Here is a 57,671-nt window from a genome sequence, read left to right on the forward strand (position 1 = left end):
GAAAACATCGGTTCTTCTAACACTAAGACCCAACGTTCCATCAAAACGATCCAACCTTGGATCGAAAGCATGCAGTCATCTAACACCAGGATCGAACGTTGCATCGAAAAGATCGGACGTTCCATCGAACAGATCCAACGCCGCATCGAAAAGATCCAACGCCGCATCGAACAGATCCAGCGTTCCATCAAAACGATCCATCGCTGCATCAAAAACATCCAATGCGGGCCTGATGCCCCCGGCGATTCGTCCACCCAGGCGCTGCAGCGCAGGGCATCGGGCATTTCACTTCACACGTGGGGCCACGATGGCCGCACACCCTGCATGCCGGAGCGGGACACCGTCCGCCCAGGCCCGCCTCAGGCGCCCGACACCCGCGCCTTGTTCCGCAGCGACAGGCAGTACGCCGCCGTCACCCCGATGCCCAGCAACACCGCCAGCGAACCGCCGATGACCGCCACCTCCTTCGGTGCCGCGATCCAGAACCCCGCATAGACCAACCCGCTGAGCGCCATCGACCAGCCCGCCACCCGCTGCGCCTGCCGCGCCCGCGCACTCGGCACGAACCGCTTCGGCATCTGGTTGCCGAACCACGCCACCATCAACCCGATCGCCCCCATCACGATGCGGTCGACCATCTCGCTGTCGATATAGCCCCGCGAGCGCGCGAACGTGGCACACAGCGCCAGCCCCACGATGCCGAGGCCCCACGCCAGACTGGTCATCATTTCTCGGTTCATTTCGCAGACTCCTTCTTGGTTTTCGGCGCGGCCGTGCCCGCACCGAACGAATGCACGAAGCCGAGCAGCGCGTCTTCCAGCACCGACAGCTTCAGGTGGTAGATCACCGACTTGCCGACCTTTTCCGCATGCACCAGGTCGGCCTCCTTCAACACCGCGAAATGCGCCGACATCGTCGGTTTCGACACATCGAACTGCTCGCTCAGCTCGCCCGCGCTGAGCGGGCCCTTGCGCAGCAACTGCAGCACCTGGCGGCGGGTGGGATCGGAAAGGGCGCGGAAGACCTGGCTCATGATGTGATAGTTAGCTAAACATCGAAATGTGTCAACCGGCAACGCTCGGGACGGCGCGCGGCACCGCAGGAGTGACTAACGGCCCTCGTGAACGGCAGGGGAGGTCTCACAATCCTGCAGACCTGGACATGGAACGACCACGATGAAGTTCTCCTTGCTTGCCCCTGCCCTGATCGGCCTGCTGGCCGCCACCGCCTGGGGTGCCGCGAACGCCACCACGCCCGGCGACGGGGACGAAGGCCGCCTGATTACCCGCAACGCCGACGGTGCCTGGTTCCTGCAGCAGCCCGAGGGCCAGCCCGGGCGCGGCTGCGCCGCCCGCTTCATCTCGGGCAAGAAGGGCAACGCCCGGATGGCCCTGGTCGGCCCCACGGCCAAGTCCGCCACCGCCGCCATCCTGCTGCAGGGGCCGCGCATCGGCAGGCCCGCGTCCGCGCAGGAGGTCAGCATCGAACTGCGCCAGGAGGCGCTGCCCCCGGCCACCATGCGCGGTGCGCTGATGCCGGGCGCCGGCGGGGACGAGGGCTTCCTGATGATCCCGGTGGGCGACCTGCCGCAGACCATGGGCTCGATGCGTACCAGGGAGCGCGACCTGCGTGTGCGCGTCGGCGGCGTCGATGTGTTCGACCTGTCCTACGACGGCCTGGACCAGGCCCGGGGCGCGATGCTCGATTGCCTGGCCGGCCGCCGCTTCACCGGCGGCAAGGGCCTGGCCGAGGCGACCTCGGACATCCGCCTGATGGGCACCTCCAGCATCGCGGGCACCGCCTTCTTCAAGGCCGCGGTGCTGGCCAGGAAGCAGTACCCGCCGAAGGGCAGCCAGCGGGTGGGCCTGATCCACATGAGCGAGGAGTTCAAGCAGTGGTTCGAGATGGTCAGGCAGAGCGAGAAGAGGCCGGACCAGATTCCCGATCGCATCGCCAAGCACTTCATGTTCGCCACGATCCTGGACGACCAGGGCGGTTTCCGCTTCACCAAGCTGCCTGCCGGCGAGTACCTGCTGATCGCCGACTTCTCCTTCAAGGAGACCGTGACCCGCAGCGAGGTGGTGGGCCGCACGGACGTGTACGTCGGCAACCGGCACATCGGCTCCAACGATCAGGTCGCCTACTGGTTCGAGGACGTGAAGCGGCAGACCACCTTCTCCAGGACCGTGCACCTCAAGGAGGGTGAGGCGATGCAGGTGACCCTGGACAAGTCGATGCTGGGCTGCTTCTTCATCTGCCGCTGACGGCGCGGATCCGTACGCCGGGCCTTGGCCCGCCCTTCCATGCGCGATGCGTGCGCGACGGGGCGCGGGTTCGGGGCTGTCGCGCCCGCTTTGCACTGCCCTTCGCCGGCACCGCTGCCCCGGTGGCGCTGGCCCGGTACAACGCAACGCCGCACATCGGCTTGGCCGCTCACGCATCGACCACCGCCCGGTAGAACCACGGGTGCCGGGCGGGGGCGCCGGTCGGGATTTTCCTATAGGCCTTCAGTGGCTTGGCCGATGGTCGGGGGAGCGGCTGCCTGCGATGTTGCCCGCGTTGTTCGCAGGGAATGCGGGAGCCATGGACGATCAGCCGAAGGATGGGGCGGTATCCGACGGGCAGGCGGGGGGCGGGCGTAGCGGCCTGATCGAGGACGTCGTCCGCAGATTGCGGGTCGGTCACTACAGCCTGCGCACCGAACGTGCGTACGTGGGGTGGATCAGGCGGTTCATCCTTGCCAATGGAAAGCGCCATCCACGCGAGTTGGGAGTGACGCACGTGGAGGCGTTCCTGACCGGATTGGCGGTCGATGGACGGGTTGCGGCCAGTACGCAGAACCAGGCGCTGTCGGCGCTGCTGTTCCTCTATCGCGAGGTCCTGGGCCAGAAGCTGGCGTGGATGGACGAGGTGGTGCGCGCCAAGCGGCCACAGCGGTTGCCCACGGTGTTGTCGCAGCAGGAAGTGCGCGCGCTGCTGGCCCAGATGGACGGCCGCATGGCCTTGCTGGCGCGCCTGTTGTACGGGACCGGCATGCGCTTGATGGAAGGCGTGCGCCTGCGGGTCAAGGACCTGGACTTCGCACGCAACGAGATCACCGTGCGCGAGGGCAAGGGCGGCAAGGATCGGCGGACGGTGCTGCCCGCCTCCCTGGTCCCGGCCCTGCACGCCGAGGTGGATCGCGTGCACGTACTGCACCGGCAGGATCTTGCGAACGGCGCCGGTGAGGTGTGGCTGCCGCATGCGCTGTCGCGGAAGTATCCGAAGGCCGCGCGGGAGGCGGGGTGGCAGTACGTGTTCCCGGCGCGCGCCATCAGTCTGGATCCCCGCGATGGACGATGGCGGCGCCATCACCTGGACGAGGCGATGCTGTCGCGGGCCCTCAAGCGGGCGCAGGTATCGGCGGCGATTGCCAAGCCGGTGACCGCGCATACGCTGCGGCATTCGTTCGCCACCCATCTGATCGAGGGCGGGTACGACATCCGCACGGTGCAGGAGCTGCTCGGGCACAAGGATGTCGCGACCACGCAGATCTACACGCACGTCCTCAATCGCGGGGCGGGCGCTGTGCTCAGCCCGCTGGACCGCTGAGATGGAGGCGGCGGAATCGGAGGCGCCTGCAGCCTTCGGGCTGGCAGCCGGGGTGGCGCTGCTGCTCGGGATGGTCGGCATGCTGTGGCAGCCCGTATTGCCCACGACCATGGTGCTGTGGGCCATGCTGGGCGCGGGCGTGTTCGTCTGGTGGGCAGGCCTGCGCTGGCGCGTCGTCGGGGCGCTGCTCGCCGGCGCGGCGTGGGCGGGTGTGCATGCCGCGTGGAGCATCGGCGCGCAGTTGCCCGTGGACTGGGAAGGGCGCGAGGTGACGGTGGCCGGTCGGGTCGTCGAATTGCCCGAGCCGCAGGCGCGGCGAACGCGATTCCTGTTGCGCGTCGATGACACGTCGCGGCAGCCGGCACCGCTGCGGGGGCGGCTGCTGCGGCTGGCGTGGTACGACGATTTCGGTGCAGCGGTGCCCGGCCCCAGGACGCGGCTGGGGGCCGGCGAACGATGGGAATTCCTGGTCCGTGTGCGGGCGCCGCGCGGGTTGTCCAATCCGGGCGGCATGGACGCGGAGCGGTACGCGGCGGCGCAGCGCATCAGCGCCACGGGTTACGTCCGCGATGCGCTGCGAGCCCGCCGACTGTCGCCGGGTCGGGGCATCGACGCGTGGCGCAGCCGACTGTCGTCCCGCATCGCCGACGCTGTGGCGGGCCGCGAGGCGCGCTTCATCCAGGCGCTGGCACTGGGCGACACCCGCGGTCTCGATGACGACGACTGGTCCGTGCTGCGTGCGACCGGGCTGACGCACCTCATCGCCATCTCCGGGTTCCATGTCGGCATGGTGGCGGGTGCCTGCGCGTGGACAGCGGCCGGGCTGTGGTGGCTGATCCCGGCGCTGGCCCGCAGGATTCCGCGCCCGCAGGCGGCAGGCGCCGCCGCATTGTCGGGCGCACTGGCGTATGCGGCCGTGGCCGGCTTCGCGCTGCCGACCGTGCGCACGGTGTTGATGATCGCGGTGGTGGTGCTGGCGCATCTGGCGCGTCGCCATGTCCGGATCGTCGACACGCTGGTGCTCGCCATGGTCGCCGTACTCCTCTTCGACCCGTTGTCGCTGCTCGCCGCCGGCTTCTGGCTGAGCTTCGGTGGCGTGGCCTGGCTGGCATGGTGCCTGCCGGCGTCCTTGCACTGGGCCAAGGCCTTCCTGCCTGCGCAGGCGGTTGCGACGGTGGGGCTGTTGCCGGTGACGGCGGTGCTGTTCGGGCAGGCCTCGCTGGCCGGTCCGGTGGCGAATCTCGCGGCGATTCCCTGGTGGAGCCTGGTGGTCGTGCCGCTGTCGCTGCTCGGCACCGCCCTCGACGTGGTGCATGCGGGTGCCGGCGCGTGGGCGTGGCGGATGGCGGCAGCGTGCTTTGCGCCGAGTTGGCAGGTATTCGAGCGCCTGGCGGATTTCCGATACGCGTTGTGGTGGTTGCCGGAAAGCCCCGGGTGGGCGCTGTGGTTGGCGTTGGCCGGCGGGTTCTGGCTGCTGTTGCCCCGCGGCGTGCCGGGCAAGTCGCTGGCGCTGCTGTTGTGGCTTCCATTGCTGTGGCCGGACCGCGACCTGCCGCGTGGAGGCGAAGTGGAACTGGTGGTCATCGACGTGGGGCAAGGGTTGTCGGCGCTCGTGCGTACGGCCAACCACGCGCTGCTGTTCGATGCCGGGCCTGCGGTCGAGGATGGATTCGATGCCGGCGAGCGTGCCGTCGTGCCGGCGCTGCGGGCGCTCGGGGTGCCGCGCCTGCACGCGCTCGTGGTCAGCCACGGTGACAACGATCATGCCGGCGGCGTCGATGCGGTGCGCGACAGCGTGCCCGTGCGCGCGGTGCTGGCGCCGCCGGGCAGTCCGGTGGATGCGCAGGCGGCGTGTGTCGCCGGCGCTTCATGGACATGGGATGGCGTGCGCTTCCGCGTCCTGCATCCGGGCCTGCATTTCCCCTATCTGGGCAACGAGGCGAGCTGCGTGCTGAAGGTGGAAACGGCACATGGCAATCTGCTGTTGCCAGGCGATATCGGCGCCATCGTCGAGCGTGGGCTTGTCCACCGCGATGCGGATGCGCTGCGGGCCGACGTGGTCGTACTCCCGCACCACGGCAGTGCGGGGTCATCCGATCCGGCCTTCGTCGCGGCCACATCGCCGAGACTGGTGCTGAATGCCAGTGGCGCGGGCAATCGCTTCGGCCATCCGCGGGAGGAGGTCGTCGCGCGCTGGCGCAGGCAGGGTGCCGAGGTGCTGGATACGCAGACAGGTGGTGCGCTGCGCGTATGGCTGGGCGCGGATGGCCTGCAGGTGCGTGAACGGCGTCACGACCGGGCGCGCTGGTGGGACGCCGTGCAGCGCCGGCAGGCCGGTGGGCTATCCTATCGGCTGGAAGAAGGACGGCCGGATGCGCCGGAGGACTGAACGTGCTGGAACTGGTGAAGGCCGGCGGTTGGCCGATGATCCCGCTGCTGCTGCTTGGCGTGCTGGCGTTGGCGATCGTGGTGGAACGTTTCTGGTCGCTGCGTCGCAAGGAGATCCTGCCGCCCGGACTGGGCGAAGAAGTCCGTGCCTGGGCCGGCCGTGGCCAACTGGAACCGGCCCACATCGAATCCCTGCGCCGCAATTCACCGCTGGGTGAACTGCTGGCGGCGGCGCTGGATGTCCGCAACAAGCCGCGCGACCAGATCCGCGAGCGCATCGAAGACACCGGCCGCCATGTGGTCCATCGCATGGAGAAATTCCTCAACGCGCTGGGCAGCATTGCGTCGGCCGGCCCGCTGCTGGGCCTGCTGGGGACCGTGGTCGGCATGATCCAGATGTTCCTCGGCATCCAGGACAGTGGCGTCGGCGACGTCAACGCGCTGGCGGGCGGTATCGGCAAGGCGCTGGTCTGCGCGGCGGCCGGCATGATCGTGGCCATCCCGGCGCTGCTGTTCCACCGGTATTTCCGCGGCAAGGTCACCGGCTACGTGATGGAGATGGAGAAGGAGGCCACCGCGCTGGTCGATGCGCTGGAAGCCCGCCATCCGCGTACCGCCGTCCGTCCGGCCGGCGCGGTCGCGCCGGCCGCGGCACCGACCAGCGCCTGAGGCCGGCGCATGCGCATCCGCGACGACCGTTCGCAGGAAGAGCCCGAGATCAACCTGGTGCCGTTGATCGACGTGATCCTGGTGCTGATCATCTTCTTCGTCATCACCACCACCTTCGATGCGCGCTCGATGCTGCAGCTGCAGCTGCCGAGCGCGACCGGCGAGCCGGTGGCGGCGCAGGTGAAGGCGCTGAGCGTGCTGGTCAATGCCGACGGGCGCTACTTCGTCGATGAACACGAAGTGCTCCGTCCCGACATCGATGCCTTGAAGCAGACCCTGCAACAGGTCGCCGGCACCGACCGCAGCCGGCCGGTGCTGTTGCGCGCCGATGCCCGCACGCCGCACCAGGCGGTGGTGACCGCGCTGGATGCACTGGGCCAGCTGGGCTTCCGCAAGATCAACATCGCCACCGCGCCGGAGGCGCAGAAGTGAGTCCGGCGGATTCGCCGTGGCAGGTCTACAAGCGGCTGATGGGCTTCGCGCGGCCCTATCGGGCACTGCTGGCGCTGGCCGCCATCGGCATGCTGATCGAAGCCGCCGCCGGGGGTGCCTTCAGCAAATTGATGGAGCCGGTGGTCAACGAGACCTTCATCGACCGCGACAAGGCCAAGAGCCTGCTGTTGCCGCTGGCGATCGTCGGGTTGTTCGTGATCCGCGGCATTGCCGGCTATATCACCGACATGGGCATGGGCAAGGCGGCGCGCAGCATCGCCCGCGACGTCCGCGTCAACGTGCTGGGCAAGTACCTGCGACTGCCGGGCCTGCGTTTCGATACCGAACCGGTGCCGGCGATGCTGGTGCGGCTGGGCTCGGATGCGGACCAGATGTCGCAGGCCGCCGTCGACGCGATGAAGGTGATGCTGCAGCAGATACTGCAGATCATCGCGGCGCTGGTGGTGATGTTCTGGACCAGTTGGCAGGTCACGCTGGCGATCCTGGTCATGGCGCCGCCGCTGGCGTGGATCATGGACAAGGTGGCCAAGCGCTACCGGCGTATCAGCCACCGCATCCAGGAAAGTGGCGCCGAGATGATGCAGGCCGCGGACCAGACCCTGTCCAACCAGCAGGAAGTGAAGATCTACGGGGCGCAGGGCAGCGAGCTGACACGCTACGCCGGTTTGGCCAACGCCAATCTCAAGCTGGCCATGAAGGTGGAGGCCACCCGCAGCGTGTCCTCGGCGATGGTGCAGCTGATGGGCGCCATCGGGCTCGCCCTGCTGTTGTTCTTCGCCGGTCGCGAGGCGATGGCAGGGCGGTTGACGGCCGGCGGCTTCGTCACGCTGATGATCTCGATGATGGCGATCATCCCCGCGCTCAAGCAGCTGACCAATGTGCAGAACATGCTGCAACGGGGTGTCGCGTCGGCGCAGCGGTTGTTCTCGGTGCTGGATGCGGAGGACGAACGGGATGCCGGCACGCGTGAGCTCGGCCGCGCAGACGGGGTGCTCGAGTTCCGCGACATCACCGCGCGTTATCCCGGCCAGAGCAAACCCGCACTGGACGGCATCAGCTTCACGGCGCGCCCCGGTACCGTCACCGCCATTGTCGGGCGGTCCGGCAGTGGCAAGTCGACACTGATCAAGCTGATCCCGCGCTTCTACGAGGCCGAATCCGGCAGCATCCTGCTCGACGGCCAGCCGTTGCAGGAGTACCGGTTGGCCGACCTGCGTCGGCAGATCGCGCTGGTAGGCCAGCAGGTGATGCTGTTCGACGGCACCGTCGCCGCCAACGTGGCTTACGGCGAGTTGCAGGGCGCCGACGCGATGGCGATGGAAGACGCCGTCCAGGGTGCCAATGCGATGGAGTTCGTGCGCGAGTTGCCGGAGGGCCTGCAGGCGCCGATCGGCAACAAGGGGGGCCGCCTGTCCGGCGGTCAGCGCCAGCGCCTGGCGATTGCACGCGCGATGCTGAAGGACGCGCCGATCCTGATCCTCGACGAGGCGACGGCGGCACTCGACAACGAATCCGAACGCCTGGTGCAGAACGCGCTGCAGAAGCTCATGCCGGACCGCACCACGCTGGTCATCGCGCACCGGCTGTCGACCATCGAACACGCCGACCAGGTGCTGGTGCTGGACCAGGGCCGGCTGGTGGAGCAGGGCAGGCACACCGAGCTGCTCGCGCGCGGTGGGCTGTATGCCCATCTGTACCAGATGCAGTTCCACGAGGGCGAGGCGGGGTGAGCAAGCGCGCGATGCCGCAGCCTCCCGGATACTGGTTCGGCGGAGGTGCCGTGCCGGTGTGGGCGCGCGCGCTGTCCGGCATCTATGGCGCTGCGGTCGCGCTGCGGCGGCGGTTGTATCGCGCCGGCCTGCTGCGTCGGCATCGCATCGGTGTACCGGTCATCGTGGTGGGCAACCTCATCGCTGGCGGCACCGGCAAGACTCCGTTGACCATCGCGCTGGTGGAGCGGCTGCGCGCAGCAGGCTTCAAGCCGGGCGTGGCCAGCCGCGGTTACGGTCGCAGTGGCGAAGGACAGGCGCGGTGGGTGGATGCGGCGACGCCGCCCGCGGAGGGGGGCGACGAGCCGGTCCTCATCGCACGCCAGACCGGCACCCGCGTACGCGTGGATCGCGACCGGGTGGCCGCAGCGAAGGCGCTGGTGGCGGCCGGATGCGATGTCGTCGTCTGCGACGACGGCCTGCAGCACTATCGCCTGCAGCGTGACGTGGAGATCGAGGTGATCGATGGCGTACGCCGCTACGGCAACGGTCGCCTGATGCCGGCGGGACCGCTGCGCGAGCCGGCCGCGCGCGCGGACGAATGCGATTTCCGCGTGGTCAACCTGCCGGATGCCGATGGCGCTGCCGCGTTCGGTGAGTGGCCGATGCACCTGCAGGCCGATGATGCGTTGCCGGTGCGCGGCGGTCGCCCGAAGCCGCTCTCGGCGTTCGTCGGGCAGCGCGTGCATGCGGTGGCCGGCATCGGCAATCCGGATCGCTTCTTTGCCATGCTGCGCAGTCGCGGATTGGGCGTGGTGCCGCACGCGTTCCCGGACCACCATGCCTACCGCGCCGAGGATTTCGCCTTCGGCAGCGAACTGCCGGTGCTGATGACCGAAAAGGACGCGGTGAAGTGCGCCGCGTTCGCCAATGCCTGGTTCTACAGCGTGCCGGTGGCGGCGAAGTTGCCCGAGGCGTTCTGGATCGCGCTGCTGGAGCGGCTGGGTCCTGTGCCATCGGCGAGCGCCGGTCGCTGATGGTGTTCCTTTTCCGTCGAGTTGGATTCCGATGACCGATTTCATCGTCGCCATTCCCGCCCGTTATGCCGCTTCCCGCCTGCCGGGCAAGCCGTTGCGGTTGCTCGGCGGTACGCCGCTGGTCGTGCACGTCGCGCGCCGTGCACTGGCAGCGGGTGCGCGCGAGGTCTGGGTGGCCACCGACGATGCCCGCATCCGCGATGCGCTGCAGGGCACCGACGTGCGGGTGGCGATGACGTCCGAGCGCCACGCGTCGGGCAGCGACCGTCTGGCCGAGTGCGCCGACATCGCTCGCTGGACCGATGAGACGCTGGTGGTGAACCTGCAGGGCGACGAACCGTTCGCCCCGCCGGCCGGCATCCGCACCGTCGCCGAGACGCTGGCCGCCAGTGGTGCGGAGATGGCCACGCTGGCGGTGCCTATCGAGGATGCGGCCACGCTGTTCGATCCCAATACGGTCAAGCTGGTGCGTGCGGCCAACGGCGATGCGCTGTATTTCAGCCGTGCCCCGGTCCCGTGGCACCGCGATGCGTTCGCGCAATCGCGCGATGTGCTTCCTCCCGGGCAATGGCTGCGGCACATCGGCATCTATGCCTACCGTGCCGGGTTCCTGCGGCGCTTCTCCGCGATACCGCCGGGCCGGCTGGAACAGGTGGAGTCGCTGGAGCAGTTGCGGGTGCTGGAAGCCGGCCATCGCATCGCCGTGGCGCTGACCCCGGAACCTTTCCCGCCGGGTGTCGACACGCCCGAGGACCTCGCGCGCGCCGAGGCGATCCTGCAGGCGCAGGCGTGAAACTGCTGGTGGTCTGCCTGGGCAACATCTGCCGCTCGCCGATGGCGGAAGGCGCGTTGCGTGCCCGGCTGGCGTCGCCGCCGCTGGCCGGCCGCGTGCAGGTCGACTCCGCGGGGACCGGCGGCTGGCATGCGGGCGAACCGCCGGATCGCCGGGCCATTGCCTGCGCGCGAGGACATGGAGTGGATATCGGTGGGCAGCGTGCGCGCCAGCTGGCGGCGGCCGATTTCGAGGCCTTCGACTGGATCCTGTGCGCCGACCGCGCCAATCTCCGCGATGTCCTTCGCCTGGCGCCGCCTGCGCGTCGCGAGCGCGTCGTCCTGCTGCTGGACTGGGCCGGCGTCGAAGCGAACGGAGAGGTGCCTGATCCGTACACCGGCGGACCGGAGGACTTCCAGCAGGTCTGGCGATTGGTCGATTCGGCGGCACGGGCGGTCGTGGACCGGCTCGCCGTCGATTGAGACTGGGGCATAATCGGGCACGATGACGGATATGACCCTGGCTCCCGAACTGCCGCGTGGCCTGCATTGGCTGAACGCGCCCGCGACCACGCTGCACGAGCAGCGGGGGCGCATCGTTGCGCTGGCCTTCGTCAACAGCGCTTCTGCCTGGTGCGCGCAACGGCTCAACGACCTTGCCGTGCTGCAGGCCCGTTACCTGGGGCGCCTGCAGGCGTTGGCCATCCACGTGCCGCGCTTCGACAGTGAACGCGACCCGCAGGCCGCACTGAAGCGCTTGCGCCGCCACGGGCTGTCGTTGCCGCTGGCGCATGACGCCGACTGGGTCGCATGGCAGCGTTTCGGCGTGGAGTCCTGGCCGACCGTGCTGCTGATCGATGGCGAGGGTAACGTGCGCCATCGTGCCATCGGTGCCGAAGGCCTGGCGGAGCTTGAGCGGCAGATCGCACGTCTTTGCGAGGGCCTGCACGAACCGCCCGACGACGACCTGCGCGCCTTCCGCGAAGCGAACCCCGAACCGCGCATGCCGCTGTGTTTCCCGTCCGGGCTGGTGGCCACGCCGGACCGCCTGTTCGTCGCCGACAGCGGGCACCATCGCGTCCTCGAGTGCAACCACCATGGCCGCGTGATCCGGCAGTTCGGCATGGGCACGCCGGATTTCGCCGACGGCGAACTGAACCATGCGGCCTTCCGTCGTCCCCAGGGCCTGGCCCTGGTGCGCGAATCGCTTTATGTCGCCGACACCGGCAACCACGCCCTGCGACGGATCAACCTGCCGACGAGCACCGTCGATACGCTGTGCGGCAATGGCCGTGCGGGCGAGCCTGCAGAAGGCGTGGTCACGGCGCCGCGCGATGTGGCGCTGAACCAGCCGCAGGCCATCGTCGTCAACAACAACCAGATATTCGTGGCGATGGCGGGCGACAACCGGGTCTGGAGTTATGACCTGGGCACACGCGAGATCCGCGCGCGCGCCGGATCGGGCCAACTCGAGATCCGCGATGGCAGCGGGCCCATGGCCGCATTCGCACAACCCGCCAGCCTCACGGCGGTGCTGCAGACCCTGTATGTCTGCGATGCGGCGGGGTCGGCCCTGCGCTCGCTGCAGTTGCGCGGCGATACGGTACAGACGCTGATCGGGCAGGGCGTCTGGAGCTTCGGCGACGAGGATGGCCCGCGCGATCGCGCCCAGCTGCAGCATCCCCAGGCAGTGGCGTTGAGCCCGGACTCACCGATCATGTGGATCGCCGATACCGGCAACGGCACCCTGCGCACGCTGCGCCTGGGCGGCGGTGAGTTGTCCACGGTGGCGCTGCCGCGCCGGCTGCACGGGCCTGCGGGTCTCTCGATCGCGGCGGGCGCGGTGTGGATTGCGGAGACCGATGCCCACGCGGTGCTGCGCTACGATATCGCCACCGGCGAATTGAGCCACGTTCCGATCGACGAATGAGCGGTAGTCCCCAGGCGGAATTCGATGGCAAGGCCTTCGCGGCCGGCCTGAGCACGGCGCCGGGCGTCTACCGCATGTACGCGGCCGACGACGCGCTGCTGTACGTCGGCAAGGCCGGTGCGCTGCGCCGGCGCGTCGCGAGCTACTTCAGCAATTCGCCGAAATCGCCGCGCACGCTGTCGATGCTCTCGCAGGTCGCGCGCATGGACGTGACGGTCACCCGCACCGAAGCCGAGGCGCTGCTGCTGGAGAACCAGCTGATCAAGTCGCTGACGCCGCGCTACAACGTGCTGCTGCGCGACGACAAGAGTTATCCCTACGTGCTGCTCACGCGTGAAGAGTGGCCGCGGATCGCGTTCCATCGCGGCGCGCGCGCGGTGCCGGGTCGTTACTTCGGCCCGTATCCCAGCGTGACGGCGGTACGCGACACGCTGAACCTGATGCAGAAGCTGTTCCGCATCCGCAACTGCGAGGACAGCGTATTCCGCAACCGGTCGCGGCCCTGCCTGCAATACCAGATCGGCCGCTGCAGCGGACCCTGCGTCGGTCTGGTGGAGGAAGCCGACTACACCGAGGCCGCGAGACGGGCGACGCTGCTGCTGGACGGACGCAGCGACGAGCTGACCCGCGAACTGGCGGGCGCGATGGAGCAGGCCAGTGCCGAACTCCAGTTCGAACAGGCCGCGCGCCTGCGAGACCTCGTGGCCTCGATCCGCACGCTGCAGGCGCGCCAGTACGTGGACGGACACGCGGCAGACCTGGACGTGCTGGCCTGCGCGATGCGCGGCAGCCAGGCCTGTGTGCTGCTGCTCGCTTTCCGCGACGGTCGCAACCTGGGCACGCGCACGTTCTACCCGAAGACCAACGGTGAGGATTCCGCCGAGGAAGTGTTGGGTGCCTTCGTGTCGCAGTACTACGCCGAGCAGCCAGCGCCGCAGGAAATCATCCTGGACCGCGAGATTCCCGAGGCGGAGCTGATCGAACACGCACTCGCTGCCGCCGCAGGACGGAAGGTCCAGCTGAAATGGAACGTCCGCAGCGAACGTGCCGGGTACCTGGATCTGGCCAGGCGCAACGCCGAGCTGGCGCTGGTCACCGAGCTGACCAGTCGCAACGCGCAGACGGCGCGCAGCGAAGCCTTGAAGGAACTGCTGGGCCTGGCCGAGGCGGCGAAGCGCATCGAGTGCTTCGATATCAGCCACACGATGGGCGAGGCGACGGTGGCGTCGTGTGTCGTGTTCGATGCCAATGGTGCCGTGCGCTCGCAGTACCGTCGCTACAACATCACCGGCATCACGCCCGGCGACGACTTCGCCGCCATGCACCAGGCCATCGAGCGCCGGTTCCGGCGTGCGGTGGAAGAGGGTGGCGTGCTGCCCGACGTACTGCTGATCGATGGCGGTGCGGGCCAGCTCGCGCAGGCGAACGCCGCGCTGGCCGATCTCGGCGTCGATGGCGTCATGCTGGTCGGCGTAGCCAAGGGTGTCGAGCGCAGGGCGGGCCATGAGACGCTGGTCATGCCGGACGGGCGCGAAGTGCGGCCGGGTGCGGCGTCGCCGGCACTGCAATTGATCCAGCAGGTACGCGATGAAGCGCACCGGTTCGCCATCACCGGTCACCGCGGCAAACGCCAGAAAGCGCGCATGACCAGCAAGCTGGAAGACATCCCTGGCATCGGTCCGCGCCGTCGCGCCAGCCTGCTCAAGCACTTCGGTGGATTGGCCGGGCTGAAGGCCGCTGGCGCCGACGAGATCGCCCGCGTCGACGGGGTGAACGCCGCACTGGCCGAACGAATCTACGCTAACCTGCACGGGCTGCCGTCCCCCGAGGCAGGAAACGAGTAAGCCTGCGATGAAGTTGACCATTCCCACCTGGCTCACGCTGCTGCGGATCGTGTTGATCCCGGTGCTGGTGCTGGTGTTCTACCTGCCGTATTCGTGGACCAATTTCGCGGCGGCGTTCATCTTCGTGCTGGCGGCGGTCACCGATTGGCTGGACGGCTGGATCGCACGCCGTTACCACCTGTATTCGGCCTTCGGCGCCTTCCTCGATCCGGTCGCCGACAAGCTGATGGTGGCGGTGTCGCTATTTTTGATCGTGCAGGACAACCCCACCATGTGGATGGCCATTTGGGCGGCGGTCATCGTGGGGCGCGAGATCGCGGTCTCCGCCTTGCGCGAGTGGATGGCGGAACTTGGCCAGCGCGCAACGGTGAAAGTGGCCGCGCTGGGCAAGATCAAGACCATCGTGCAGATGGTGGCGCTGTCCTGCCTGCTGTATGCCTCCACCCCGGGAGAGCAGGCGTTGGCCGACATCTGGATGGGGCGCTGGGTGTTCCTGCTGGGCGACTGGTTGCTGGCGATCGCGGCGTTGCTGACGCTGTGGTCCGGCATCCAGTACCTGCTCGCGGCGTGGCCGATCCTGCGTGATGGCGAGGACAAGAGTGTTGACATGCCGAAACAAGACGCTACAATTTCGACCTTCTCGACGCGGGAATAGCTCAGTTGGTAGAGCACGACCTTGCCAAGGTCGGGGTCGAGGGTTCGAGTCCCTTTTCCCGCTCCAGATTTCGTCCTGCAAAGGATGATTCACCAGAACCCCGCTCGCGGGGTTTTGTGTTGTAGGACGCCTTGAAAACGCGTCTGGATTGCGCCAGTCTGGCGCGGTGGCAGCCGGCCTGATGGTCGAGTGTCAACAACGTTCGGCCTCGTGGCAGAGTGGTTATGCACCGGATTGCAAATCCGTTTACAGCGGTTCGATTCCGCTCGAGGCCTCCAAAGTAGAACCGGCGATGCACGCGTCGCCAATGCGGGAATAGCTCAGTTGGTAGAGCACGACCTTGCCAAGGTCGGGGTCGAGGGTTCGAGTCCCTTTTCCCGCTCCATACATGCTCCTCGATGAGCGCGAACGAAGCCCCGCTTGCGGGGCTTCGTCGTTCCAGAGGGATGCGGTCGCCACCGCTTTCCAAGGCGACGGGACTGAGGCAGGCTATCCACGGGCCCGGATGGCGAAACTGGTAGACGCATCGGACTTAAAATCCGCCGGCCGCGAGGCCATGCCGGTTCGATTCCGGCTCCGGGCACCACGACGTCGCTGCCGCCTCAGCGTCGCTGTTTCTTCTCTTCCTCGCGGACCTTGCGGCGGACGAACAGCGCCACGAAGACGCCGATTCCCACCATGACGATGCTGCCGCCGATGGCCAGCCAGCCCACCGGCTCCATCAGGATTTCTTGCAGAATCGGATGCATGTCGTTTTCTCCCCGGTTGTGGTGGCGCCAACGTCGCATCGCGCGATGTGACGGGCATTGATCCGGATCAACGGTGCGACGGCGGTCCACCGGGCGTGCGGCATGCCGTCGCAGGGCATGGCATAGAATCGAGGCTGGCCCACGGGAGACTGCCGGATGCAGCGTTACCTCGCCTATGCCATCTGTATCGTGTTGGCGCTCGTTTCGCTGGTGCTCGCGCTGACGTGGTCGCCCGCGTGGTGGGGCGTCGCCATCTTCGGCATGCTGGCATTGCTGGGCACGTGGGACCTGCTGCAGTCGCGCAGCACGCTACGGCGGAACTATCCGGTACTCGCGCATTTCCGCTATGGCCTCGAGTCCGTGGGTCCCGAGATCCGCCAGTACTTCATCGAAGGCGACACGGCGGAAGTGCCGTTCTCGCGCCAGCAGCGTGCCCTGGTCTACCAGCGTGCCAAGGGCGTCAGCGACGTAGTGCCGTTCGGTAGCCAGCAGGATGTCTACGGCGTGGACTACGAGTGGATCAATCATTCGATGGCGCCCGCGAGCGTGGATTCCCATGACTTCCGCGTGGTGATCGGCGCGGAAAGCGCGCAGCCGTATTCGGCGAGCGTGTTCAACATCTCCGCGATGAGTTTCGGTTCGCTGTCGGCCAACGCGGTGCGCGCGTTGAATGAAGGGGCGCGGCGCGGCAACTTCTACCACGACACCGGCGAGGGTTCGATTTCACCCTATCACCGCGAAAAAGGCGGGGACCTGGTGTGGGAAATCGGCTCTGGCTACTTCGGGTGCCGCGACGATCAGGGGCGTTTCAGCGAGGAGCGCTTCGTCGAGAATGCGCACTCGCCGCAGGTGAAGATGATCGAGCTGAAGCTGTCGCAGGGCGCCAAGCCCGGGCACGGGGGCGTGCTGCCGGCGGCCAAGGTCAGCGCTGAAATCTCGGCCACCCGCGGCGTGCCGATGGGGTACGACTGCGTGTCGCCAGCGAAGCATTCGGCGTTCTCGACGCCGGTCGAACTGCTGCAGTTCGTCGCGCGGCTGCGGGAACTGTCGGGTGGCAAGCCGACCGGTTTCAAGCTGGCGATCGGCCATCCGTGGGAGTGGTTCGGCATCGCCAAGGCCATGCACGAAACCGGGTTGCTGCCGGACTTCATCGTGGTGGACGGCGCCGAGGGTGGCACTGGCGCGGCGCCCGCGGAGTTCATCGACCACGTTGGCGTGCCGATGCACGAGGCGCTGCTGCTGGTCCACAACACCCTGGTCGGGCTGGGCCTGCGCGACCGCATCCGGCTGGGGGCGGCGGGGAAGATCATCAGCGCGTTCGACATCGCCCGCACGATGGCGATGGGGGCTGACTGGTGCAACGCGGCGCGCGGCTTCATGTTCGCGCTGGGCTGCATCCAGTCGCAGAGCTGCCACAACGACCGTTGCCCGACCGGCGTCGCGACCCAGGATCCGAAGCGCTGGAAGCACCTGGACGTGCCCGACAAGTCGGTGCGCGTACAGCAGTTCCACGACAACACGCTCAAGGCGCTGCGCGACATGCTGTGCGCGGCCGGCCTGGAGCATCCGCAGCAACTGGGGCCGGAGCACATCCTGCGCCGGGTGTCGCCGATCGAAGTGCGTTCGCTGGCGGCGCTGTACCGGTTCCTGGAGCCTGGCGAACTGCTGGACCGGGTGCCATCGCACGCGGTATTCCGCGACTTCTGGCCGGAGGCGCGCAGCGACCGCTTTTCGCCGCCCCGGCGGGTCACTGCCCTGTGCGACACCAAGGACCGCTGACGTCCCGGCGCGTTGACCGGGCGCCCGCTCCGCGCTTATCATTCGCGCCCCGATGATTTCGGGCGGTTAGCTCAGCGGTAGAGCACTGCTTTCACACGGCAGGGGTCACAAGTTCGAAACTTGTACCGCCCACCAGTTCCAGCGAAAAGCCCGGCCTTGGCCGGGCTTTTTCGTGTCTGGAGGCTGGGTGCCCGGAGGCTGGTTGGCGGCGATGCGTGCGGTCGCCCGTCGCGGGTCCCGCGCAGTGGCATAAGTGCTTGTTTCTCGGGCTGAAACGGCCCGGTCAACGTGTCCGCTGTGGTACACTCGGCAGGCTGCAGAACCCGCCGGAATCCCCGCCAGTCGCTGCCTCGCCGGCCCACGCCGGCTAGGCCCGTTTTGGCCGCGATTCCGGCCCGAGACAACCTGAGAAACACGGAACCCGAATGGCCGATACCGCCAAGGAAATCATCCCCGTCAACCTCGAAGACGAGATGCGACGCAGCTATCTCGATTACGCGATGAGCGTGATCGTGGGGCGCGCGCTTCCGGATGTCCGCGATGGCCTGAAGCCCGTCCACCGGCGCGTCCTGTTCGCGATGAACGAACTGGGCAACCACGCCAACAAGCCGCACGTGAAGTCCGCCCGCATCGTCGGCGACGTGATCGGTAAGTACCACCCGCACGGCGACCAGTCCGTCTACGACACGCTGGTGCGCATGGCGCAGCCGTTCTCGCTGCGCTACATGCTGGTCGATGGCCAGGGCAACTTCGGTTCGGTCGACGGCGACTCCGCCGCCGCCATGCGTTACACCGAAGCCCGCATGGCCAAGCTCACCCATGAGTTGCTGGCGGACATCGACAAGGAAACCGTCGACTTCCAGCCCAACTACGACGAGAAGGAACAGGAGCCGACGGTCCTGCCGACGCGCTTCCCGAACCTGCTGGTCAATGGTTCGGCCGGCATCGCGGTGGGCATGGCCACCAACATCCCGCCGCACAACCTGTCGGAAGTGGTCAACGGCCTGATCGCGTTGATCGACAATCCGGAACTGGATGTCGACGGCCTGATGCAGTACATCCCCGGGCCGGATTTCCCCACCGGCGGCATCATCAACGGCACCGCCGGCATCATCGCCGGCTACCGCACCGGCCGCGGCCGCGTGCGCATGCGCGCCAAGGCCGACATCGAGGTCAACGACGACAACGGCCGCGAGTCAATCATCGTCACCGAGATCCCGTATCAGGTGAACAAGGCGCGGTTGATCGAGAAGATCGCCGAGCTGGTGAAGGAAAAGAAGCTCGAAGGCATCAGCGAGCTGCGCGACGAGTCCGACAAGGACGGCATGCGCATCTACATCGAGGTCAAGCGCGGCGAATCGGCCGAGGTCGTCCTCAACAACCTGTACCTGCAGACGCCGATGGAATCGGTGTTCGGCATCAACATGGTCGCGCTGGTCGACGGCCGCCCGCAGCTGCTCAACCTGAAGCAGATGCTGGAAGCCTTCGTGCGCCATCGTCGAGAAGTGGTGACCCGCCGGACCATCTTCGAACTGCGCAAGGCACGCAATCGCGCGCATATCTTGGAAGGCCTGACGGTCGCGCTCGCCAACATCGACGAGATGATCGAGCTGATCAAGACCTCGGCCAATCCGCAGGAAGCGCGCGAGCGCATGCTGGCGAAGACGTGGGAGCCAGGTCTGGTGGGCTCGCTGCTCGCCGCCGCCGGTGCGGAAGCGTCGCGCCCGGAAGACCTGCCCGCGGCAATCGGCTTCGTCGACGGCCGCTACCAGCTCAGCGAGGCGCAGGCCACGCAGATCCTGGAGATGCGCCTGCACCGCCTGACCGGCCTGGAGCAGGAAAAGCTGACCGAGGAATACCGCCAGCTGCTGGAGGTCATCGCCGGCCTCATCCGCATCCTCGAGAATCCGGACGTACTGCTGCAGGTGATCCGCGACGAGCTGCTGAACGTCAAGGCCGAGTTCGGCGACGAGCGCCGCAGCGAGATCCGCCACAGCGAGGAAGACCTCGACATCCTCGACCTGATCGCGCCGGAAGACATGGTGGTCACGCTGTCGCACGCGGGTTACGCCAAGCGCCAACCGGCCAGCGCCTATCGCGCGCAGAAGCGCGGTGGCCGTGGCCGAAGCGCCGCAGCGACGAAGGAAGAGGATTTCATCGACCAACTGTGGCTGGTCAACACGCACGATACGCTGCTCACCTTCACCAGCAGCGGCAAGGTGTTCTGGCTGCCCGTGTACCAGTTGCCGGAAGCGGGCTCCAACGCCCGCGGCCGCCCGATCATCAACTGGATCCCGCTGGAAGCCGGCGAGAAGGTCCAGGCCGTGGTGCCGGTGCGTGACTATGAGGACGGCAAGTTCGTCTTCTTCGCGACCAGGAACGGCACGGTCAAGAAGACCCCGCTCACCGAGTTCGCCTTCAAGCTGGCGCGCGGCAAGATCGCGATCAATCTGGATGAAGGCGATGCGCTGGTCGGCGTGGCGCTGACCGACGGCGAGCGCGACGTCATGCTGTTCGCCTCGAACGGTCGCGCGGTGCGCTTCTCCGAATCGCTGGTGCGCGCGATGGGCCGTACCGCGACCGGCGTGCGCGGCATGCGTCTGGTTGCAGGGGCGGATGCGGAGGCCGAGGGCGAGCAGGACGAAGGCGATGCAGGCGATGTGGATGGCGTGGCGTCGATTCCCGAGGCGGGCTCCGAGGTCGTCAGCCTGGTCGTGGTCGATGGCGAAGGCGACATCCTGACCGCCAGCGAACGCGGCTATGGCAAGCGCACCCCGGTGGTCGACTATCCGCGCAAGGGCCGCGGCACCCGCGGCGTGATCGCGCTGAAGACGACCGAACGCAATGGCCGCCTGGTCGGTGCGATCCAGCTGTCCGACCACCACGAGGTCCTGCTGATCTCCGATGGCGGCACACTGGTGCGCACCCGCGCGGCGGAAATCTCGCAGGTCGGCCGCAATACCCAGGGCGTCACCCTGATCCGCCTGTCCGATGGCGAAACCTTGCAGGCGGTGGAACGCCTGGACGCGTCGCTGGACGAGGACGAGGCGATCGAAGGCGTCGCCGGTATCGCGGCCACCGCATCCGAAGCCACCGACACGCCACCGGAAGCCTGATCGTCGATTCACATGAAAGCGTGCGGGGTTGACCCCTGCGTTCTATACTGCCGACGACACGACCACGGCAGGGAATGGCACATGGGATCGGTACAAAGGAACACGATGAACGCGCGTATCCCCCGGATGCGCGCGTTTTTTATTGTCCTGCTGGCGGCAGCGACGTTGTTGGGCGGCTGCAAGCGCAACGAGACCGGGCAACTGCCGGAGGCCAGCGGCGAACCGATCAAGGCGCAGGCCGCCAAGGTGGACGGCTTCGCCCTGGTCGGCGCCTATCCCGACCAGCATGACGGCGACCTCGCCATCGCGCTGGAATTCAGCCGGCCGCTGGTGAGCTCGCAGGACTTCGACACGCTGCTGGTGGTGAAGGACGCCAATGGCGCGTCGGTGAAGGGCAGTTGGGTGCTGGACGACAAGGGTCTGGTGCTGCGCTTCCCGTCGGTGGAGGCCGCCAAGGATTACGAGGTCACGCTGAAAGCCGGCCTGTCCGCCGCCGATGGCACGCGCCTGGGCAAGGACGACACCCGCAAGGTGCATACCGGTGAACTCGACCCGGCCGTCGGCTTCGCTTCGCAGGGCAGCGTGCTGCCGGCGCGCGAGAGTCGCGGCCTGCCGGTGGTGTCGATCAACGTGCCGGAAGTGGACGTGGAGTTCCTCCGCGTCACCGAAAAGCAGCTGCCGACGTTCTTCGCCGAGTACCAGCGCGGCGGCCGTCGCGGCAGCTGGGATCTCGACAGCGAGTACGGCGACAGCACGCCGCTGGGCAAGCTGGCCGAACCGGTCTACCTCAATCGCTTCGTGCTGGGCGGCAAGCCCAACGAGCGCATGCTGACCTACCTGCCGATCCAGGACATCCGCGAGTTGCAGGATCCCGGCCTGTACTTCGCGGTGATGAAGCGCACCGGCAAGTTCGCCGGCGAATTCGAGACCGCCTTCTTCACCGTCAGCGACATCGGCCTGCACACGCGTGCGTACAAGGACAAGCTGTTCGTCCACACCGCGTCGCTGCAGGACGGATCGGCGACGGGCAGCGTCGACCTGAAGGTGCTGGACGCGCGTGGCGAAACCATCCTGACCGGCAAGACCGACGGCAATGGCAATGCGCTGTTGAACTACACGCTGGACGCCGGCCATGTGCTGGTCGCCACGCGCGGCAAGGACGTGTCGATGCTGCCGTTCAACCAGCCGGCACTCGATCTGTCCGAGTTCGCCGTCGCCGGCCGCGAGCAGGCGTGGTTCGACGTGTTCGCCTGGTCGGGTCGCGACCTGTACCGCCCCGGCGAGACGGTGCGTATCTCCGCGCTGCTGCGCGACAACGACGGCAAGCCGGTGCCGGCACCGAAGCAGGGCGGCGGCCAGCCCGTCTTCCTGCGCCTGAAGCAGCCCGACGGCAAGGTCTTCCGCGAAACGCGTCTGCAGCCCGGCGCGCAAGGCTATTTCAGTTTCGAGCAGACGATCCCGGTGGAAGCGCCGACGGGCCGCTGGCAGGTCGAGTTCCGCACCGATCCGGCGAGCAAGGAAGCGGTGCAGGGCATGACGCTGCGCATCGAGGAGTTCCTGCCCGAGCGCATGAAGCTGGACCTGGACGCATCGCCGGTGCTGAAACCGGGCCAGCCGCTGAAGCTCAAGGCGACCGCCGCCTACCTGTACGGCGCGCCCGCCGGCGGCAACCGCTTCACCGCCAAGTTGGCGGTGGCGGTGGAACAGCATCCGCTGGAACAACTTCCCGGCTATTTCTTCGGCGATCCGACGATGGAGCTGCCGAAGGAAGCGAAGGACATCATCGATACCACGCTGGCCGACAACGGCGTGCTGGAAGAAGACATCGCGCTGCCCGCGGAAGCCAAGCCGCGCAGCCCGATCGCCGCGATCGTGTCCGGTAGCGTGTACGAGACCGGCGGCCGCACGGTGAACCGCACGCTCAAGCGCGTGGTGTGGCCGGCCGCCGCGCTGGTCGGCATCCGCCCGCTGTTCGACGACAAGGACGGCGCCGATGCCAACGCGAACGCGGGCTTCGAGGTGGTGCGCATGGACGCCGCCGGCAAGCCGCAGCCCGGCAAGGGCCTGAAGGCTACGCTGGTGCGCGAACTGCGCGACTACCACTGGAACCATTCGGACGACGGCGGCTGGGACTACGACTTCACCCGCCGCTTCGAGAACAAGGAAACGCGCACGCTGGATGTCGGCACGGGCGCGTCGAAGATCGACTTCCCGGTGGAGTGGGGCGAGTACCGGCTGGACGTGTTCGATCCCGCCACCGGCCTGACCACACGCTATCCGTTCCGGGCCGGCTGGAGCTGGGACGACCAGAACCGCGGGCTGGATGCGCGCCCCGACAAGGTCAAGCTGTCGCTCGACAGGACCGGCTACAAGGCGGGCGACACGCTGAAGGTCACCGTCACCCCGCCGCATGCCGGCAAGGGCCTGCTGATGGTCGAGAGCGACCGCATGCTGTACGTGCAGGCGATCGACGTCAAACCCGGCAGCACGTTCTCGATTCCGGTCACCAAGGACTGGGAGCGCCACGACGTCTACGTCACCGCGCTGGTATTCCGTGGTGGTTCCGCGCCCAGCAAGATCACGCCGGCGCGCGCCGTGGGCGTCGCGCACGTGCCGATGGACCGTCGCGACCGGCGCGTCGCCGTCGGCCTGTCGGTACCGAAGCAGATGCGTCCGGAGCAGAACCTGCCGGTCGTCGTCAGCGTGCCCCAGTTGGCCGGACAAGTGGCGCACGTCACCGTATCCGCCGTCGATGTTGGCATCCTCAACATCACCCGCTTCCCGGTGCCGGATGCGAATGCGCAGTTCTTCGCGCAACGCAGGCTGGGCGTCGATGCCTACGACATCTATGGCCGCGTGATCGAAAGTTTCGAAGGCGGCAGCGCGAAGATGCGTTTCGGTGGTGACATGGCCTTGGCGGCTTTGCCGCAGGCCAAGCGACCCACCTCGCGCGTGCGGACCGTGGACCTGTTCTCCGGTCCGGTCAAGCTGGACGGCAAGGGCAATGCGCGCGTCGCGCTGAAGGTGCCGGACTTCAACGGCACGCTGCGCGTGTCGGCGCTGGTCTACTCGGACACGCGCTACGGCAACCGCGATCGCGAAACCGTCGTGCGCGCGCCGATCGTGGCCGAAGCCAGCCTGCCGCGCGTGCTGGCGCCGGGCGACAGGAGCACGGTGACGCTGGATGTGCAGAACTTCACCGGCAAGGCCGGTGCGTTCAAGGTGCTGGTGAACGGCGAAGGTCCGCTCAACATCGGCGAAGGCAGCAAGACCGCCGACCTGTCGGTGGACGCCAAGCGCACGCTGACGTTCCCGATCACCGCGGGCGAGGGCTACACCACGGCGCAGGTACGCGTACGCGTCGAGGGCAACGGCTTCAAGGTCGACCGCCGGTACGACGTGCCGGTGCGCGCCGGCTGGCCGGCGGTGTTGCGCTCGCGCACGCAGGTGCTGGACAGCCTGGTGCCGGTGGAGATGGGCGCGGGCTTCGCCGACGGGTTGATGCCGGGCTCGGTGACCGCGCGCATGACGGTCAGTGCGCTGCCGCCGATCCCGTTCGCCAGTGCGTTGAAGGGCGCGCTGGAATATCCGTACGGGTGCGCCGAGCAGACCACCAGCAAGGGCTACGCCGCGCTGGAACTGGATGACGCCACGGCGAAGCTGCTCGGCATCGACGGACTGGAGGTGAAGAAGCGCCGCGAGCGCATGGAAGGCGCGTTCGGGCGGCTGGCGTCGATGCAGGTGTCGAACGGCCACTTCTCGATGTGGGGCGACGACGATTACGTCAACCCGGGCCTGACGCCGTACATCGCCGAGTTCCTGCTGGATGCGCGCGAAGGCGGCTTCGCCGTGCCGGATACGGTGCTGCAGAAGGCGCTGACCCGCCTCAACGAGGATCTGCTGGCGGGTGGCGCGCAGTTCTATGGCTACGACCGGCGCGACCACCTCAAGTTCGCCAACCAGGCCTACGCCGGTTACGTGCTGGCCCGCGTCAATCGCGCACCGCTGGGTACGCTGCGCGCGCTGTACGACAACGAACGTGGCAAGACGCTGACCGGCCTGCCGCTGGTGCACCTTGGCATCGCGCTGTCGCTGCAGGGCGACAAGACGCGCGGCGCGAAAGCGATCGCGGAAGGCTTCGCCAAGACCGGTGACCGCCCGGAATACCTTGGCGATTACGGCACGCGGTTGCGCGACGACGCGCTGATGATCGCGCTGGTGCACGAGCGCAAGCTGGCCAAGCCGGAGTACGACCGCCGTGCGATCTCGCTGGGCCGCGAACTGGATGCCCGCCGCAACAGCGGCTGGATGTGGCTCAGCACGCAGGAGCAGGTGGCGCTGGCCCGACTGGGCAAGGCGCTGATGGTCGACCAGAAGAAGCTGGTGTCCGGTCAGTGGACCGTTGGCGGTGACGCCGAGGCGATTGCACCGGTGCGGCTGTTCGGCCGCAGCGTCGACCATGCGTCGCTCGCACGTGGCCTGCGCTTCACGCCGGAGGGTTTGCCGCCGCTGTACGCGTCGCTGGACGTCGCCGGCATTCCGCGCAGCGCACCGGCTCCGGACGATCGACAGATCGGCATCGAGCGCCGCTACTACACGACCGATGGCCAGGAGTGGAAGGGCGGCACGCTGAAGGAAGGCGAGGCGCTGATCGTGCGCGTCGGCATCACCGCCAACGTCGCGATCCCGGATGCGCTGTTCACCGACCTGCTGCCGGCCGGCCTGGAGATCGAGAACTTCAATCTGGGCGATGCCAAGCAATGGGCGGACGTCGTGGTCGACGGCATATCAATCAGCGATCGCGGCGGAGCGGCGGACGTGAAGCACGAAGAGTTCCGCGACGACCGTTATGTCGCCGCGCTGAAGCTGGATCGGCGCAATACCGCCAAGCTGTTCTACCTGGTTCGTGCCGTCACGCCGGGCACGTACACCGTGCCGCCCTCGCTGGTGGAGGACATGTACCGTCCGGACATCCGCGGCGTCGGCAGGGCCTCGCCGGCGACGATCACGGTGGTGCAGCCGTGATGACGGCGCGAGTCCGAACACAGCCGGGGAACACGGTAGGATCATGAAACACCGGCGACTGCGGGCGGCCTACGTTGTGTTCGGGTTTGCCCCGGTGAGCTACCTGTTCTGCTGGCTGTGCCGAAGAGGGGTCTACGACTTGTTCGAGGCGGTCGTGATCGTGGTGGCAGCATTCTGTCTGGCAGGAATGGCGCTGGCGTGCGTCGTTCCGTTGCCTGCCAGGGGGCGAACCTACTGGCCTGTCGCCGCCCTCTTGGCATTGATCGCGGTCGGCCTGTCATCGATGGCGCTCTTGAGTTTGATTTCATTCGGTAGACGTATCGATGCGACCTTTCTCAATGCAATGCACCTGGGCTGGTCCTGCATCGCACCTGCGCTGATTGCCTTTCATTTCATCTTCCGAGCACAGGACATCAGTGCGATGGAAGACGGCCAAGCTGCTGCATGAGCGATGTCGAGCCGCGCCGGACGCAACTACTGAAGGCACTGCGTTGGACGACCGTTGTCGGGCTGCTTACCCTGCTCGCGCTGGATCTTGCCTTCCCGCCACCGCTGCCGAAGACCCGCGACACCAGCACGCTGGTGGTCGCGCGCGACGGCACGCCGCTGCGCGCCTTCGCCGACCGCGATGGCGTATGGCGCTATCCGGCTACGCCTGACACGGTGTCGCCGCTCTACCTGCAGGCGCTGCTGAACTATGAAGACCGCTGGTTCTGGAAACATCCAGGCGTCAATCCGTGGGCGTTGATGCGCGCGGCCGGCCAGTTCGTCCGCCATGGGCGCGTGGTGTCCGGCGGCTCCACGTTGACCATGCAGGTCGCGCGCATGCTGGACCGCCACTCGCGCACGCCATGGGGCAAGGCCAAGCAGATGCTGCGCGCGGTGCAGCTGGAAGCGCACCTGTCCAAGCGCGAGATCCTGACGCTCTACCTGGAGCGCGCCCCGTTCGGCGGCACGATCGAAGGCGTGGAGGCGGCCAGTTGGGCCTACCTCGGCAAGCCGGCCGCGCGGCTGTCGCACGCCGAGGCTGCGCTGCTCGCAGTGCTGCCGCAATCGCCCAGCCGGCTGCGTCCGGACCGTCATCCGGACGCCGCGCGCACCGCCCGCGACAAGGTGTTGCAACGCATGGCCGATCTCGGCGTCTGGTCGAAGGCCGACGTCGACGATGCCCGCATCGAACCCGTCGTCGCCCGCAGCCTGCAGGCGCCGCTGAGCGCCGCGCTGCTGGCCGAGCGCCTGCGTCGCCAGCAGCCGCGCGCATCGCGCATCATGTCAACAATCGATGCAGGTTTGCAGCGCACGCTGGAAGAGCGTGTGCACGGCTACTTCTCCACGCTGCCCGCGCGCACGTCCGCCGCACTGCTGGTGGTCGACAACGCCACGATGGAAGCGCGCGCCTACGTCGGCTCGGTGGCGTTCGGGGATCGCGAGCGGTTGGGCCACGTCGACATGGTGCAGGCATGGCGGTCGCCGGGCTCCACGCTGAAGCCGTTCCTGTACGGACTGGCGCTGGACGATGGACTGATCCATTCGGAGAGCCTGCTCATCGATGCACCACAGTCGTTCGGCGGCTACCGGCCAGGCAATTTCGATGCGGCCTTCAATGGCCCGGTCAGCGCGGCCGATGCGCTGCGCCTGTCGCTCAACGTGCCGGCCGTGGACCTGCTGGATCGCGTCGGCCCGGCTCGGTTCTCCGCACGATTGGCGAACAACAGCCTGGTGCTGCGCTATCCGCGCGGCGCACAGCCGAACCTGTCGCTGATCCTCGGTGGCACCGGTGCGCGGCTGGAAGACCTGGTGGGTGCGTATGCAGGCTTGAACCGCGGCGGACTGTCGGGCCGCGTGCGCTACACGGCGCAGGATCCGATATCGGACCGTCGCCTGCTGTCGCCGGGCGCCGCGTGGATCATCCGCGAGGTGCTGGAGGCGCATCCGCGCCCCGGCTATGGCAGTGGCGTGCTGGATACCGGCAACCGCCCCCGCGTGGCGTGGAAGACCGGCACCAGCTACGGCTTCCGCGATGCCTGGGCGCTCGGCAGCACGCGCCGCTACACGGTCGGCGTGTGGGTGGGTCGGCCGGATGGCACGCCGCTGCCTGGCCAATACGGCGCGGTCACCGCATTGCCGCTGATGTTCGAAGTGATCGACAGCCTGCCGCGCGCGCAGGGCGATGCCGGTCCGATACCGCCGCCGGCCGACGTGGCCGGACACACGATCTGCTGGCCGTTGGGGACGCTGGCGGAAGGCGAGTCTCCTTCGTTGTGCCAGCGCAAGCGCGATGCCTGGACGCTGGGCGGCAACGTGCCACCGACCTTCGCCGAACGCGACGCACGGCTGTGGAGTGCCGGCCGCGAGCGTTTCGAGGTGGATGCGCGCACCGGCCTGCGCCTGTCGGGCGAGTGCTCGCGCCCACACGAGGCACGCGGCACCGAGATCGCCCGTTGGCCGGCACTGGCGTCACCGTGGCTGCCGGCACGCGAACGCACGGCGTCGCGCCTGCCGCCGCTGTCGCCGGACTGCCAGCCCGACGGCCGCGATGCGGCCGAGGAATTGCGCATCGATGGGCTCAATGAGCTTGCCACGCTGGCTCGCGCGCCCGGCAGTGAACACGGCGTGCGCCTGCAACTGCGCGCACTCGGCACCGACACGCGCGTGCAGTGGCTGCTGGACGGTCGCTGGATCGCGGAGACGCGCGGCGCGCAGGCGTTCCAGCAGGACTTCGTGGAGACCGGCGACCACCAGCTCACCGCACTCGCCGACAGCGGCGCGTGGGCAAGAGTGCGGTTCAAGGTGTTGCGCTGACGATCAGCGGTAGTGGGCGAGGAATTCGCCCAGCGACGTGGCGTCGGGTACCAGCAGGCTCATCAGGGCACCGGCCAGCAGCAGGGACAGCGTCGCGGCGACGAACGGCTTGACCGTGTGCCGCAGTGTGGTCGAAAGCCAGTCGGCGTCGACGGGCGGACGTTTCAGGCGCTGGTAGAGACCGGCCGACAGGGCCGCATCCAGTGCGAGTTCCGCCAACAGCGCGGGCGCGATCCAGATCACCCAGAACACCGCGAGCAGCGCGCCTCCCAGCAGCACCATCACCAGGACGACGGGCAAGGACTCGTCGGCATCGAGGGAGTCGTCCAGCGACGGCAATTCGATCGACGGCGGCGTCGGATCGAGTGAGGCGAACGATGCGGGCGTCGCCGGGGCATCGAAGGAAGCGCTGGCGCCACCGCCGCCGGAATCACCGCCCGTTCCCTGCCAATCGCTCCTTCCGGAGGCGGGTGTCGATGACGCATCGCCGCCATCGGGCACGCCCAGATCCCATTCGCGATGGCGCCGCCAGATCCAGACCAGGCCGAGGAATGCGCCATAGGCGATCAGTACGCAGACCGGATACCGCAGCCACAGCGCCTCCATGCCGGCTGCCGACAACACCACCGAGGCGAGGAACCCGGTGGCGGCGGTCAGCAGCACGAGCAGGCTCATCTGCAGCCGCGGCACGCTGACCCGTGTCGCGGCCAGCGCCCTCAATGCGTCATGCGATCCGTCGCGACGCGGCATGCGTCAGCCGAGCTGTTCCAGCATGTGTTCCGCACCGGACACCTTGTACTCGCCCGGCGCTTCGACGAACACGTGCTTCACCACGCCGTCCTCCGCGTACAGCGCGAAACGCTTGGCGCGCACGCCCATGCCGTAGGCACTGGCGTCCATCTCCAGGCCGAGCGCCTTGGCCAGGTCGGCGTTGCCGTCGGCCAGCATCTGCAGGCCGTCCGGCACCTGCTGGGTCTGGCCCCAGGCCTGCATGACGAAGGGATCGTTGACCGAGACGCAGAAGACCTCGATGCCGCGGCTGCGGAAGTCGTCGAAATGCTGCACGTAGCTGGGCAGGTGCTTCTCCGAGCAGGTCGGGGTGAATGCGCCGGGCACGGCGAACAGCACCGCCTTGCGGCCGTCGAACAGGGCGGCGGTATCCACCGTCTCGACGCCCTCGCGGATGCGCTTGAGGTTCACTTCAGGGATGCGCTCGCCAATCTGGATACTCATGGAACTGCCTTGTGTGGGGAATTCGGTCCAGTGTAACGCGCCGTCGTCACGCCACCGTGACCTTCCGGGTCGACGCCGCCCGCAGCGCCGGCGATTAGAATGGACGTACCGCGCGCGCCAGGACGCAGCGCCCCGAATGACGGCGGAGATCGTATGCAGTTCAAGGATTACTACGCGGTGCTGGGTGTGGAACCCACCGCCGGCGATGCGGAGATCAAGACGGCGTACCGCCGGCTGGCCCGCAAGTACCACCCGGATGTCAGCAAGGAAGCGGGCGCCGAAGAGCAGTTCAAGGCCGTCAACGAAGCCCACGAGGCATTGCGCGACCCGCAGAAGCGCGCGGCCTACGACCAGTTGCGTGCACGTGGCTACCGGCCGGGTGAAGAGTTCAGGCCGCCACCGGATTTCGGTCGGGGCGGGCCCGGAGCGCAGGACTTCGACTACGAGGAGATCTTCGGTGGTACGGGCGGTAGCGGCGGCGGCTTCAGTGATTTCTTCGAAGGCTTGTTCGGCCGTCGCGCGCGCGCCGAGCAGGGCGCGCCGCGAGGGCCGCAGCCGTCGCGCGATTCCCGCGCCAGACTCGCCGTGCCGCTGCAGGCGGTGCATGACGGTGGCAGCGTGCGCGTCAACGTCAACGGGCGCCAGCTTGATGTCCGCGTGCCGGTCGGCGTGAAACCGGGGCAGGTCATCCGGCTTGCGGGGCAGGGCACGCAGGGCGGCAACCTGTTGCTGGAAGTCGAATACGCGCCGCATCCGCAGTTCGAGGTGGACGGCCGCAACATCATCCACGTGCTGGCATTGACGCCGTGGCAGGCCGCGCTGGGTGCCACCCTCAGCGTGCCGACACTGGGCGGTGCGGTGGACCTGAAGATACCGGCGGATTCTGATTCCGGCCGCAAGTTGCGGCTGCGTGGGCGTGGCCTGCCGGGAACGCCCGCCGGTGACCAGATCGTCGAACTGGAAATCACGGCACCCCGTGCGGAAACCGACGCGCAGCGCGAGGCCTACGCGGCCCTCGGCAAGGCCTTCGACGACTGAGCCGCAGCGTGGCGCAGGATGATGTGGCGATAATTTCGCCACCCATCTTGACAAGGCTGTGCCACAAGGCCGTCCGAGGGTTATCCACAGTTTCGTGCAGGTTCCATCCACACGCGCTGTGGAAAACCCGCGCGGCGTGCGCGAAAGACGGATCCCTGAAAGCACTACGCCACCCGAAGGTGGCGTAGTGGACTCCTTGCGACGGAAACGCTGCGTTGATCAGCGTGCCGACTTGGCGGCAGGCGCCGCGCTCTCCGGCGCGGTCAGGCCACGCTTCTCCAGCAACGGCTCGATCTTGGGATCGTGGCCGGCGAAATCGCGGAACAGCTTCATCGCGTCCTGGCTGCCGCCCTGCGACAGCAGCGTCTTGCGGAAGTGGTCGCCGTTCTCCCGCTTCAACCCACCATTCTGCTTGAACCACTCCACGCTGTTGGCGTCCAGCACTTCCGACCAGATGTAGGCGTAGTAGCCGGCCGAATAGCCACCCATGATGTGGCTGAAGTAGGGCGTCTTGTAGCGCGGCGGCACGGGCGCGTAGTTGATGCCGTCGGCGGCCAGTGCGGCGGCTTCGAACTTCATCACGCCGGCGGCGGCCGGCACCTGGTCGGCGGTGATCTGGTGCCAGCGCTGGTCCAGCATGGCGGCGCCCAGGTACTCGGTGGTCTTGAAGCCTTCGTTGAACTTGGAGGCGGCGAGCACCTTGTCCAGCAGCGCCTGCGGCAGCGGTTCGCCGGTCTTGTGGTGCTTGGCGTAGTTGGCCAGGATCGACGGCCAGTCGGCCCACATCTCGTTGACCTGCGACGGATACTCCACGAAGTCGCGCGGCACGCTGGTGCCGCTGAAGTAGGGATACTTCACGTCGGAGAACATGCCGTGCAGTGCATGGCCGAACTCATGGAACGTGGTGGTCACTTCGTCCCAGGTCATCAGCGTCGGCTCGCCGGCCGGCGGCTTGGGCACGTTGAGGTGGTTGGCGACGACGGGCTTGTCGCCGCTCAGGCCCGACTGCGACACGTAGGAGTTCATCCAGGCGCCGCCGCGCTTGGAGTCGCGCGCGTACGGATCGAAGATGAAGATCGCCAGCTGCGATCCGTCGGCGTTGAACACGTCGTAGGTCCAGGTGTCGGCGTGGTACTTCGGCAGGTCGGTGCGCTCCTTGAACGTCAGGCCGTACAGCTGGGTGGCGGCGAAGAACACGCCATTCTCCAGCACGTTCTTCATTTCGAAGTACGGCTTGAGCTGCGATTCGTCGAAGTTGTACTTCGCTGCGCGCACCTTCTCGGTGTAGAACGCCCAGTCCCACGGCTCCAGCGCGAAGGTCGGCTGGCCCTTGGCCTTCTGCTCCTGGTCGATCATCGCCTGCAGGTCGGCGGCCTCGCGCTTGGCGTTGGCCACGGCGGCCGGCGCCAGCTTGCCGAGCATCGCGTTGACGGCTTCGGGCGTGCGCGCGGTCTGGTCTTCCAGGCCGTAGGCGGCATGGTTGGGATAGCCCAGCAGCTTCGCGCGGTCGGCACGCAGCTTCATGATGCGCGAGACCAGCGCGGTGGTGTCGAACTCGCCGCCGCGGCTGCCGCGCACGACCGATGCCTGGTGCAGGCGCTGGCGCAGCGCGCGATCGGTCAGCTGCGATTCGGGCGGCTGGCCGGTGGTGTTGAGCAGGGTCAGCACGTACTTGCCTTCGTGGCCTCGCTTCTTGGCGGCTTCGGCGGCGGTGGCGATCTGGCCGGGGGTGAAGCCGTCGAGCTGCTTCACGTCATCGACCACGATGGCCGAGGCGTTGACTTCCTTCAGCACGAAGTCGCTGAACTGGGTGCCCAGCGAGGCGAGTTCGGCATTCATTGTCTTCAGCGTGGCCTTGTCGGCATCGTTGAGGTTCGCGCCGGCGCGGACGAAGCTGGTGTGGTAGCGCTCGATCAGGCGCACGCCCTGCGCGTCCAGGCCCAGCGTGGTGCGCTTGTCGAACAGCGCCTTGATGCGGGCGAACAGCTTGGGATTGAGGTTGATGGTATCGCCGTACGCGGCGAACTTGGCGGAGTAGTCGGCGCGCAGCTTGTTGCGCGCGTCATTGGTGTCGGTGCCGACCAGGTTGAAGAACACGGTGGTCGCGCGGTCCAGCAGCTGGCCGGACTTTTCCATCGCGATGATGGTGTTGTCGAAGGTCGGCGCGGCGGCATTGTTCGCGATCGCGTCGATCTCCTTCAGATGTTCGGCCATGCCGGCATCGAAGGCGGGCGCGAAATCGCTGTCCTTGATCTTGTCGAACTGCGGGTAGTGCAGCGGCAGCGGGCTTTCGGCGAAGAAGGGGTTGGCGGCCTGGGCCGTCTGGGTGGCCGGCGTGGCGGCCTGGCTGTAGGCGGGCATGGCGAGTCCGAGGGTCGCGGCAAGCGCGATGGCGAGGCGGGTGGTCATGAAGCGCTACGTCCTTACAAAGGTGGATTCCCAAGGGTACCCCAGGGGGGGAGGCCGGACCCATGACGAAAGGCATGGGCGGGGGGCAGGGAGGCGCCCCCAAGCTGCGACAGAATGGCGCTTTCGCCCTTGCCGGAGAGACCCGTGAAGCCTGTCCTTGCGTTCTGCTGCTCGCTGCTGCTCGTCCCGTCGGCACTGGCCGCCGAGACCCTGAAGTACGTCGCGCTGGTGGACGGCGGCAAGCAGGCCGGTGAGCAGACCGTCACCGTCGGCGACGACGGCACCACGCGCGTCGACTTCATCTTCAAGGACAACGGACGCGGGCCGGAACTGAAGGAGGAATTCCGGCTGCGGGCGGACGGCACCTACGAGCGCTACCAGGTCAAGGGCGCATCGACGTTCGGCGCACCGGTGGATGAGAGCTTCGTCCGCGAGGGCGATACCGGCCGCTGGAAGAGCACCTCCGACAGCGGCACGCACGCGTTCACTGGTACCGCCCTCTACACCCCGCTCGGCGGCACGCCGGCAGCGACCTCGGTGGCTCTGGCGGCACTGGCCAGGCAGTGCGACGGCAAACTGCCGCTGGTGCCCAGCGGCACGCTGACGCAGCGCACCGTCGCGTCGATGAACATCACCAGTGGCAAGAAGCTGCAGACCGTCGATCTGCTGGCACTGACCGGTATCGGCTTCACGCCCAGCTTCGTCTGGGTGACGCGCGGCGCGGAGCCACGCCTGTTCGCCTACATCTATCCGGGCTTCCTGCAGCTGATCGAGGATGGCTGGCAGGGCAGCGCTAACGCGCTCGAAGCGCGCCAGAAGACCGCCGAGCGCGAGGCGCTGGTCGCGCTGCAGCAGCGCCTGGCGCATCCGCTGCCGGGCACCACGCTGATCCGCAATGCGCGCGTGTTCGACAGCGAGAAGGCGTTGCTGGGCGCGGCCTCGGATGTCGCGGTGCGAGATGGCAGGATCCTTTCCATCTCGCCGGTCGGCCAGTCGAGGGTCGCCGCCGACCATGTGGTCGATGCGGGCAACCGCGTGCTGCTGCCGGGGCTGTACGACATGCACGTGCATGCCGGCGCCTGGGAGGGCGGACTGCACCTGGCCGCCGGCGTCACCAGCGCGCGCGACATGGGCAACGACAACGCCACGCTGCAGCAGCTGATGGCGGAAGAGAAGGACGGCACGCTGATGCATCCGCGGGTGATTCCCGCCGGCTACATCGAAGGCCAGAGCCCGCATTCCTCGCAGGGCGGCTTCGTGGTGAAGGACCTGGCCGGCGCGAAGCAGGCGATCGACTGGTACGCCGAGCATGGCTATCCGCAGATCAAGATCTACAACTCCTTTCCCAAGGAGATCCTGCGCGACACCACCGCGTACGCCCACCAGCGCGGCATCCGCGTCAGCGGCCACGTGCCGGCATTCCTGCGCGCGCAGGACGTGGTGGAGCAGGGCTACGACGAGATCCAGCACATCAACCAGGTGATGCTGAACTTCTTCGTCACCCCGGAGACCGACACGCGCACGCTGGCCCGCTTCTACCTGGTGGCGGACAGGACCGACGCGCTGGATTTCGATAGCAAGCCGGTGCAGGACTTCATCGCGCTGCTGGCGGAGAAGCAGGTCGTCATCGACCCCACGCTGGCCACGTTCGAATTCCTCCACCAGCGTGAAGGCCAACTGTCCCCGATCGTCGCCGATGTCGCGGACCACCTGCCGCCGGATGTGCAGCGCGGTCGCCGCGCAGCGGAGATGGACATTCCCGACGATGCCACCGGGGCGCGCTACAAGCGCAGCTTCGACAAGCTGGTCGAGTTCACTGGCCGCATGTACCGCGCCGGCGTGCCGCTGGTGGCGGGCACCGACGAACTGCCGGGCTTCACCCTGCAGCGTGAGCTTGAACTTTATGTACAGGCGGGACTGACGCCGGCGCAGGCCCTGCAGGTGGCGACCTGGAACGGTGCGAAGTACAGCCGCACGCTGGACGACGCCGGTTCCATCGTGCCCGGCAAGCGCGCGGACCTGGTGCTGGTCGACGGCGATCCGACCACCGACATCGCCGACATCCGCAAGCTGGCGCTGGTCATCAAGGGCGGCCGCGCGTACTACCCGGCCGAGATCCACGAAGCGCTGGGGATCGCGCCGTTCACGCCGGCCATCAAGATGCAGCCGGCACGGTGAGTTGAATGAGGTTGTGGGAGCGACGTCAGTCGCGAATGACGCGCGGCGGACGTCTGATCGCGACTGACGTCGCTCCCACAACGGCAGAGGGACCTAGGCCAGGATCTCGTAGCGCCGCCAGATCCACGACAGTTCGTACAGCAACGCCGCGACGGCGAACATGCCGTGATAGCGCGGGTTGCGCGTGGCGACGGCAACCAGGCTGGCGAGCACGAACACCGTGTTGCGGACACAGTACTCCGGTCCGAGTTGCTGCACGTAGGCCGAGCCCTTGATCAACGTGTCGCCGACGTCGACCACGAACATCACCGCCAGCAGGCCGAAGAACCAGCGCCGCCGTCCGTAGTAGTAATCGCGATAGCCGACGCCGTCGGCCAGCGATTCGGGGAACACCAGTGCGCACAGCAGATACAGCAGCAATGCGTAGAGGGTGACGTACAGGTAGAGGTTGAAGTTCCAGTGCGCCTGGTGCGACAGGCTGAACTGCCACCACCAGAAGTGCAGCAGGTAGACGAACATGAAGCCGGCCCAGAGCAGGTGCACCGCGTACACCGCGTGCGCGCGCGGACGCTCGATGATGCGCGCCGCATGGCGCAGCAGGTGGGTCAGGCCGAGGCCGACGACCATCCCCAGCAGGATGCGGACGTGGATGTAGAGGTTGGCGTGGCTGGCGGGATCGGCGGCTTGCATGGTGGCGTCCATGGTCCGGTACGGGCGCCACGTTAGCCGATCGTCAGCCGCCTGCCCATCTCGCCGGGATGAGCCTTGCCCTGCCGCCGCCGCCGGTGTCTGATAGCGCCTTTCCGGGAGAACCTGATGACCACCGCCTACGATTTCTCCGCCCAGGACCTCGACGGTCGCGAGCGTTCGCTGTCCGAGTACCAGGGCAAGGCCCTGCTGATCGTCAATGTGGCGTCGAAGTGCGGCTTCACGCCGCAGTACACCGGACTGGAAGCATTGTGGCGCGAGTTCGGTCCGCAGGGTCTGGTCGTGCTCGGTTTCCCCTGCGACCAGTTCGGCCACCAGGAGCCGGGTGATGAAGCAGAGATCCGCAACTTCTGCTCGCTGAATTACGACGTGTCGTTCCCGATGTTCGCCAAGATCGATGTCAACGGCAACGACGCGCATCCGCTGTGGAAGTGGCTGAAGCAGGAGAAGAGCGGGCTGCTCGGCATCAGCGCGATCAAGTGGAATTTCAGCAAGTTCCTCGTCGGCCGCGACGGCAGGGTGATCAAGCGCTACGCGCCGACCGACACGCCCGAATCCCTCACGGGCGACATCCGCGCCGCACTGGATTGAGCGCCGCGTGACGAACGAGGCGATGGGCGCGCCGCCGTTCCATATCGAGTTCGGTGCTGCCGACTACGGGCTGCGCGCCTGGGTAACGGGCACCAACGGCACGCTGGAAACGACGCTGGCGTGCTGGCGTGCCATCGCGGAAGAGGTTCGCCGGCTGGCGTCACCAGGACTGCTGGTGGTCGACGACATGGAAGGCCTGCCGCCGCCACCCGAGCAGTTGCTGCAGTTCGTGCAGGCCATGCGCGGGCAGGGCATGGAAGCCGTGCGCATCGCGTATGTCGAGAAACACGTCGAGCAGATACCCCAGGTGGAGTTCGCCGGTCTGCTGGCGAACGAGCACGGCTTCGATGCACGCATCTTCGCGATGGAGGCCGAAGCGGTGCTTTGGCTGCGTTACGGGGAGCGCGGCGGCTGAGCGGATGAACTGCGCTGCAGTGCCTCTTCCGGCAACAGCGCCAACAGTTCCTGCACGAAGGACTCCAGCACCGCTTCCGAGTAGCCGCGATGCGTGCGCACGATGCGGCCGTCCTGTCCGATGATGAACATGTTGGGCAGGGCGGTGACGCCGTAGCGGTCGGTGACGATGCCGCGGACGTCGTGGACGAAGGTGAGGTCCAGGTCCTTGTTGGCGCGCAGGACGCCCAGGTAGTCGTTGCGCGGTTCCTTCATGTTGATCGCGATGACTTCCAGGTAATCGCGGCCCACCAGCTTCTGCACGTGGCCGAGCATCGGCAGCTCGCGCCGGCACGGGCCGCACCACGAGGCCCAGAACGTCACCACCACCACCTTGCCCTTGAGGGCATCGAGGTCGACCGGGTCGCCTTCGCGATCCTTCAGGGTGATCGGCGGCGGCACGTCGCCGATGCCGGGTTGTTTGACGGCATCGCCCGCATACGCGCAAGGCGCCAGGGCCAGCAGTGCGGCCAGCAGCAGATTCCGGATCACGGTGTGTCCTCCCCAGGACGTCGTGGGCGCAGCGTAGCACCCGCCGCATCCGTGGGGCGAGCGGCGGCTACTTCTCGACGAATGCCCGCTCGAACACGTACTGGCCTGCCGTGCCGATGCGCGGTGCGGCGGTGAAACCGCAGCCGTCCAGCAGCGCGCGGAAATCGGCCAGCATCTGCGGGCTGCCGCAGATCATCGCGCGGTCGTGTTCCGCATCCAGCGGTGCGATGCCCAGGCTGTCCATCATCGCGCCGCTGGCCATCAGGTCGGTCAGGCGGCCCTGGTGGACGAAGTCCTCGCGGGTCACGGCAGGGTAGTACAGCAACTTCTCGCGGATGGTCTCGCCGAGGAACTCATGTTGCGGCAGTTCCTTCTCGAAGTAGTCGCGGTAGGCCAGGTCGTCGGCATGGCGCACGCCGTGGGTCAGGATGACCTTGTCGAAGCGCTCGTACGTTTCCGGGTCCTTGATCACCGACAGCCACGGCGCCAGGCCGGTGCCGGTGCCGAGCAGATAGAGGTTGCGGCCGGGATGCAGATCGCTGATCAGCAGCGTGCCGGTGGGCTTGCGCCCGATCAGCACGCTGTCGCCGGGCTTGATGTGCTGCAGGCGTGAGGTCAGCGGACCGTTCTGCACCTTGATGCTGAAGAACTCGAGTTGCTCTTCCCAGTTGGCGCTGGCGATCGAGTAGGCGCGCAGCAGCGGCTTGCCATTGACCTCCAGTCCGATCATCACGAACTGGCCGTTCTCGAAGCGGAAACCGTCGTCGCGGGTGGTGGTGAAGCTGAAGTAGGCGTCCGTCCAGTGACGGACGTCGAGCACCGTCTCGGTGCCGAACGCAGAGGACATGGGGGATGTGGGCGATTGAAGCGACGCGCCATTGTAGCCGACCGGCACCGGCCGGCCCTTGATCGTGCTCAATGCCCTTCTGCCGGATCGGGCGCCGTGTCGCCGCGCTGGTGGAAGCACAGCTGTTCGACTGCGCGACGCAGCGGGCGCGCCGTCAGCAGCAGATCCACCGGCAGGTCGAACTGGCCGTGGTCGAACGCCCAGCGCAGCAGGCGCTTGAAGCCGAAGCCGGGTACCGCCGATGGCCATGGCGGTGACGGCGTCGCATCGTGCAGGAGCCGGCGCGCGAGCATCCGACCCACGCCGGCACCGTGGCGCAGGCCGGCATGGATGCCGCCCGCCGTCAGCGGCGACACCATGCCCGCCGCATCGCCGATCAGCACCACATCGTCGCGCTGCACCGGTCGTACCGGACCGCCACAGGGAATCAGGCCGGCACGGATGCTGTCCGGCGTGTGGGCGGTCGACAACCCGGTCATCGGGGCGACGTGGCGGAGGAAGCCGGCCATGTCGGGGGCGGGATCCTTGCCAGGGTGGTGCCGACGCGCGAGGCCGGCCTGCACGCCAGTCGGTGTCTGCGCCACCCAGCCCAGGTAGCCGGGTGCGAAGCGCTTGCTGATGAAGCAGTGCAGGGCATCGGGCTCGCGCAGCGCCATGCCGGCGAATTCGTACTCCACGCCGTAGAGGAACTGCGTCACCTGGCCCAGGCCGAGCCGTTGTGCGACCCGCGATCGCGCGCCGTCCGCGCCGACCAGGATCCGCGTGTGGCCCACGCCATCGACTGCCCAACCTGTCTGCGTGCGCACTGCGTCGCGGAACGCCTGTCCGCGACGCAGCTCGACGCCGCATGCCTCTGCGCGTTCACCGAGCCAGCGCATCAGCGCGGGCGTGTCGGTGGTGTAGAAGCGGTAGCCGTCGGCGCCCAATCGCATGCTGCGCAAGTTGGGGGCGTACAGGCGTACATGCGGAACGGCGCGCAGCAAGGAGGGCGGCAGCCCCGCCAGCAGCGGTGCATCGCAGGCTTCCTGCACCAGGATGCCGGTGGTATGCACGCGCTCGCCGAGGTCGTGCTTGCGGTCGATTACGCGGATGCGAAGACCCTGCGTGGCGAGTTCGTGCGCGCAGGCGAGGCCGGCGAATCCGGCACCGACCACGATCACGTCATAGCGGTTGTCCTGCATCGTCGGGCATGCGCTCCATAAGGGGATGGTGGGCAGCGTGCCGGCGGTGCGGGGAGTCGCGATGAAGTCGCCATGAAGTCAGCGGCGATCCGTATCCAGAAAGAAAGAAGGCGCCCAGGGGCGCCTTCCGTTCTACTCAGCCGTGGCCGCCACCGCGGGGGCCGCGTTGTCCGCCGCCACCGGGCCTGCCGCCGCCGCCCGGACGACCGCCGGGACCGCGGCCACCGGCAGGACGACCACCGGGGCCAGGACGCGGGCCAGCCTGCTGCGGACGATTGCCACCACCGCCCGGACGTCCCGGCGGACGCGGGCCGCGCGGTTGCTGGCCATAGGGATTGAAACCGGGATTGGCGTGGTCGGACGGGAAGCTCGGTGCGCTGGCGGGATGGCCATACGGACGCGCCGCACGCTGCGGCTTGCCCGCGCCCTGACCACCGCGCGGACCGCGCTCGCCGCCGGGGCCGGCACGGTCAGCACCGAAGCGATCGCCAGCGAAGCCGCCCGGACCTGCGCCCGGACCACGCCGGCCTGCGCCGCCGCCGGGCTTGCCAGCGGCACCACCCGGACGCCCGCCAGGCTTGCCGCCGTAGGGCTTCTTCGGGCCGCCGGGACCGGCATTGCGATGGCCGGCCGGGCCGGTGTCCACGCCATCCGGCACGTACCAGCTGCGGAACGCGGCCGGATTGCCATCCGGCAACGGCTTGGGTCCCTTCTGCGTGCGTTGCTTGAACGGACGCTGCGACTGCTTCGCCGCCTGCTCGCCGCTGACGGTCAGGCCGCCATGCGGCTTCTTGCCGCGGCCGCCACGGCCGCGGTCTTCGCGCACGTGGTCGAAGCGGCGCAGCTCGCGGCCTTCGTCGGCGCTGTTGTGGCCGTTGACGTAGGCGCTGCCGCTGCGGCCGCCGCCGACGTGCACGGTCGACTTGGCGGCCTTGCGCTGGCCGATCACCGGCTGCAGCGTCAGGGCGGCCGGCGTGCCGACCTCCAGGCCCAGGTCCTTGCGCAGCGCTTCGACCTGCGCATCCGGCAGTTCCTGCGTCTGGCCGCGCAGCAGCGGCTGCGGCAGGCTGACCTTGCCGTAGCGCACGCGCTTCAGGCGGCTGACCTGGCAACCCTGCGATTCCCACAGGCGGCGCACTTCGCGGTTGCGGCCTTCCTTGACGACCACGCGGAACCAGTCGTGCGAATCGGTGCCGCCGATGCGTTCGATCTCGTCGAACTTGGCCGGGCCGTCGTCCAGCGCCACGCCGCGGCGCAGGCGGTCGACGACGTTGTCCGGCACGCTTTCCTGGCCTTCCGGCGCGCGCACGCGCACGACGTACTCGCGCTCGACTTCGTACGAGGGATGCATCATCGCGTTGGCGAGTTCGCCGTCGGTGGTCAGCACCAGCAGGCCGGTGGTGTTGATGTCCAGGCGACCGATGGCGATCCAGCGCGCGCCCTTCAGCGAGGGCAGCGCTTCGAAGATCGTCGGACGGCCTTCGGGATCTTCGCGGGTAGTGACTTCGCCTTCCGGCTTGTTGTAGATCAGCACGCGCGAGGGTTCGGTCAGCGCGCTGGCGACGAAGGTCTTGCCGTCCAGTTCGACGCGGTCGCCGCCCTTGACCGACATGCCGGTCTGCGCGACTTCACCATTGACCTTGACCAGGCCGTCGGCGATGCGCTGTTCCAGCGCGCGGCGCGAGCCCAGGCCGGCCTGCGCCAGCACCTTGTGCAGGCGCTCTTCCAGGCGATTGGTATCCGGCGCTTCGGCGCCTTCGCCGCGCTTCAGCGACAGCTTGCCCAGGGTGGTTTTCTTGGTGGGGGTGTTGCTCATTGTTTCTGCTCCGACGGTGCCCGGTCTTCCTCGTCGGAAGCAGCGGCGTCGTCATCTTCGGGTTGAGGTTCATCGTGATCGCCGGCGTCGTCGCCGGTGTCATCGGATGCGGTGTCTTCGTCGGCATCGTCCGATGCCGGAGTGTTCTGCTGTTCGTCGTCCGTGTCGTCGCCGTCATCTGCGGCGTCCGTGCTTTCGTCCTGCGTGCTTTCGTCCCGGGCGTCGTCGACGGCATCGCCGCTGGCGATGCTGACCGGCAGCGGCGCGCCGTCCAGCGGCAGCTGCGGCTCCAGTTCGCCGATGTCCTTCAGTTCGGACAGCGGCGGCAGTTCGTCCAGGCGCTTCAGGCCGAAGTAGTCGAGGAAGCCCTTGGTGGTGCCGAACAGCGCGGGTTTGCCCGGCACATCGCGGTGGCCGACGACGCGGATCCACTCGCGTTCTTCCAGCGCCTGGATGATGTTGCTGCTGACCGCTACGCCACGGACCTGTTCGATCTCGCCGCGGGTGATCGGCTGGCGGTAGGCGATCAGGGCCAGCGTTTCCAGCGTGGCGCGGGTGTACTTGGTCTTGCGCTCGGTCCACAGGCGCGCGACCCAGACATGCACGTCGGCCTTGACCTGGTAGCGGTAGCCGGACGCGACCTCGACCAGCTCCACGCCGCGGTCGGTGCAGGCATCAGTCAGCTGCTGCACGGCGTCTTCGACGCTGCCTTCCGGCGCCGGCTCGTCCTCGGGGAACAGGCCATGCAGCTGGGCCAGCGTCAGCGGCTGGGTGGCGGCCATGAGGGCGGCCTCCACGATGCGGTTGATGAGCGATTGATCCATGCGGTCCTGTCGTTCGGAAAGGCGGCGGGCGGGTGGCCCGGCCGCGTCACGGGCTGTCGTTGGCGGCGTCGCTGTCGTCGAACTCGCTGGAGAACTGCAGCGGTTCGTTGGTGTTGTTCAGCGCCAGCGACTTGATGTAGATCGGGGCGAGCGGGGCTTCCTGCACGATGTCGAGCAGCTGTTCCTTGGCCAGTTCCAGCATGGCCAGGAAGGTCACCAGCACGCCCAGCTTGCCTTCCTCGGGCGTGAACATGCTCTCGAAACGGTGGAACTTGCCATCCTCCAGCCGCGTCAGCACGTCGCCCATGCGCTGGCGCACGCTGAGCGCCTCGCGCTTGATCGCGTGGCCGGTGAACAGCTCGGCGCGCTTCAGCACGTCGTGCAGTGCCAGCAGCATTTCCTTCAGCTCGACCGGTGGCGGCAGCTTGACCGCCGCACGATCCGGCACGTCGGCGCTCACCGGCGTCGTATCGCGGTCCTGGCGGGGCAGGGCGTCCAGGTCCTCGGCCGCCTGCTTGAAGCGCTCGTACTCCTGCAACCGGCGGACCAGTTCGGCGCGCGGATCGCCTTCCTCGCCGTCCTCGCTGACCGGTCGCGGCAACAGCATGCGCGACTTGATCTCGGCCAGGATGGCGGCCATCAGCAGGTACTCGGCGGCCAGCTCGAACCGCAGTTCCTGCATCACATTGATGTAGTCCACGTACTGCCGGGTGATTTCGGCGACGGGGATGTCCAGGATGTCCAGGTTCTGCCGGCGGATCAGGTACAGCAGCAGGTCCAGCGGGCCTTCGAACGCGTCGAGGATGACCTCCAGCGCGTCCGGCGGGATGTACAGGTCCTGCGGGATCTGCAGCACCGGCTGGCCATGCACCACCGCCAGCGGCATTTCCTGCTGCTGCGGATGCGTGGTCGGGGTTTGTGGGTTCGCGTCGGACGCGAGTTCTGGGCTCATCAAGAAACAGCCATCGTGCGGATCACCCTGCAGGCCTGCGCGCGGCAGGACGGCGCGGCACCGGCATTGCACCAACCAAGATCATCATGCGTCGCAGGGCGAACGCTTCCCTTACAGCAACCAGCAAAGCACACCGCAGGGATGCGGCGGCGGACAGCGAGAGGTCGTCGGGCGCGGGCGGGTGGGGGCAGCGAATCGAACGTCCCGGTGATCCCTCGATGGGGCAGGGAGGTCGGCGTGGCCGGGTCTTCCCCTGGACGGGCCGCTGCTTCCGGCCGTGCAATGGAGGACAGGGTAAGCCCTGTCCCATACGGTGTCCAGCGCCGGATGGCGGGACCGCCCTTACAATTCAGACTTCGCCTGCGGAGTGAACACCATGTGGTATGCCATTGAAGGCCATGACGGCCCCGACGTCCTGGCCCGGCGACTGGCGGCGCGCCCCGAGCATCTGGCGCGGTTGACCGCCCTCCGCGACGACGGCCGGCTGCTGTTGGCCGGGCCGTGTCCGGCGATCGACGCCGAGGATCCGGGCCCGGCCGGCTTCAGCGGCAGCATCGTGATCGCCGAATTCGATTCCCTGGAGGACGCACGCGCCTGGGCGGATACAGATCCGTACGTGGCGGCCGGCGTCTACGTCCGCGTCGACGTGCGCCCGTTCCGCAAGGTCCTGCCGTGAGCCGGGTGGAGCGGATCCGGGCGGCGCTGGAGTCCGCCCTGCAGCCGCTTTCCCTGGACGTGCTGGACGACAGCCACAAGCATGCCGGCCATGAAGGCGCCCGTGATGGGCGCGGCCATTTCACCGTCCGGATCACCAGCGAGGCGTTCGTGGGCAAGGCGCCGCTGGCCCGCCACCGTGCGGTGTACGCCGCCCTGGGCGAGATGATGCAGACCGACATCCATGCGCTGGCCATCGAGGCGCGGACGCCCGACGAAGCCCGCTGAGCGTCCGCCGGCCATCTGGCAGCGCCGCATGCAGGTCGGATTGAAAACGTTTACATTCGGCCCCCTTCGTTATGCCGGGAGGGCGCCATGCAGCACAGAACCCTTGTTTCGCGACGACCGCTGCTGGTCGGACTGATCGCCGCCCTGCTGGCCGCGCCGGCCTCCGCCAAGCCTCCCGTCTATGCCACACCGGCGGAGAAGACCTTCGTCGACGCCTTGATGGCGAAGATGACGGTGGAGGAGAAGCTGGGCCAGCTGAACCAGCCGGCCGGCGTGGGCAACAACACCGGTCCGGCGGCGATGGCCGGCAACGAGGACCAGATCCGCCGCGGCGAGATCGGCTCCTACCTGGGCACTCAGGGCGCGGTCCTGACCTGCCGCCTGCAGAAGATCGCAGTGGAAGATTCGCGGCTCGGCATCCCGCTGCTGTTCGGCTACGACGTGATCCATGGCCACCGCACCGTCTTCCCGGTGCCGCTGGGCGAGTCCGCCAGCTTCGATCCGGTCGAGGTGCAGCATGCCGCCCGCGTCGCGGCGATCGAGGCCTCGGCGCACGGCATCCATTGGACCTACGCGCCGATGGTCGACATTGCGCGCGACCCGCGCTGGGGTCGCGTGGTGGAGGGGGCGGGCGAGGACCCGTACCTGGGGTCGGTGCTGGCGGCGGCGCGCGTGCGCGGCTTCCAGGGCGATGACCTGCGCAAGCCGGATGCGGTGCTGGCGACCGCCAAGCATTTCGTCGCCTACGGGGCGGCCGAAGGCGGCCGCGACTACGACGTGGCCGACATCTCCGAACGCACGCTGCACGAGGTCTACCTGCCGCCGTTCAAGGCCGCGGTGGATGCCGGTGCGCAGTCGATCATGGCGGCCTTCAACGAGGTGGGCGGCGTCCCGATGCACGCGCACCGGCCGCTGATCGAGGACCTGCTGCGCAACCAGTGGGGTTGGGACGGCCTGCTGGTCAGCGACTACACCGGCGTGATGGAACTGATGCCGCACGGCGTCGCGGCCGACCGCAAGCAGGCAGGTGCCCTCGGCCTGCGCGCCGGCGTCGACGTCGACATGGTCAGCCAGATCTATGTGCAGGATCTGCCGGCCGAAGTGAAGGCGGGTCGGGTGCCGATGGCGCAGGTGGATGCGTCGGTGCGCCGCGTGCTCAACGCGAAGTACCGGCTGGGCTTGTTCGACGATCCCTACCGTTCCTGCACCGATGACGGCGCACGCGAACGCGCGCTGACGCTGACGCCGGAGCACCGCGCCGACGCGCGCCGGATGGCGCAGAAATCGCTGGTGCTGCTGGAGAACGACAACGACGTGCTTCCACTGTCGAAGTCGGTCCGCACGCTGGCCGTCATCGGCCCATTGGCCGACCATCGTCGCGCGATGCTGGGCAACTGGGCCGTGGCCGGGCGCGAAGAGGATGCGGTCACTCCGCTGGAGGCACTGAAAGCAGCGCTGGGCGAGGGCACCCGCTTGGTGGTGGCGAAGGGCGCCGACATCGACAACCGGGACACGTCCGGCTTCGCCCAGGCCGTCGCCGCCGCGAAGCAGGCCGATGCGGTGGTGATGTTCCTCGGCGAACACCCGGACATGAGCGCGGAAGCGAACAACCGCACCTCGCTGGACCTGCCCGGCGTGCAGGAACAACTCGCACTTGCCGTCGCCGCGACCGGCAAGCCGGTGGTCGTCGTGTTGTTGAACGGACGCCCGCTGTCGATCGGCGGCCTGAAAGACAAGGTGCCCGCGATCCTGGAAGCGTGGTTCCCGGGCGTCGAGGGTGGCCATGCGATCACCGACGTGCTGTTCGGCGACATCAACCCGTCGGCCAAGCTGCCGGTGACGTTCCCGCGCAACGTCGGCCAGGTGCCGATCTACTACGCGCACAAGAACACCGGTCGCCCGCCGAGCGAGCAGGAGAAGTACACCAGCAAGTACCTCGACGTGCCGTGGACGCCGCTTTATGCGTTCGGTCACGGACTCAGCTACACGACGTTCCGCTACGACGTGCCGACCATCGCATCGCCGACGCTGGCACTCGGGGCGTTGCAGCAGCAGGTCAGCGTGCGCGTCACCAACACCGGCAAGCGGGAGGGCGTCGAGGTGGTGCAGCTGTATGTGCGCGACGACGTCGCCAGCATCACCCGCCCGGTGAAGCAACTGCGCGGCTTCCAGCGCGTGGCGCTGAAGCCGGGCGAATCCAAGGTTGTGACGTTCGATCTCGGCTTCGAGGATCTGGCGATGTACAACGACCGCATGCAGCAAGTGGTGGAGCCGGGTAGGTTCACGGTGTTTGTCGGTGGCAGTTCCGACCGGACACGTGAGGTCACATTCGAGGTCGCCGCCCGGTAGGAAGTACGCGTTGCAGCAGGCACGAATATGCTGCAACGCAAAATGTCCCCGCGTGCGTTTCACCCATGTAAGTGCATGAATTCTTGTTGTTTTTGGTGTCGAATAACGCGGGCTTTACACGTTTCCGTGAAAACGGTTACAGTCCGCGCCACTCAAGGCTGTCATCACCGCGGAGGGGCGGGGAATGGCGCGAACCTCGGTCACCATCAAGGATGTCGCACGTGAGGCGCGGGTTTCCGTCGCCACCGTGTCGCGTGCCTTGAATGGCCACGAGAACGTCGCCGAATCCGTCCGCCAGCAGGTCTTGGCCACGGCCGACCGCCTGCGCTACCAGCCGCATGCTGCGGCACGCAGCCTGAGCAGCCGCCGCACCCAGACGATCGGCGTGGTGCTGCCGGACCTGTACGGTGAATTCTTTTCGGAGCTGATCCGCGGCGTCGACCAGGTCGCACGCGCCCGTCGCCAGCACCTGCTGGTCTCCAGCTACCACGGCCACCCGGAAGAACAGGGCGAAGCCCTGCGCGCGATGCGTGGCCGCGTCGACGGCCTGCTGGTGCTGTCGCCCTACACCGACCGGCCGGGATTCCTGGTGGACAACCTGCCGTCTTCGCTTCCCGTCGTGCTGATCAACACCGACGTGCAGGATGCGTCATACCCGACGCTGACCATCGACAACTACAGTGCTGCCATGGCGATGGTCGAACACCTCGCACAGGCCGGCCATCGCCGCATCGCCTTCATCGGCGGACCCGAAGGCAACTTCGATGCACGCGAACGCCTGCGCGGTTACCGCGATGCGATGGCGCGCTTCGTGCCAGCTGCGTCGCCGCAGGAGTTCGCAGGCGACTTCAGCGAATCCTCCGGTTACGAGGCTGGCAAACGCATCGCACAGTCGGCGGAGAAGCCGCAGGCCGTCTTTGCTGCCAACGACATGACGGCATTGGGCTGCCTCTATGCCTTCAACGAAGCCGGCGTGCGCGTTCCGCAGGACGTCGCGCTGGCCGGCTTCGATGACATCCCGCTCGCGCGTTTCGTTCACCCGACCTTGACCACGATGCGGGTCAGTATTGCCGAGCTGGGTGGCCAGGCGATGAGCCGTTTGCTGGAAACGATCGAATCCGATGGTGCGCGTGTGGCGCCCTCGGCCATGCTGACGCCCGAACTGATTGTCAGGGCGTCAAGCGTGGGAGAGGGACGCCACGCGGAAAAATAAGCAAAGGCGGGACCGCTTTTTTTTGGGCGGAGATGTAATCGATTACAAGCGGCGCCAAGCCGATATGCAGTACATCAATCTTTGGAGGGAGAGCCAATGAAGCAGCACAACCGCACCACATTCCGACCCAACCGCAAGTTACTGTCGTGCGCCCTGGCCAGTTGCCTGGCGATGGCGGCACCGCAGGTGATGGCGCAGTCCACGTCCGCCACGCTGCGAGGCGCGGTGACTGCGGATTCGACCGTCACCGTGACCAATGTGGATACCGGCCTCACCCGTACCGCCAAGGCGGCGAATGGCAGCTACAACATCGGTGGTTTGCCGCCGGGCACGTACCGGATTGAAGTGAATACCGGCGGACAGACCAGCAGCCGCGCGGTGACATTGGCCGTGGGCCAGACGGCGACGTTGAACCTGCAGGAAGCACCGCCCGTGTCCGCGCCCACCGGCGATGCAACCACGCTGGATACCGTGCGCGTTACCGCGCCGATGTTGGTGGAGACCAAGACGTCGGAAGTGGCGACCTACGTCAGCCAAAAGCAGATCGATGCTCTGCCTCAGGCGTCCCGCAACTTCCTGGCATTCGCCGATACCGTGCCAGGCATGATTTTCGAGCAAGGGGCTGACGGTTCCACCAAGTTGCGTGGTGGTGGTCAAAACTCCAACGGCATCAACGTCTTTATCGACGGCGTCGGCCAGAAGAACTACGTCCTGAAGGGCGGTATCAGCGGTCAGGATTCGTCGAGCGGCAATCCCTTCCCGCAACTCGCGATCGGCGAATACAAGGTAATCACGTCCAACTACAAAGCCGAGTATGACCAGATCAGCAGCGCCGCGGTGACGGCCGTCACCAAGTCGGGTACCAACGAGTTCAGCGGAAGCTTCTTCTGGGACTACGCTCCGAGCGACTGGCGGAAGCCCACGGTTGCGGAAGAGGCAACGGGTCAGAAGGTTCGCTCCAAGGAGGAACAGTATGGTGCGGCGTTCGGTGGGCCCATCATCCAGGATAAGTTGTTTTTCTTTGTGACTTACGAGGCCAAGGAGATCAACCGCCCGCGCACGGTCGGCTTCGGTACCAGTGCGTTTGATCCTGCCTACCTGACGCCTGAGCTTCTGTCCTACATCGGACCCGCCATCGCGCCATTCAAGCAGGACAACTTTTTCGGAAAGCTGACGTGGCAACTGGGTGAAAACCACCTTATCGATCTGTCTGCGAAGTATCGCGAGGAAGAGGAAATCACCGGCGTGGGTGATGGTCCTAACACGCCGGAGTACGGTAGTGCCAAGAGCAATGAGAGCACCCGTGTAGACCTGCGTTGGCAGTGGACGGGTGAAGACTGGCTCAACGATATGCACCTGACGTCCGAGGACGATGCGTGGAGTCCGCGTCCGGTAACGATCGCTCCCGGTCGATCCATCCGTTCGACGCTAACCAACATGAATGACGGCAACACGCTGATCAATCTTGGTGGCGGCGCGGATTATCAGGACAAAGGACAGAAGGGCATTTCGTTCCAGAACGACTTCACGTTCACCGGCTTCAATGCCCACACTCTGAAAATGGGTGTGAAGTTCAAGCGTGTGGAAATCAATGCTTTCGAACAGCAGCCTTACAACGCGCAGTTCCGCTACGACCTCGCCGAGAACATCGACGATGGCCGTACCGCAATCGATGATTTCATTCCGTGGCGCGTTGAGTTCGGTGCGCCGATTGGCGGGGCTAACCGCGATATCACTTCGAAGAACAAGCAGTACGGCATCTATCTTCAGGATGACTGGGAGGTCAATACTCACCTGACGTTGAACCTTGGTCTTCGATATGACTATGAAAAGACGCCCGGTTTCGAGAACTATGTGACGCCGGCCGGCATCGCTTCGGCGCTGCGAGGCTGGAGCAACATCAATGGCCCGAATGTCGACTACGACATCGAGAACTACATCAGTAACGGTGGGAACCGGAAAGCGGACAGTAACAATTGGGCGCCTCGACTGGGCTTCTCTTACGACATCGGGGGTGACCAGCGTCACGTTATCTTCGGCGGTGCTGGTCGTTCCTATGATCGCAATCTGTTCGACTACCTGGCGCTCGAACAGTCCAAAAGCACGTTCCCGCGTTACAACTACTTCTTCAACACGACGGATCATCCTTGCACGGTTGGAGCGGGAACGTGTATCGCGTGGAATCCGGCGTACTACGACATCAACAACCTTTATGCATTGACCGCCGCGACCCCAAATCTGGGCTCCGAGGTCAATCTCATCAACAATGATCTTGAAACGCCGTACTCAGACCAGTTCAGCATCGGTATGCGCAACGTCTTCACCGTCTGGGGCAATGACTGGAACACGTCTGCCACCATTGCGCACGTGCGCAGCAAGGATGGCATTGTCTTCACGCTCGGAAATCGTTGGCCCGACGGAAGTTTCCGCAACCCCGCCGTGCCTGGCGCGACGTGGGGCAGTCAGCCGTGGGGCTTCCCGATCCCGGGTTACGGCACGCTAATCCGGGCGGATAACGGCATCGAGACGAAGACCAGTCAGTTGTTGTTGTCTGTCGAGAAGCCGTATACGCAGAGTTCGCCGTGGGGTTTCACCATGGCGTACACCTTCAGTGATGCCAAGGAGAATCGCTCCAACGCAGTCAACAGTGACGAACACTACTCGTTCGACTACCCGAACCTGGCTGGTTTGCCGTTCCTCCGGTCTGTCGGCGTACCCAAGCACCGCTTGGTCGCTACTGGTATCTATGAAGTTGGCGGGATTACGTTCTCGAGCAAGTTGACACTGGAAAGCCCGCGTCCCAAAGATGCGACCGACTGCTTCAATGCCTCCAGTTTCGATAATTGCTTCTTCAGCCCAGCTACGCCGCGCGGAACGATTGGATACAAGTCTTTCGATCTGGCGATGCAGAAGGTGTGGGACACGGGAACTGATCTTCGCGTGCGTGCGCGCGTCGATATGTTCAACGTATTCAACTGGCAAACCTACACGGACTTCGACACGTGGCGCGGTGGCGTCGGTTCGCCTAACCCGAATTATCTGAATCGCAACGGCGTCGGCAGCATGTGGTCTCCGCGCATGGTCAAGCTGTCGCTAGGCTTCGACTGGTAATACACACCCGCCCTCGGGCGGCGCCTTCCGGCGCCGTCTGATCGGCGGGTTTATTCGATCCAGCCCTGTAATCGGTTACAACGGGAAAATGTTTTGAACAAGATCACCCCAGCCCCGCGCGCGTCCTGGTTCATCGGCGTCGCGCTGACTCTGTTGATCGCCGGTTGCCAGAAGGCGCCGGAAGAGAAGCCGGCGCCCGTCGCCGCCAAACCCGCGACGCCCGCCGTCGCCGCCAAGCCGGAGCCGCCGGCGAAGCCTGAGCTGCCGCCGCTGTTCCGCGACATCGAACGCCGCACGTTCCAGTTCTTCTGGGACACCACCAACGAAGCGAACGGCATGACGCCGGACCGCTATCCGTCGCGCCCGTTCGCCAGCATCGCATCGATCGGTTATGCGCTGACCGCCTATCCCATCGGCATCGAGAACGGCTGGGTCAGTCGCACGCAGGCAGTCGACCGCACGCTGACCACGTTGAAATTCCTGCGCGACGTGCCGCAAGGCCCGCAGAAGGACGGCAAGGGCGGCCACAAGGGCTTCTACTACCACTTCCTCGACATGAACACCGGTGAGCGCTTCAACACCTGGGTGGAACTGTCCAGCGTGGATACGTCGCTGCTGCTGATGGGCGTGCTGTTCGCGCAGTCGTATTACGACCGCGACGACGCGCGCGAGAAGGAAATTCGCGACATCGCCGACACCATCTACAAGCGCGTCGACTGGACCTTCCTGCAGCAGAACAAGCCGTTGATCTCGATGGGCTGGTTCCCGGAGAGCGGCACCATTCCGCACGACTGGAAGGGCTACAACGAAGCCATGATGGTCTACATCCTGGCAATGGCCTCGCCGACGCACCCGGTGGGCCAGGATGCGTGGGAAGTCTGGACGCGCAGCTACAGCGAGCTCTGGGGCGTGTTCCAGGGTCAGGAATACCTGACGTTCGCACCGCACTTCGGGCACCAGTACAGCCACGTCTGGATCGACTTCCGCGGCATCCAGGACGCGTATATGCGCGAGCGCGGCATGGACTACTTCGAGAACAGCCGTCGCGCCACGTACGCGCAGCGCGCCTACGCGACCGAAAACCCGATGAAGTGGAAGGACTACGGCGAGAACGTGTGGGGCCTGACCGCCTCCGACGGCCCACAGCAGACCCTGCAGCAGTACCGTGGTGAGCAGCGCCCGTTCCGTCACTACTCCGCGCGCGGCGCCGGTTTCCGCGAGAACTTCGATGACGGCACCATCGCGCCGACGGCCGCCATCGCGTCGCTGCCGTTCGCGCCGGAAATCGTGATTCCGGCGACGGAGGAGATGCACCGCCGCTATGGCGACTACCTGTACTCGAGCTATGGCTTCCTCGATTCGTTCAATCCCAGCTTCGACTACGACATTCCGTTGAAGACCGGCCGCATCGTGCCCGGCAAGGGCTGGGTGGCCAGTGACTACATCGGTATCGACCAGGGCCCGATCCTGGCGATGATCGCGAACTACCGGAACGACTTCGTCTGGAGCGTGATGAAGAAGAATCCGTACATCCGCGATGGCCTGAAGAAGGCCGGCTTCCAGGGCGGCTGGCTGGATGCAAAGACCGAACAGGCGGCAGCGGGGACGGCCACGGCGCCGATCGCGCCGCCCGATCTGGATGCGGCTGCAGCGCGTGCGCTGGGTACTGCCGAGTCGCGCGCCAATCAGGCGTCACAGCCCGAGGCGGTGCGTCCACAGCAGCCAGAGTAAGCTGTCCGCATGGAACCGCGTGCGCCAGCCAGGGTCTCTCCGGCACGCATCAGGGTCTTCTCCGGTGGAAGGAGGGCCCTGGTGCGCTGCTGTTCCCTTGCGATCCTGATCGTCGCGCTCGTGCTGGTGGCCGGCTGCGCACGTACACAGGAAGAGCGCACCGTGGTGCGGTTCTGGGTGATGGGCTATGAAGGCGAGATCGTCGCGAAGCTGTTGCCCGAGTTCGAACGCCAGCACCCCGATATCCGGGTGGACCTGCAGATCGTCCCGTGGCTGTCCGCGCATGAAAAACTGCTGACGGCGTTCGCGGGCGAATCGTTGCCGGACGTGAGCCCGATCGGCAATACGTGGATCCCGGAGTTCGCGGCGCTGGATGCGCTCGAACCGCTGGACGACGAGATCGCGGCCACGCCGGGCTTCGACCAGGCGGATTTCTTCCCCGGTGTCTGGGATACGGGTGTGATCGAAGGCCGTGCCTACGCGGTGCCGTGGTACGTCGAAACGCGTCTGCCGTTCTACCGTCGCGACATGCTCGCCAAGGCGGGCGTGAAGACCTTGCCTGCCAGCTGGAACGAGTGGCGGGTCGCGATGCGCGAGGTCAAGCAGGTCGCAGGGCAGGGCAACTACGCGATCCTGCTGCCGCTCAACGAATTCGAACCGCTGCTGAGCCTGGCGATCCAGCAGCCGGAGCCACTGCTGCGCGAGGACGGACGCTACGGCAATTTCCGCAGCGAAGGCTTCCGGCAGTCGCTGGGTTTCTACAAGGAGATGTTCGACCGGCAGTGGGCGCCGGTCGTCACCAACAACCAGATCTCCAATGTGTGGGACGAGTTCGGCAAGGGCTTCTATTCGTTCTACATCTCCGGCCCCTGGAACATCGCCAAGTTCAAGGAGCGCCTGCCGGCCGCGCAGCAGAAGGACTGGATGACGATGCCGCTGCCGGGCCCGAACGGCCCCGGTGCATCGCTGGCCAACGGCACCAGCTTCGTCGTGTTCAAGGATTCGCCGAACAAGGACGCCGCCTGGCAACTGATCGCCTGGCTGTCCTCGCCGGCGGTGCAGGCCGAGTTCCACGCGCTGACCGGCGACCTGCCGCCGCGCCGTTCGCCCTGGCTGACGCCCGCACTGGCGAACGATCCGTATGCCAAGGCATTCCGCGAGCAACTCGAACGCGCCGTCTCCACGCCGAAGGTGCCGGAGTGGGAGCGCATCGCGACCGAGATGCGACTGGTCGGCGAACAGGTCGCCAATGGCCGGCTGACGGTCGACCAGGCGGCCGAGGAACTCGACCGGCGAGCCGACCGCATCCTCGAGAAGCGCCGCTGGATGCTGGAGCAGGCGGCCAAGCCGGGTGCCGCGCCATGAGATCGACGCACTCGCTTGCCGGCTGGCTGTTCGCGGCGCCCGCGCTGACGGTCATCGTGGTGTTCTTCGGACTGCCCGTGCTGGCCGCACTGGCGCTCAGCCTGACCGACTTCGACATCTATGCGCTGGCCGACATCGGCAACCTGCGCTTCGTCGGCATCGACAACTACCTCGGCCTGCTGCAGAACCCGATGTTCTGGAAGTCGCTGGGCAACACGGTGTACTTCGTCGTGGTCGGCGTGCCGCTGTCGGTGGCGCTGTCGCTCGGTGCGGCGTTGCTGCTGCACTCCAAGCTCGGCCGCTTCAAGGGGTTCTTCCGCACCGCGTTCTTCGCGCCGGTGGTGACCACGGTGGTCGCGGTGGCGGTGATCTGGCGCTACCTGTTCCACACCAGGTACGGCCTGGTGAACTGGGGCCTGTCGTGGGTCGGCATCGATCCGATCGACTGGCTGGGCGATCCCACGTGGGCGATGCCGACGATCATCCTGTTCGCGGTCTGGAAGAACTTCGGCTACAACATGATCATCTTCCTTGCCGGCCTGCAGAGCATTCCGGAAGACCTCTACGAAGCCGCGCGCATCGACGGCGCTTCGCGATGGGCGCAGTTTCGCCACGTCACCCTGCCGCAGCTGGGGCCGGTACTGCTGCTGGTCGGCATCCTTACGATGGCCGGCTACTTCCAACTGTTCGCCGAGCCCTACGTGATGACGCAGGGCGGCCCGCTGGAGAGCACCAAGAGCGTGCTGTACCTGATGTACGAAGAAGGCTTCAAGTGGTGGAACCTCGGCAATGCATCCGCGGTGGCCTTCCTGCTGTTCCTGCTGATGACGGTCGTGACCAGCGGCCTGCTGTGGTTCGCGCGCAAGCGGGGCGTGGAATGAACCAACGCCTCGCCGCCTTTGTCGTCAATGCGCTGCTGGTTGCGCTGGCCGTGGTCAGCCTCGGGCCGCTGCTGTGGATGCTCTCGGTGTCTTTCATGCAGACGGGCGAGGCCGGCCATTTCCCGCCGCCGCTGTTGCCGTCCGCGCCCACGCTGGACAACTACCGCGAGCTGTTCGTCCGTGCCGGCATGGGGCGTTACCTGCTGAACAGCTTCATCGTGTCGACCAGCGTCATGCTGCTGTCGCTGCTGTTCAACACGATGGCGGGCTACGCCTTCGCGAAGCTGCGCTTCAAGGGCCGCGACCGCACCTTCCGCGCACTGCTGGCGGCGCTGGTGATCCCGGCGCAGGTGGCGATGATGCCGCTGTTCCTGCTGCTCAAGCAGATGGGCTTGGTGAACACCTATGCCGGTGCCATCGTGCCGGGCATGGCGGCGATCTTCGGCATCTTCCTGGTGCGCCAGTACGCACGCTCGATCCCGGACGAACTGCTCGAGGCCGCGCGCATCGACGGCGCCAGCGAGGCGCGCATCTTCTTCCAGATCGTGTTGCCGGGGTTGAAGCCCATACTGGTGACGCTGGCGATCTTCAGCTTCCTCGGCGCCTGGAACGATTTCATGTGGCCGCTGATCGTGCTGAGCGACGATGCGCTGCAGACGCTGCCGGTCGCACTCGCGGGCCTGTCGCGCGAACACGTGATGGATTACGAACTGATGATGGCCGGCTCGGTCGTCACCATCCTGCCGGTGCTGCTGCTGTTCCTCGTGCTGCAGCGCTATTACATCCAGGGCCTGTTGCTGGGCAGCGTGAAGGGCTGAGTCCTCGCGCTGCGGTCCGTTGCCGGAGACGAAAACATGGTGTTGTCCTTGACCCGCCTGATGGCCGGGGTGGTGCTGCTTCCGTTTGCCGGCACCGCGCTGGCCGAACCGGTCCGCGTGCTGGATGCGTTCGATGACGCATCGACGTGGCGCGTGGTCACCTCCAACCAGGTCAGTGGCGCGCTGCGCCTCATCGATGGCGTGGATGGCAAGGCGATGTGCCTGGACTACGACTTCAACGGCGTGTCCGGCCATGCCGGTATTCAGCGCGATCTGTCGCTGGCGTATCCGGCGAACTACCAGTTCGGGTTCCAGCTGCGCGGCGATTCGCCCCGCAACGACCTGCAGTTCAAGGTCATCGACGCGAGCGGCGACAACGTGTGGTGGGTCAACCGGCCGAAGTACGAGTACCCGACGGCGTGGACGCCGGTGCGCTACAAGCAGCGCCACATCGACAAGGCGTGGGGGCCCGATCCGGACCGTACGCTGCGCACGAGCGCCAAGCTCGAATTCACTGTCTACAACAACGCGGGTGGCAAAGGTTCGGTCTGCTTCGACCAGCTGACGTTCCAGCCGTTGCCGGTCGACGACGGCGCGCCGCTGACGGGCAAGGCCAGTGCCTCCGTCGCGTTCCCGGCTGGCGCCGCGGCATTGGCCGTCGACGGCAATGCGGATACGGCATGGTCCGCCGACCTGCATGGCGAGAAGGATCCGCAACTGACGCTGGACCTTGGCAAGGTACGCGAGTTCGGCGGCCTGGTGCTGCGCTGGAAGCCTGGCCAGCACGCATCCGACTACCTGGTGCAACTGTCGGACGACGGCGTGCGCTGGCGGGATGCACGCACGGTGGTCGACGGCAACGGTGGCAACGACTATCTCGCGCTGCCCGAATCCGAAGCGCGCTACGTGCGACTCACCCTCGGTGACGGCCCGCAGCGTTCGTTCGCGCTGGCCGGGCTGGAAGTGAAGCCGCTGGCCTTCGCCGCGCATCCCAACGACCTGATCAAGGCGATGGCGGCGGAGTCGCCGACGGGCTGGTTCCCGCGCGGCTTCAGCGGCGAACAGCCGTACTGGACCATCGTCGGCCTCGACGGCGGGCGTGAGCAGGGCCTGATCGGCGAAGACGGCGCCATCGAGATCGCCAAGGGCGGCGTCAGTATCGAACCGTTCGTGCAGGTCGACGGACGCTGGATCGGCTGGTCGGACGTGCAGGCGACACAGTCGCTGCAGGACGGTTACCTGCCGATCCCGAGCGTGGCATGGCAGCACGCCGACTTTGCGCTGACGACCACCGCCTTCGCGGCCGGCAAGCCCGGCGACTCGCGCGTGGTCGCGCGACACCGGCTGACCAACACCGGCAAGGCCCCGCGCGAGTACGTGCTGGCGCTGGCCGTGCAGCCCTGGCAGGTGAATCCGCCCAGCCAGTTTCTCAATACGACCGGCGGCTTCAGTCCGATCAACGACCTGGCGATCCGCGACGGCGTGGTCAGCGTGAACGGCCGCGCCAGCCTGCGCTTCGCCACGCCGGATGCGGCGCTGGCATCGCGCTTCGACGAGGGGCTGGTACGCGAGCGATTGGCGACGATGGACGACGCCGTCGACGGGACAGCCGTGCAGGTGGCCGGCGAGTCGACCGGACTCGCCTCCGCCGCCGTGCTGTACCGGATCACGCTGGCGCCCGGCGAGGCTCGCGACATCGATTGGGTCGCGCCGCTGGAAGGGTCACTACCTGCGCGCATCGATGCGACGCGCGACCAGCAGGCCACCGCGGCGATGTGGCGCGGCAAACTCGGCGAGATGAAGCTGCAAGTACCGGCCGAAGGCCAGGCGGTCGCCGACACGCTGCGCACCGCGCTGGCGCACATGCTGATCTCGCGCATCGGCCCGCGCCTGCAGCCGGGCACGCGTTCGTACTCGCGCAGCTGGATCCGCGACGGCGCGATGATCTCGGAAGGCCTGCTGCGCCTCGGTCGCCCGGAAGTGGTGAAGGACTACGTCGAGTGGTACGCGCCGTACCAGTT

The 57,671-nt window shown here is 67.0% G+C and carries 44 protein-coding genes, 5 tRNA genes and 1 pseudogene (1 of these 50 running past the window's edge); 36 read left to right on the top strand and 14 right to left on the bottom strand.

The features are described from left to right. From AX730_RS19400 to AX730_RS13420, 3 genes are all read right to left on the bottom strand, one after another. A partial coding sequence (locus AX730_RS19400; protein ID WP_232310263.1) for a hypothetical protein occupies nucleotides 1-284 on the bottom strand: 284 nt, incomplete at its 3' end. Between the two features lie 75 nt (nucleotides 285-359). Next, nucleotides 360-740, bottom strand: a complete 381-nt coding sequence (locus AX730_RS13415; RefSeq protein WP_198147201.1) for a hypothetical protein — start codon at nucleotides 738-740, stop codon at nucleotides 360-362. Next, complete coding sequence (locus AX730_RS13420) at nucleotides 737-1,033, bottom strand: autorepressor SdpR family transcription factor (protein WP_062357351.1); 297 nt, start codon at nucleotides 1,031-1,033, stop codon at nucleotides 737-739. The genes AX730_RS13415 and AX730_RS13420 overlap by 4 nt, the downstream gene beginning before the upstream one ends. Before the next feature lie 142 nt (nucleotides 1,034-1,175). On the opposite strand from AX730_RS13420, the gene AX730_RS13425 reads away from it, so the two are divergent. From AX730_RS13425 to AX730_RS13500, 16 genes and pseudogenes are all read left to right on the top strand, one after another. Then, the gene (locus AX730_RS13425; RefSeq protein WP_198147202.1) at nucleotides 1,176-2,264 is read left to right on the top strand and encodes a hypothetical protein; all 1,089 of its coding nucleotides are present in this window, start codon (nucleotides 1,176-1,178) and stop codon (nucleotides 2,262-2,264) included. A 319-nt stretch (nucleotides 2,265-2,583) separates the two neighbouring features. Then, on the top strand, nucleotides 2,584-3,591 hold the full coding sequence (locus tag AX730_RS13430) for an integron integrase (RefSeq protein ID WP_083537907.1): 1,008 nt from the start codon (nucleotides 2,584-2,586) through the stop codon (nucleotides 3,589-3,591). A 1-nt stretch (nucleotide 3,592) separates the two neighbouring features. Beyond that, nucleotides 3,593-6,089 (top strand): annotated as a pseudogene (locus AX730_RS13435) (DNA internalization-related competence protein ComEC/Rec2); the annotation flags it as partial. Beyond that, the gene (locus AX730_RS13440) at nucleotides 5,983-6,648 is read left to right on the top strand and encodes a MotA/TolQ/ExbB proton channel family protein (RefSeq protein ID WP_062357355.1); all 666 of its coding nucleotides are present in this window, start codon (nucleotides 5,983-5,985) and stop codon (nucleotides 6,646-6,648) included. The pseudogene AX730_RS13435 and the gene AX730_RS13440, both read left to right, overlap by 107 nt. Before the next feature lie 9 nt (nucleotides 6,649-6,657). After that, nucleotides 6,658-7,080 carry an ExbD/TolR family protein gene (locus tag AX730_RS13445; RefSeq protein WP_062357357.1) on the top strand — a complete coding sequence of 141 codons (423 nt, stop codon included), beginning with the start codon at nucleotides 6,658-6,660 and terminating at the stop codon, nucleotides 7,078-7,080. A gap of 38 nt (nucleotides 7,081-7,118) precedes the next feature. Continuing rightward, nucleotides 7,119-8,831, top strand: a complete 1,713-nt coding sequence (gene msbA / locus AX730_RS13450) for a lipid A export permease/ATP-binding protein MsbA (RefSeq protein ID WP_062357436.1) — start codon at nucleotides 7,119-7,121, stop codon at nucleotides 8,829-8,831. Further along, a complete protein-coding gene (gene lpxK, locus AX730_RS13455) occupies nucleotides 8,828-9,847 on the top strand; it encodes a tetraacyldisaccharide 4'-kinase (protein ID WP_062357358.1) in 1,020 nt (339 codons plus the stop codon). The genes msbA and lpxK overlap by 4 nt, the downstream gene beginning before the upstream one ends. Nucleotides 9,848-9,878: 31 nt before the next feature. After that, nucleotides 9,879-10,640 carry a 3-deoxy-manno-octulosonate cytidylyltransferase gene (gene kdsB / locus AX730_RS13460; protein ID WP_062357360.1) on the top strand — a complete coding sequence of 254 codons (762 nt, stop codon included), beginning with the start codon at nucleotides 9,879-9,881 and terminating at the stop codon, nucleotides 10,638-10,640. Further along, on the top strand, nucleotides 10,637-11,101 hold the full coding sequence (locus tag AX730_RS13465; protein WP_062357361.1) for a low molecular weight protein-tyrosine-phosphatase: 465 nt from the start codon (nucleotides 10,637-10,639) through the stop codon (nucleotides 11,099-11,101). Before kdsB ends, AX730_RS13465 begins: the two co-directional genes overlap by 4 nt. Nucleotides 11,102-11,132: 31 nt before the next feature. Continuing rightward, nucleotides 11,133-12,548 (top strand): redoxin domain-containing protein, encoded by a 1,416-nt coding sequence (locus AX730_RS13470; RefSeq protein ID WP_062357363.1) that lies wholly within the window; start codon nucleotides 11,133-11,135, stop codon nucleotides 12,546-12,548. After that, complete coding sequence (gene uvrC, locus AX730_RS13475) at nucleotides 12,545-14,392, top strand: excinuclease ABC subunit UvrC (protein ID WP_062357364.1); 1,848 nt, start codon at nucleotides 12,545-12,547, stop codon at nucleotides 14,390-14,392. The genes AX730_RS13470 and uvrC overlap by 4 nt, the downstream gene beginning before the upstream one ends. 7 nt (nucleotides 14,393-14,399) lie before the next feature. Then, nucleotides 14,400-15,047 (top strand): CDP-diacylglycerol--glycerol-3-phosphate 3-phosphatidyltransferase, encoded by a 648-nt coding sequence (gene pgsA / locus AX730_RS13480; protein ID WP_062357366.1) that lies wholly within the window; start codon nucleotides 14,400-14,402, stop codon nucleotides 15,045-15,047. Then, nucleotides 15,038-15,113 (top strand) — tRNA-Gly (locus AX730_RS13485). Before pgsA ends, AX730_RS13485 begins: the two co-directional genes overlap by 10 nt. Before the next feature lie 138 nt (nucleotides 15,114-15,251). After that, nucleotides 15,252-15,325: transfer RNA gene (locus AX730_RS13490), tRNA-Cys, on the top strand. A 31-nt stretch (nucleotides 15,326-15,356) separates the two neighbouring features. Continuing rightward, a tRNA-Gly gene (locus AX730_RS13495) sits at nucleotides 15,357-15,432 on the top strand. A 114-nt stretch (nucleotides 15,433-15,546) separates the two neighbouring features. Further along, a tRNA-Leu gene (locus tag AX730_RS13500) sits at nucleotides 15,547-15,633 on the top strand. A 16-nt stretch (nucleotides 15,634-15,649) separates the two neighbouring features. Here the strand turns inward: AX730_RS13500 and AX730_RS18930 are convergent. Further along, entirely contained in the window at nucleotides 15,650-15,796 is a 147-nt protein-coding gene (locus tag AX730_RS18930; RefSeq protein WP_157074253.1) for a DUF3149 domain-containing protein, read from the bottom strand. A gap of 156 nt (nucleotides 15,797-15,952) precedes the next feature. On the opposite strand from AX730_RS18930, the gene AX730_RS13505 reads away from it, so the two are divergent. From AX730_RS13505 to pbpC, 6 genes are all read left to right on the top strand, one after another. Then, a complete protein-coding gene (locus AX730_RS13505) occupies nucleotides 15,953-17,575 on the top strand; it encodes an FMN-binding glutamate synthase family protein (RefSeq protein WP_062357367.1) in 1,623 nt (540 codons plus the stop codon). Nucleotides 17,576-17,635: 60 nt separating this feature from the next. Further along, a tRNA-Val gene (locus tag AX730_RS13510) sits at nucleotides 17,636-17,710 on the top strand. Between the two features lie 290 nt (nucleotides 17,711-18,000). Then, complete coding sequence (gene gyrA, locus AX730_RS13515) at nucleotides 18,001-20,691, top strand: DNA gyrase subunit A (RefSeq protein WP_062357369.1); 2,691 nt, start codon at nucleotides 18,001-18,003, stop codon at nucleotides 20,689-20,691. Nucleotides 20,692-20,772: 81 nt separating this feature from the next. Beyond that, complete coding sequence (locus AX730_RS13520) at nucleotides 20,773-25,716, top strand: alpha-2-macroglobulin family protein (protein WP_407071497.1); 4,944 nt, start codon at nucleotides 20,773-20,775, stop codon at nucleotides 25,714-25,716. A 43-nt stretch (nucleotides 25,717-25,759) separates the two neighbouring features. After that, nucleotides 25,760-26,164, top strand: coding sequence for a hypothetical protein (locus tag AX730_RS13525; protein ID WP_062357372.1), 405 nt, complete (start codon nucleotides 25,760-25,762; stop codon nucleotides 26,162-26,164). Continuing rightward, nucleotides 26,161-28,518, top strand: a complete 2,358-nt coding sequence (gene pbpC, locus AX730_RS13530) for a penicillin-binding protein 1C (RefSeq protein WP_062357374.1) — start codon at nucleotides 26,161-26,163, stop codon at nucleotides 28,516-28,518. The genes AX730_RS13525 and pbpC overlap by 4 nt, the downstream gene beginning before the upstream one ends. A 3-nt stretch (nucleotides 28,519-28,521) precedes the next feature. Here the strand turns inward: pbpC and AX730_RS13535 are convergent, their stop codons facing one another. Together AX730_RS13535 and AX730_RS13540 are read right to left on the bottom strand one after the other, a co-directional pair. Further along, nucleotides 28,522-29,268 (bottom strand): hypothetical protein, encoded by a 747-nt coding sequence (locus AX730_RS13535; RefSeq protein ID WP_062357375.1) that lies wholly within the window; start codon nucleotides 29,266-29,268, stop codon nucleotides 28,522-28,524. Nucleotides 29,269-29,271: 3 nt separating this feature from the next. After that, nucleotides 29,272-29,751, bottom strand: a complete 480-nt coding sequence (locus AX730_RS13540; RefSeq protein ID WP_062357377.1) for a peroxiredoxin — start codon at nucleotides 29,749-29,751, stop codon at nucleotides 29,272-29,274. 153 nt (nucleotides 29,752-29,904) lie between these two features. Here AX730_RS13540 and AX730_RS13545 point away from each other — a divergent pair, with 153 nt between their 5' ends. Beyond that, nucleotides 29,905-30,789 (top strand): DnaJ C-terminal domain-containing protein, encoded by an 885-nt coding sequence (locus tag AX730_RS13545; protein WP_062357379.1) that lies wholly within the window; start codon nucleotides 29,905-29,907, stop codon nucleotides 30,787-30,789. Between the two features lie 219 nt (nucleotides 30,790-31,008). Here AX730_RS13545 and AX730_RS13550 read toward each other — a convergent pair whose 3' ends face one another. Continuing rightward, entirely contained in the window at nucleotides 31,009-33,198 is a 2,190-nt protein-coding gene (locus AX730_RS13550; RefSeq protein ID WP_062357381.1) for a M3 family metallopeptidase, read from the bottom strand. Between the two features lie 144 nt (nucleotides 33,199-33,342). On the opposite strand from AX730_RS13550, the gene AX730_RS13555 reads away from it, so the two are divergent. After that, nucleotides 33,343-35,376 (top strand): amidohydrolase family protein, encoded by a 2,034-nt coding sequence (locus AX730_RS13555; RefSeq protein WP_232310264.1) that lies wholly within the window; start codon nucleotides 33,343-33,345, stop codon nucleotides 35,374-35,376. A 93-nt stretch (nucleotides 35,377-35,469) separates the two neighbouring features. Here AX730_RS13555 and AX730_RS13560 read toward each other — a convergent pair whose 3' ends face one another. Next, nucleotides 35,470-36,078 (bottom strand): hypothetical protein, encoded by a 609-nt coding sequence (locus tag AX730_RS13560; protein ID WP_062357384.1) that lies wholly within the window; start codon nucleotides 36,076-36,078, stop codon nucleotides 35,470-35,472. Between the two features lie 114 nt (nucleotides 36,079-36,192). On the opposite strand from AX730_RS13560, the gene AX730_RS13565 reads away from it, so the two are divergent. Together AX730_RS13565 and AX730_RS13570 are read left to right on the top strand one after the other, a co-directional pair. Next, nucleotides 36,193-36,675, top strand: coding sequence for a glutathione peroxidase (locus AX730_RS13565; protein ID WP_062357386.1), 483 nt, complete (start codon nucleotides 36,193-36,195; stop codon nucleotides 36,673-36,675). Nucleotides 36,676-36,682: 7 nt separating this feature from the next. Then, entirely contained in the window at nucleotides 36,683-37,090 is a 408-nt protein-coding gene (locus AX730_RS13570) for a hypothetical protein (RefSeq protein WP_062357388.1), read from the top strand. Here the strand turns inward: AX730_RS13570 and AX730_RS13575 are convergent. From AX730_RS13575 to AX730_RS13600, 6 genes are all read right to left on the bottom strand, one after another. Then, nucleotides 37,069-37,620 carry a TlpA family protein disulfide reductase gene (locus tag AX730_RS13575; RefSeq protein ID WP_062357390.1) on the bottom strand — a complete coding sequence of 184 codons (552 nt, stop codon included), beginning with the start codon at nucleotides 37,618-37,620 and terminating at the stop codon, nucleotides 37,069-37,071. The two genes, AX730_RS13570 and AX730_RS13575, sit on opposite strands and share 22 nt — an antisense overlap. A gap of 67 nt (nucleotides 37,621-37,687) precedes the next feature. Continuing rightward, a complete protein-coding gene (locus AX730_RS13580) occupies nucleotides 37,688-38,467 on the bottom strand; it encodes a ferredoxin--NADP reductase (protein ID WP_062357392.1) in 780 nt (259 codons plus the stop codon). Between the two features lie 68 nt (nucleotides 38,468-38,535). Continuing rightward, nucleotides 38,536-39,648, bottom strand: coding sequence for an NAD(P)/FAD-dependent oxidoreductase (locus AX730_RS13585; protein ID WP_062357394.1), 1,113 nt, complete (start codon nucleotides 39,646-39,648; stop codon nucleotides 38,536-38,538). A gap of 136 nt (nucleotides 39,649-39,784) precedes the next feature. Next, complete coding sequence (locus AX730_RS13590; protein WP_062357396.1) at nucleotides 39,785-41,464, bottom strand: pseudouridine synthase; 1,680 nt, start codon at nucleotides 41,462-41,464, stop codon at nucleotides 39,785-39,787. After that, nucleotides 41,461-42,288, bottom strand: coding sequence for an SMC-Scp complex subunit ScpB (scpB, locus tag AX730_RS13595; protein WP_062357398.1), 828 nt, complete (start codon nucleotides 42,286-42,288; stop codon nucleotides 41,461-41,463). Before scpB ends, AX730_RS13590 begins: the two co-directional genes overlap by 4 nt. Nucleotides 42,289-42,334: 46 nt before the next feature. Then, on the bottom strand, nucleotides 42,335-43,240 hold the full coding sequence (locus AX730_RS13600) for a segregation and condensation protein A (RefSeq protein WP_062357399.1): 906 nt from the start codon (nucleotides 43,238-43,240) through the stop codon (nucleotides 42,335-42,337). A gap of 376 nt (nucleotides 43,241-43,616) precedes the next feature. Here AX730_RS13600 and AX730_RS13605 point away from each other — a divergent pair, with 376 nt between their 5' ends. The 10 genes from AX730_RS13605 to AX730_RS13650 form a co-directional block, all read left to right on the top strand. Next, nucleotides 43,617-43,916 (top strand): YciI family protein, encoded by a 300-nt coding sequence (locus tag AX730_RS13605; RefSeq protein ID WP_062357440.1) that lies wholly within the window; start codon nucleotides 43,617-43,619, stop codon nucleotides 43,914-43,916. Beyond that, a complete protein-coding gene (locus AX730_RS13610) occupies nucleotides 43,913-44,182 on the top strand; it encodes a BolA family protein (RefSeq protein ID WP_062357401.1) in 270 nt (89 codons plus the stop codon). Before AX730_RS13605 ends, AX730_RS13610 begins: the two co-directional genes overlap by 4 nt. An 87-nt stretch (nucleotides 44,183-44,269) precedes the next feature. Beyond that, nucleotides 44,270-46,531 (top strand): glycoside hydrolase family 3 N-terminal domain-containing protein, encoded by a 2,262-nt coding sequence (locus tag AX730_RS13615; protein ID WP_062357403.1) that lies wholly within the window; start codon nucleotides 44,270-44,272, stop codon nucleotides 46,529-46,531. A gap of 184 nt (nucleotides 46,532-46,715) precedes the next feature. Further along, nucleotides 46,716-47,744 carry a LacI family DNA-binding transcriptional regulator gene (locus tag AX730_RS13620; protein WP_062357404.1) on the top strand — a complete coding sequence of 343 codons (1,029 nt, stop codon included), beginning with the start codon at nucleotides 46,716-46,718 and terminating at the stop codon, nucleotides 47,742-47,744. A gap of 96 nt (nucleotides 47,745-47,840) precedes the next feature. Further along, entirely contained in the window at nucleotides 47,841-50,855 is a 3,015-nt protein-coding gene (locus AX730_RS13625; protein ID WP_062357406.1) for a TonB-dependent receptor, read from the top strand. Between the two features lie 93 nt (nucleotides 50,856-50,948). Beyond that, nucleotides 50,949-52,586 (top strand): glucoamylase family protein, encoded by a 1,638-nt coding sequence (locus AX730_RS13630; RefSeq protein ID WP_198147203.1) that lies wholly within the window; start codon nucleotides 50,949-50,951, stop codon nucleotides 52,584-52,586. Between the two features lie 81 nt (nucleotides 52,587-52,667). Next, a complete protein-coding gene (locus AX730_RS13635) occupies nucleotides 52,668-53,951 on the top strand; it encodes a sugar ABC transporter substrate-binding protein (protein ID WP_062357408.1) in 1,284 nt (427 codons plus the stop codon). Further along, entirely contained in the window at nucleotides 53,948-54,832 is an 885-nt protein-coding gene (locus tag AX730_RS13640) for a carbohydrate ABC transporter permease (RefSeq protein WP_062357410.1), read from the top strand. Before AX730_RS13635 ends, AX730_RS13640 begins: the two co-directional genes overlap by 4 nt. Further along, nucleotides 54,829-55,650 carry a carbohydrate ABC transporter permease gene (locus AX730_RS13645; RefSeq protein WP_062357411.1) on the top strand — a complete coding sequence of 274 codons (822 nt, stop codon included), beginning with the start codon at nucleotides 54,829-54,831 and terminating at the stop codon, nucleotides 55,648-55,650. The genes AX730_RS13640 and AX730_RS13645 overlap by 4 nt, the downstream gene beginning before the upstream one ends. A 60-nt stretch (nucleotides 55,651-55,710) precedes the next feature. After that, nucleotides 55,711-57,671, top strand: partial view of a discoidin domain-containing protein gene (locus tag AX730_RS13650; RefSeq protein WP_062357444.1) — the 5' portion only. 1,165 nt of this gene lie beyond the right edge of the window; 1,961 of the gene's 3,126 nt are visible here — the first part of the coding sequence; its start codon is at nucleotides 55,711-55,713; its stop codon lies beyond the right edge, outside the window.

It is taken from the genome of Pseudoxanthomonas mexicana (genome assembly GCF_001556105.1).
Lineage (GTDB): Bacteria > Pseudomonadota > Gammaproteobacteria > Xanthomonadales > Xanthomonadaceae > Pseudoxanthomonas_A > Pseudoxanthomonas_A mexicana_A.

Excerpts from the sequence above, each read along its gene's own strand:
- AX730_RS13645 (WP_062357411.1), top strand. The coding sequence starts at position 54,829 with ATGAACCAACGCCTCGCCGCCTTTGTCGTCAATGCGCTGCTGGTTGCG.
- AX730_RS13540 (WP_062357377.1), bottom strand. The coding sequence starts at position 29,751 with ATGAGTATCCAGATTGGCGAGCGCATCCCTGAAGTGAACCTCAAGCGC.
- AX730_RS13520 (WP_407071497.1), top strand. The coding sequence starts at position 20,773 with ATGGGATCGGTACAAAGGAACACGATGAACGCGCGTATCCCCCGGATG.
- AX730_RS13430 (WP_083537907.1), top strand. The coding sequence starts at position 2,584 with ATGGACGATCAGCCGAAGGATGGGGCGGTATCCGACGGGCAGGCGGGG.
- gyrA (WP_062357369.1), top strand. The coding sequence starts at position 18,001 with ATGGCCGATACCGCCAAGGAAATCATCCCCGTCAACCTCGAAGACGAG.
- AX730_RS13525 (WP_062357372.1), top strand. The coding sequence starts at position 25,760 with ATGAAACACCGGCGACTGCGGGCGGCCTACGTTGTGTTCGGGTTTGCC.
- msbA (WP_062357436.1), top strand. The coding sequence starts at position 7,119 with ATGGGCTTCGCGCGGCCCTATCGGGCACTGCTGGCGCTGGCCGCCATC.
- AX730_RS13590 (WP_062357396.1), bottom strand. The coding sequence starts at position 41,464 with ATGAGCAACACCCCCACCAAGAAAACCACCCTGGGCAAGCTGTCGCTG.
- AX730_RS18930 (WP_157074253.1), bottom strand. The coding sequence starts at position 15,796 with ATGCATCCGATTCTGCAAGAAATCCTGATGGAGCCGGTGGGCTGGCTG.
- AX730_RS13640 (WP_062357410.1), top strand. The coding sequence starts at position 53,948 with ATGAGATCGACGCACTCGCTTGCCGGCTGGCTGTTCGCGGCGCCCGCG.
- AX730_RS13505 (WP_062357367.1), top strand. The coding sequence starts at position 15,953 with ATGCAGCGTTACCTCGCCTATGCCATCTGTATCGTGTTGGCGCTCGTT.
- AX730_RS13625 (WP_062357406.1), top strand. The coding sequence starts at position 47,841 with ATGAAGCAGCACAACCGCACCACATTCCGACCCAACCGCAAGTTACTG.
- AX730_RS13615 (WP_062357403.1), top strand. The coding sequence starts at position 44,270 with ATGCAGCACAGAACCCTTGTTTCGCGACGACCGCTGCTGGTCGGACTG.
- AX730_RS13600 (WP_062357399.1), bottom strand. The coding sequence starts at position 43,240 with ATGAGCCCAGAACTCGCGTCCGACGCGAACCCACAAACCCCGACCACG.
- AX730_RS13470 (WP_062357363.1), top strand. The coding sequence starts at position 11,133 with ATGACCCTGGCTCCCGAACTGCCGCGTGGCCTGCATTGGCTGAACGCG.
- pbpC (WP_062357374.1), top strand. The coding sequence starts at position 26,161 with ATGAGCGATGTCGAGCCGCGCCGGACGCAACTACTGAAGGCACTGCGT.
- AX730_RS13605 (WP_062357440.1), top strand. The coding sequence starts at position 43,617 with ATGTGGTATGCCATTGAAGGCCATGACGGCCCCGACGTCCTGGCCCGG.
- AX730_RS13585 (WP_062357394.1), bottom strand. The coding sequence starts at position 39,648 with ATGCAGGACAACCGCTATGACGTGATCGTGGTCGGTGCCGGATTCGCC.
- AX730_RS13565 (WP_062357386.1), top strand. The coding sequence starts at position 36,193 with ATGACCACCGCCTACGATTTCTCCGCCCAGGACCTCGACGGTCGCGAG.
- AX730_RS13445 (WP_062357357.1), top strand. The coding sequence starts at position 6,658 with ATGCGCATCCGCGACGACCGTTCGCAGGAAGAGCCCGAGATCAACCTG.
- AX730_RS13550 (WP_062357381.1), bottom strand. The coding sequence starts at position 33,198 with ATGACCACCCGCCTCGCCATCGCGCTTGCCGCGACCCTCGGACTCGCC.
- AX730_RS13580 (WP_062357392.1), bottom strand. The coding sequence starts at position 38,467 with ATGTCCTCTGCGTTCGGCACCGAGACGGTGCTCGACGTCCGTCACTGG.
- AX730_RS13545 (WP_062357379.1), top strand. The coding sequence starts at position 29,905 with ATGCAGTTCAAGGATTACTACGCGGTGCTGGGTGTGGAACCCACCGCC.
- AX730_RS13420 (WP_062357351.1), bottom strand. The coding sequence starts at position 1,033 with ATGAGCCAGGTCTTCCGCGCCCTTTCCGATCCCACCCGCCGCCAGGTG.
- AX730_RS13535 (WP_062357375.1), bottom strand. The coding sequence starts at position 29,268 with ATGCCGCGTCGCGACGGATCGCATGACGCATTGAGGGCGCTGGCCGCG.
- AX730_RS13425 (WP_198147202.1), top strand. The coding sequence starts at position 1,176 with ATGAAGTTCTCCTTGCTTGCCCCTGCCCTGATCGGCCTGCTGGCCGCC.
- pgsA (WP_062357366.1), top strand. The coding sequence starts at position 14,400 with ATGAAGTTGACCATTCCCACCTGGCTCACGCTGCTGCGGATCGTGTTG.
- uvrC (WP_062357364.1), top strand. The coding sequence starts at position 12,545 with ATGAGCGGTAGTCCCCAGGCGGAATTCGATGGCAAGGCCTTCGCGGCC.
- AX730_RS13620 (WP_062357404.1), top strand. The coding sequence starts at position 46,716 with ATGGCGCGAACCTCGGTCACCATCAAGGATGTCGCACGTGAGGCGCGG.
- AX730_RS13415 (WP_198147201.1), bottom strand. The coding sequence starts at position 740 with ATGAACCGAGAAATGATGACCAGTCTGGCGTGGGGCCTCGGCATCGTG.
- kdsB (WP_062357360.1), top strand. The coding sequence starts at position 9,879 with ATGACCGATTTCATCGTCGCCATTCCCGCCCGTTATGCCGCTTCCCGC.
- scpB (WP_062357398.1), bottom strand. The coding sequence starts at position 42,288 with ATGGATCAATCGCTCATCAACCGCATCGTGGAGGCCGCCCTCATGGCC.
- AX730_RS13560 (WP_062357384.1), bottom strand. The coding sequence starts at position 36,078 with ATGGACGCCACCATGCAAGCCGCCGATCCCGCCAGCCACGCCAACCTC.